Raw genomic sequence first — 57,671 nt, forward strand, 5'->3', positions numbered from 1 at the left:
GCGGGCTGCCAGCGACATACGCGATGAACTGGCGGTGCGGCTTACGTATTTCAAGGAGCACGGGCAACTTGTAGAGGCCCAGCGCATTGAGCAGCGCACCCAGCTTGACCTCGAAATGATTGAAGAACTCGGCTACTGCAACGGTATTGAAAACTACACCCGCCACCTCGATGGCCGCAAGCCGGGCGAGCCGCCGTCCTGTCTGCTCAACTATTTCCCTGAAGATTTTCTGCTTTTTGTGGACGAATCCCACATCACCATTCCGCAGGTGGGCGGCATGTACAAGGGCGACCGCTCGCGCAAGCAGACCCTTGTGGACTACGGCTTTCGCCTGCCCTCGGCGCTTGATAACCGCCCCCTCCAGTTCAACGAGTTCACCAACCTGCTCAATCAGGTGGTTTACGTGTCGGCCACGCCCAGCAAGTACGAGCTGGATCAGGCGCAGGGCATTGTGGCGGAGCAGATCATCCGCCCCACGGGCCTTGTGGATCCTGTTGTGGAAGTACGCCCCACCAAGGGCCAGATGGAAAATCTGCTGGGCGAATGCCGGGGCAAGGTGACGCTGGGCGAGAGGGTGCTTGTCACCACCCTTACCAAACGCATGGCGGAAGACCTCACCGAATACTGCTGCAACATGGGCGTGCGGGCGCGCTACCTGCATTCGGACATTGATACGCTTGAGCGCATGCAGATCATCCGCGCACTGCGGCTGGGGGAATTTGACGTACTGGTGGGCATCAACCTGCTGCGCGAGGGGCTGGACATACCCGAAGTGTCGCTTGTGTGCATTCTGGATGCGGACAAGGAGGGCTTTTTGCGCTCCACAGGTTCGCTTATCCAGACATTTGGCCGCGCCGCGCGCAACGCGCAGGGCAAGGTGATATTGTATGCGGACAAGATCACCGATTCCATGCGCGCCGCCATGGGCGAAACCGAGCGCCGCCGCGCCAGGCAGTCGGCCTACAATGAAGAGCACGGTATCACGCCCACCAGCACCCGCAAATCGCTTGAATCGCCACTGGATAGCCTGTATGTGGAGGATGGCGGTGGACGCGGGCGCGGCAAGGGCAAGGGCAAACAGCGCGAGCCAGACGCAGTGCCGCTGACTGCCGAGGATGTTGCCGTTCTTGTTGCCAAGCTTGAAAAGGAAATGCGTCAGGCTGCCCGCGATCTGGAATTTGAACAGGCCGCAGAGCTGCGCGACCGTATCCGCATTTTGCGGGCCAGGCTTATCGCCATGCCCGAATAGACAGGGGCGCTTGCCCCTGTGAGCAGTGCCGCCGCAAAGCCCGTAAGCCAAACAAGGGCACGGCGGCTGACCATCAGAAAGGTTTTTTCATGTCGCAGAATTCACGCAATGGCAGGCAGGAGCAGAACAGCCTCTTTGCCACTGGCCCCGCTGGCGACCCCAGCAGCGAGGAACGCAACCGCGCCCGCTGGCTGGCCGCCGAACTGGAGCGCCACAATTATCTGTACCACACGCAGGATGCGCCGGAAATTTCGGACGACCAGTTTGACGCGCTGTTTCATGAGCTGGCAGCGCTGGAAGACCGCTGGCCTGAGCTGCGCTCTGCCCATTCTCCCACCTTGCGCGTGGGCGGCAAGCTGCTGGACGGCCTTGCCAAAAAAGCCCACAGCCGCCAGATGTACGGTCTGGACAACGTCTTTTCTGTCGAAGAGTGGCGCGATTTTGTGGAGCGTATGCGCCGCGCATGGGATATGGACCTCAACGGCCCTCTGCCGCAAGCCTTCTGGTGTGATCCCAAGCTTGACGGCCTCGCGCTGGAAATCATCTATGCGAATGGCGTGTTGCAGGAGGCCCTGACGCGCGGCGATGGAGAAGTGGGCGAAGTTGTTACCGAGGCCGTGCGCACCATCCGCACCGTGCCCTTGCGCCTCAGGGGCGAGGGGCCGTTTCCCGCACGGCTTGAAGTGCGCGGCGAAGTGGTGATGTATAAAAAGGATTTTGACGCCCTCAACGCCCGGCAGGAATCGCTGGGGCAAAAGACCTTTGCCAATCCGCGCAATGCGGCAGCAGGAACTCTGCGCCAGCTTGATATTTCGGTTACGGAATCGCGCCCCCTGCGTTTTCTGGCCTACAGCCTCGGTGATGCGCAGTGGGCCCCGGCGCAGTCGTGCCGCCTGCATTCGGAGCTGATGGCCCGTCTGAAGGAATACGGTTTTCTTACGCCGCCAAACGGCAAGCTCTGCGCGACCCCTCAGGATGTAGAAGAATATGTGAACTGGGTGCGCGAGAACAGGCCGGAATTTGCCATGGAAATCGACGGCGCGGTGGCAAAGCAGAACGACCTTGAAGCGCAGGAAGCGCTTGGTTTTACAGCGCGCGCGCCACGTTTTGCCGTGGCCTTCAAGTTCCCTGCCATGCAGGCGCAGACCCTGCTTGAAGGCATAGAAATTCAGGTGGGCCGCACAGGGGCGCTTACGCCAGTGGCCATGCTTGCGCCAGTGGCTGTGGGCGGGGTCATGGTTTCGCGCGCAACCCTGCACAATGAGGATGAAATCCGCGCGCGCGACGTGCGCGTGGGCGATACCGTTATTGTGCAGCGCGCGGGCGATGTTATCCCAGAGGTGGTCGGTCCGGTGCTGGATAAAAGGCCCGCGGGCGCGGAACCCTATGAGTTCCCCCGCACATGCCCGGCCTGTGGGCAGCCCGTGTACCGCGAAGAAGGCGAGGCCGCCTGGCGGTGCGAAAATCTGGCTTGCCCCGCCATTCGTCTGCGCTCCATAAGCCACTTTGTTTCCAAGGCTGGGCTTGATATTCAGGGCGTGGGGCAAAAGTGGATCGAGCAGCTTGTGACCAGCGGGCGCGTACAGTCGCCAGCCGATCTGTTCAGCCTCACCGTGCAGGAATTGCTGGGCTTTGAGCGCATGGGCGAGGTGTTGGCGCAAAAGTTTGTGGATTCGCTGGAAAACGCCCGCCACACTGCAACCCTGCAAAGGCTCATCAGCGCCCTTGGCATCCGCCACGTGGGCGAGCAGACGGCCCGCACCCTTGCGGCGCGCTTTGCCGATCTGGACGAACTGGAAAACGCCACCGTGGAAAGCCTGCTGGCCCTGCCCGATGTGGGGCCGGAAGTGGCTTCGTCCATACGCAACTTCTTTGACAGCCCTGCCAACCGCGAGCAGCTTGCGCGTCTCAAGGAGAAGGGGCCGTGGCCCAAGGGAGCGGATTCGGCGCAGGGCGCGCAAACCCTTGCCGAAGGGCCGCTGGCTGGCAAAACCATTCTTTTTACGGGCACCATCAGCGTGCCGCGCGGCACGGCGCAAAAGTGGGCCGAGGCCGCCGGGGCTGTTCCCCTTGGTGCTGTCAGCAAAAAACTGGACTATCTGGTGGCGGGCGAAAAGGCGGGCAGCAAGCTGGACAAGGCGCGCTCCCTTGGCGTAACCGTGCTGGATGAAACGGAATTCAGAAACCTGTTGCGTGAATCCGGCATTGAGCCGGAATAACGGAAACGGAGAAGCTATGAGCACTTCTATTATTGTGGTCGGGGCCAGCGGGCGCATGGGCAAAACCATCAGCGGGCTTGTGGAAGCCGACCCGCAGTTCACCCTTGCGGGGCTGGTGGACAGCCCGGAGCGCATAGCCGCTCTTGCGGGCGCTGCCTGCCCTGTTTCTGACAGTCTGGCTGCCCTCTTGCCCAAGCTTCCCGGGGCTGTGGTCATTGACTTCACCGCGCCTGCGGTGAGCCTGCAATCTGCCAAGGCCGTTGCGCAGACCGGCAATGCCCTTGTGATCGGCACCACGGGCTTTACCGATGAAGAAAAGGACGAACTGCGCGCCCTTGCCGCCAAGGCTCCCATTTTCTGGGCCTCGAACATGAGCATCGGCGTGAATGTGCTGCTCAACATCTTGCCCCAGCTCACCAGGGCTCTGGGCGAGGATTACGATATTGAAATGGTGGAGCTGCACCACAACCGCAAAAAGGACAGCCCCAGCGGCACGGCCCTGACCCTTGGCGAATGCCTTGCCGAGGCCCGCGACTGGAAGCTCAACGATGTGCGCTGCTCCAGCCGTGACGGCATCATCGGCGCCCGCCCCAAGGAGCAGATCGGCATTCAGGCTATACGCGGCGGCGATGTGGTGGGCGTACATACCGTGTATTTCATGGGTCCCGGTGAGCGTATTGAAGTGACCCACCAGGCCCACTCGCGCGAGAATTTTGCGCGCGGCGCTGTCCGCGCCGCAGGCTGGATGGCAGGGCAGAAGCCCGGCAAGCTTTACAGCATGCAGGACGTGATCAAGGATATTTAGTATTGCTTTGCAGGCTGTTTTGTCTGGATGAGGTTTCAGTTTTGAATATCTCTTGTACAGACCAAAGCAAGGTGTTTTAAAGCAGGCCCGTTTTCGTTCAGTGGCAACACATTAGGTGCTGTATTGAACGAAGGCGGGTCTGATCTGCTTTTATTGTTTACCGGCCTGTGAAGATGGGCAGAGCGCGAAAAAAGCCCCTGAACGGTTTGCCGTTCAGGGGCTTTGAGTTTGTTGCAGTGTAGGGAAGGCGCTTACTCCCGCCCCAGCGTCCGCGTCAGCTAGGAAACCATCTGCGCAATGAGCTTTTTGAGTTCCTGCGCCTGCTTTGCCAGTTCCGTTACCGCGTTGGCAGATTGGGACATGGCGGAGGACGTCTCTGCGCTGATGGTGTTGATCTGCTCCACCGCCCGGTTGATCTCGTCGCTGGTGGCCGACTGTTCTTCTGCGGCGGCGGCAATGGAATGCGCCTGATCCGCAGCCTGATCCACCAGCACCACAATTTCTGAGAGCGCCTCGCCGGAGGTTCCGGCAAGCTCGGTGGTCTGCTCAATGGTGTCTACAGTCTGGTTGACCTGATCAATGTTCTGCGTGGTGCCGTTCTGTATGCCCTGAATGGCAGAACCAACCTCGCGGGTTGCCTGCATGGTCTTTTCCGCCAGTTTGCGCACCTCATCGGCCACAACGGCAAATCCGCGTCCGGCTTCGCCCGCGCGCGCCGCTTCGATGGCCGCGTTAAGGGCCAGCAGGTTAGTCTGATCTGCAATGTCTGAAATCACTGTCATGATCTGGCCGATACTCTGGGCTTGATCGCCCAACGAGGCCATGCCGGTTTTGAGGCCCAGAGCCTGCGTGTGCAGCTGGTTGATGCCCTGCACCACCTTGTTGACTACTTCTGCGCCGTGCTCTGCCTTGCGCTTGGCATTGATGGTAGTGTCTGAAGCGCCGCCCGCATTGCGTGCAACTTCAAGTACAGAGGCATTCATCTGCTCCATCGCGGTGGCGGTTTCAGAAACACGCTGCGTTTGCTGATCCGCGCCACGGCTGGCCTGTTCCACCTGGGTGGAAAGCTCTTCGGTAGCGGTGGAAAGCCTGTCGGCAATGGCATTGGCGTTCTGCGCCACCTGGGCAACGGCATCACGCTGCTGCTCGATGGTGGCCTGTTGCTTTTTGATTTCCGTCAGGTCAAACACAAGTGTTACTGCACCAACAATGTTGCCGTCCAGATCGCGGATCAGCGAGGCATCAATGCGCAGATTTTTGTGCTGGCCGTCTGCAAAGGTCATTGCTGCTTCAATGCCATGTGCGTTCACTCCCTCGCTCAGACATTTATGGCAGATGGTACGCTTGTTGGCATCCCCGTAGAAAAATTCAGCCGCTCCCATGCCCTTATAGTCTTCGGGCTTGCCGCTCTTGCCCACAAGCTTGACCATGGCGTCATTCACATAGGTAATGCACACATCTGTATCTGCCACAAGGGTGGGGAAGGTGATGCCCTGCAATACGCCGTCAGCAAAACCCAGACGGTTTTTGAGTACTGCGGTCGTTTCTTTAAAATTGCCTGCAAGTTCAGCAAGTTCAAAGCCATAATTGCCCGTGAGCGTGGCCTTGAAATCGCCGTGCGCAATCTGCGCGCTGTAGTCCATGATGTTCTTCAGCGGGGTGGTAATGATCCGGCGAACCATAAATATGATGCTGCCCAGCAATACAACGAAAATACCGATGGCAACGAGAATAAGAATGTTGCGTTGCTCAATGGCGTCTTTTGCAAGATCGTCTGTAAATGCGGAGGTGCAGACAAGCCAGCCTGTTCTTTCAATGGTTTGAAAAACAATCACCTTTTCCTTACCCTGAAACTCATAATCAAAAGAGCCGTTCTTGATTTTGAGCGCCTTGACTACAAATTCCAGCTTGCTGACATCGCTCATGTGAGTATCAGCCTTGGGGTGGGCGATAACGCGACCGTTTGCATCAATAATAAATGCATAACCATGGTCTGCAACTGTTATGTTAAAAACATGGCTTTTAATATATTCAAGCCAGTTCATGGTCACGCATACTGCGCCAATGGGCTTGCCTGTGCCGCTAAAAACCGGGGTGGCAATGGCAAAAATTTCTTTTTTTGTGGTTTTTGCAATAACGATGTTGGGGTCAATGGCATCCTTGCCCTGCATGGCAGTTTTGAAATATCCCCTCTCACTGTAGTTATTGCCAATAAAATTCTCTCCACTGGAGGATGCGCCGGAAACAGCAACGCCCTGCGCATTTAGGACAAAGATGGAATTGATTCCCTTGTATTCTTTGATAAGGGCTTTGATAAGGGTGTCCATTTCGGCGCTGTCACCTTCGATGGCTTTTTTAGCCTGACCGCTCTGCGCCGGAACCTTGATCATGCTCATGTTGGCGTCAATCATGTCATTGACGTTGGCAATGAGGCTGTTGTTTATGATCTTCATGCCGCCAACAGATGTATTGTTGACAATGTGGTATGAAGATTTGCCAACGTAAACAACAAAAATGGAAACGCCGATAAGCAGAATGACGCTTATCAGTGCAGCTATAACAGTATTTACGCTCTTGAATGACAGGCGCAGCATGGTACCCTCCAGTGAACTCATGATGCCATTGTTATTATAATGTGATGATAACGTATGTTAAAAAAATTAGCATTCCGTTAACACTTCACATCTCTCCCAAATATTTTCACTTTTACTAGTCAAAAAAATCGTCAAATCCAATATAAACTTTATATCATTTGTAATAATATTTTATGGAAAATGCAGTATTGCAGTATGTATTCATGCGATTATTTGAGTTGAATATTTTATACAAGGCAAAATGCCGCTTATATCATCACCTGCTGAGTCTGAATACAGCGCCAAGTATGAGCGCGCCGCCTGCAAAAATGCCCAAACCGGGAGCATCGTTAAAGAGCAGCCACGCAGCAATTATGGCGTAAACAGGCTCAAGCGTGATGATAACAGCTGCCTGGCGGGCCTTGAGGGCTGTGAGGCTGCTTACGTAAAGGCTGTAGGCGAGGGCGGTGCATAAAAGGCCCAGGCAGATTATCCACAGCCAGTCCAGCGCGGCGATGCCCGGCACATCCGCTGCTGCAAAGGGCAGAAGGCAGATGATTATTACCGTATTTTGCCACCAGCAGGTTTGCATGCCCGACATACCCCCGGCAAAGTGCCGGTTTGCTATGGCCACCAGGCCGTAGACCGCAGCGGAAACAATGCCCCAAAGCAGGCCGTGGGTTGCAGTATCAGCCAGCGAAAACGAGGGCGTCAGGCACACAAGCCCAATGCTTACCATGCCAATGCACTGCAATTCACGGGTGCTTGGGCGCTCGCGGTAGGCTATGGCTTCAAACAGGGCCGTAAAGGCGGGAAAACACGCAAAGCCGAGCGTGCCCACCGCAATGCCGCCCAGTTTTATCCCCATAAAAAATGTGACAAAATGGAGGGCCAGCAGAATGCCGCTTACGGCAAGGCCTGTCAGGTCGCGTGCCGCGATTCCATGCCAGGGCGGATCACGCCGGATAAGGCAGATGCAGCCAAGGGTGGCCACTGCAACCACGGCCCTGCCCCAGACAAGATCAACGGCGGAGCACTGGCACAATTTGCCAAAAATGCCAGAGATACCAAACAGAACCGTGGCTGCGTGCATGCGGATCAGAGCTGCGCGCACGGCGCTTTGCTGCATTGCGTCCTTGTTGGGTGCTGTGGTAGATTGTAATTGTGGGGTCGCAGCCTGTCTGGCATTCTGCATGCAAGCTCCTTTATTCTGTCTGTGCGCTATGGATACCTTCAAGGGCTGCGCGCGGCAAGCAGGGCTAGGCAAGGGGGCATGCACCTGGCATATTTGCCATGCCCGCATCCTGATCTGTGGTAAGCCCGGACAATGTTTCTGGAAAAAAGTCTAGATTTTATCTTGAAATTCACGAGCAGGTAGTGTAGCGCAAAAAGAAAACATAGCGTAACACGATGCTTGGCGAACTTGCGCCAGGCCGCACGCAACATCGGGGGCATCATGCCGCAGGTCGCAGCACGTATTAACGACGATCAGGAACGCTGGCTCAAAGACTACTTCCGCACAAAGAGCGCGGGGGCGGAGTTTATCCTTCCCTGGGCGGTGGACACGTTTTTTCGGGCAATCACGGGCATCAAGCATATCTTTAGTGCTGCGGAGCTGAAAACCATTGTGGAAGCCCACAAGGATATGAAGCTCATGCCCGACCATACGCGGCTTTCGTATCTTTTGCTGCGCGTTACGGATGCCTGCGACATCAACGGTGTACATCTGCGCCATGGAGCCAGCAAATCCAGCCTTGAGGCCAAGATCAAAAGTCTGGACGACACGCAGGCCACAGCCCTGATGGTATGGGCCTCTGCTTTTTGGGTCAGCCGCAACTGTTCTGCGGAAAATATGGACGAGTACATCAAGGCGTATTGATTTTTTTGCGCCGTCTGCTTAGGTTCACACCGCTTTTGCGGCCCGGAGCGTAGCGACCAAACCGGAGCCGCGCCCGGTGAGGCTTGCGGTGCGCTTCATAGTTGTTGCATGCCGTGCTCATGCGTCCGCCGCTACCGGGTGGCGCGAGGGGTTGCCCTGTGCTGGCAACTCCTGCGGTGCGGGCAACTGCCGGATTCGGCATCATTCATGGTCGCCTGTGCGACCTTTTTTTTAGGCGCGACCAATCGCGCAAGAGAGTTTGTCATGCTGCAAATACTGCGGGCAAAACTGCATTGCATTCGTGTTACCGGGTGCGAACTGAACTACCACGGCTCGGTGACGCTTGACCCGGAGCAGTGCCGCGAGGCGGGCATCTACCCGCTGGAATTTGTGTATATCTGGAACAAGAGCAACGGACAGCGCATTTCCACCTACGTCATCTACGGCGAGCCGGGTTCGCGTTGCTGCATACTTAATGGTGCGGCGGCCCGGGCCTGCCAGCGTGGGGATGAAGTCATCATCAGCGCTTACGAATACGTGAACGGCCCACAGGATCTGTACAGCCGCAAACCCGTGGTGCTGACCTTTAACGAGGACAACAGCATTCATGAGCGCCTGCGCTATGTGGTGGATGGGGAAGAAGATGGCGACTTTGGCTTTCATGTGGAAACCGAATAGCCGCAGGCTCCGGCAGAACTCGCAGGACGCTCTTGCGGCGCGCATGAAAGCGCGTGATCATTCGTTGGTGATAATAAGGTACAAATCGCCTTGCCACGGCCCCACACGCTTGCCCAGCCCGCGCAACCGAATGGGTTTGCCCACGGCAAAATCCGGCGGCAGGGTGATCTCGACAGTTTTCAGCTCGCCAGAAAGGGCCTGGCGTATTTGCAGACGGATGCGCTTGCCGGGCGCAAGGTTTGCTGACGGCAGGGCAAGGGTTTGTTCTTCATCAATCTGACGGCGCAGCCAGCCTTTGACCATGCCGGTAACGCCCTTGCTGTGGTCTTTGTTCCACTTGGGCGTGCCCCAGGCCAGATTGCTCTTGTGCAGTTTTACATTGCGCTTTTCTACCGTGGGTTTTTCCTTGGGCTGACCCAAAGTGGATCCTTCCTTTTGGTAAGGCGCTTCCTGCTGGGGGGGCGTTTCTTCCTGATGCTGGCGGTTCAGTTCGCTGTAAATGTCTTCAAAAACACGACGGGCAAAGGGATCTGTCAGCAGGTCGCGCAGCACGTCATGCTCTGAATAGCCGTTCTGCGCGTTTTTTTGGTCTGCAGTTTTGTTTTTTTGCTGCTCTTGATTCTGCTCTTTTTGGGCTTTCCCGGTCTCGTCTGCAGCCTGTGCCCCGGCAGCGGCGTCAGCCGGGCCAGAGCTGTCTTCTTTTGCGTCAGAGCCAGCTTGCTGCCCGTTGCTGCCTTGAGAGCCATTTTCAGCCTGGGTCTTCTGCTCGGCCCTGTCGTCAGCGGGTTCTTCCTTTGCGGCCCGTGTCTTGCTCTCTGCCTGCGCAGCCCTGCTGGCCTCTGTTGAAGCCCGCACGCCGTCCTCATGCTTGAGTATGGCAGAAAGGGCCACATAGGCCTCGTTGAGCAGCTGAAATTCGCGGCTGGCATCCGGGTTGCCGGGGTTGAGGTCGGGGTGCAACTCAAAAGCGCGACGCCGGTAGGCCCGCTTGAGGTCAGCCGTATCGGCGTCCTTTTTAAGCTTGAGAATGTCGTAGCATTCTTTCAACGATATCTGGCGAGGGCGGCGTCGCATGATTACTTCAGGATAAGCGCATTGGCTTCACAGGTGGCATCGGAAGCAAGCAGGCCGTTTTCGCGCAGATAGTCGCGGCCTTCGCGCGCAAAATCCGCATGCAGCGCGCCAGTTTCGATGCCGGGGCAGAAGTCCTTGGCCATGGCAAGGCTGGCCGGGTCTTCGATGTTGCCGCGAAAAAAGGGCCATGCGCGGCAGATTGAAGGCTTGCCCTCGTGCACGCCGCAGCCGCTGCCCTGGCGAAAAAATACACAGTAGCCGTCTTCGCCACAGCGAATTTTGAGCTTTCCGCCAATGCGTTCGCAATAGCTGCCTGCCACTGCTTCCGGTGCTTGCTGCATGTGCGCTGCCAGCCGGATCAGGTCTGTGGGGCTTACGACAATGCCGCCTCTTCCTTCGCAGCAGTGGCCGCACATGCGGCAGTTGAAAACAGATTCTCCGTGAGCGGCAGACATGGGCTATAATCCTTGGCCTTAAAAAGTGAGCGAGGGGCGCATGAGGCGCTCGTGTTCCACCATGATGCAGGAATCTTCAACCACTGTCATGCCTGTAGGGGCTAACAGCTGACGTGCCTCGATCGAGCGTATGCCAAGCTGCATCCAGAAAACTTTTGGTTTCCAGGGCAGATCCAGTACTTCCTGCGCGTGGGCGGGGCAGTATTCCGGCGCGCGAAACAGATTGACGATATCCACTGGCTCGGGCAGCTCCGCAAGGCAGGTTGCCGCAGGCAGCCCCCATACGGTTTTGCGCACAGGATGGACAGGAAAAATCCTGTACCCCTGCTCCAGCAGATAGCGCCCGACCCTGTCCACGGCCTGTCCGGCTTTGTCCTTGGCGCCGATAATGGCGATGCTGCGTGATTCGCCAAACATGGCGCGCATCAGTCTGTCGTCAAGCATAGTACATCCATGCCGCAAGAGGGCGGATTATCAGCGGGCAGCCCTTTGGGTTGCTCCCGTTAGTATATCTGTAATCAGTTTTAATAGACGGCAATGGCAAAATGCGCAAGTTCCCATCTCCGGTTTGGCAGAATCTTTTACCGAGGCAACGCTAACACCTTGCCTAATTTGGCAATTAAAAGGAGGCAGGGCAAGCCCCGCCTCCCTTGACGCAGCAATTGTGGAATGCGCTATACAGCCTTGGGCGAAGGGCTGGTTTCCTTGCCGGATTCGCGCAAAGGGCCGGAAAAGAGCGGGGTTATTGCCAGAAGTTTATCTGTTTTGCCAAAGAGGTACACCACATCGTCGGCTTCAAACAGGTCATTAGCTTCGGGCGAGGCCTGGGTCACGCCGTTACGCAGAATGGCAATGGCCGTTACGCCGTACTTGCGGCGCATCTGGCTTTGGGCAAGGCTGATGCCGCAAAGGGGCGAGGCGGCGGCAAGGCGCATGGCCTGAACGCCCATCTCCGGCAGGCGGCTGACCATGGAATCAAGCGAGTTTACCGATGCGCTCATGCGGCGGATCATGCGGTAATTCTCTTGCCGGATACGCGCGGCAAAGGTGTCTATATCCTGCCGGGGAACCAGATAGCGCGTCAGCACGCGGCTGAAAACCTCAATGGAGGTTTCAAATTCTTCCGCGATCACTTCGTTCGCGCCAAGCGCGCGCAGGGGGGCCACCTCGCTTACAAAGCGGGTGCGCGCAATGATGTGCAGGTTGGGGTTGAAACGGCGGGCTTCAATAACAATGGAGCGCACCGCCGCCGGGTCGGAAATGACGATGGCGAGCACACGCGCCTTGGTGACGCCCAGATGCTCCAGCACAATGGGCTGCGAGGCATCGCCGTGCGAAATGGGTTCCTTGTGCCGATAGCGGGTAACGGTTTCAGGATTCATTTCAAGGATTGTGTAGCACACGCCGGATTCGCGGGCCACATGGGCCAGATGTTTGCCGCTGATGCCAAAGCCCACAATAATCAGGTGGTCATCCATGGCGCAGGCGCCTTCGTGGTCTTCGGCCTTGGCGAGCATCCTTTCGTTGCGCTTGCCCGCAACCTTGTCGGCAATACGCGGGGCCACAGCCATAAGGCCGGGGGTCAGCATCATGGTGAGCACGCTTACGTCAAGGAATGTCTGGTAGGCGTTCATGTCGAACAACCCGGCCGCCAGACCCGATGCCGCCAGAACAAAGGCAAATTCGCCCACCTGCGCGAGAGAAAGGGAGGTGATGATGGCTGCGCGCAGGGGATAGCCCTGCACCAGCACCGAAGGCAGGGTGAGCAGGGATTTTATGACGATGAACAGCACCGTCAGAACAATGATGGCGACAAAATGCTCTAAAAAAAACTCCAGATTCAGCATCATGCCCACCGAGATGAAAAACAGGCTCATGAAAACGTCACGGTAGGGCAGAATACCCGAAATAACGCTCATGCTGTATTCTGAACGGGCGAGCATCAAACCGGCCAAAAAGGCCCCGAGCGAGAGCGAAAGGCCCAGATGGTTGGTCAGCATGGCCATGCCGAGGCACAGGCCAAGGGTGGAGAGCAGCAGTATTTCCCTCGTGCGGGTGCGCACCACGGCTTCCATAAGCCTGTTGAGGCCAAAGCGGGCAAACAGCAGCACGCCGCCCAGTACCACCACCACGCGCAGGGTGGAGAACACCGCGCCCTGGAGCGAAAGTTCAAGCGTGCCCGCGAGCAGGGGCACCGCCAGCAGCATGGGTGCTACCATAATGTCCTGAAAAACAAGAATGGCGAGGGAAAGGCGGCCCGTGGGCGTGTTGGTGGCCCCGCGCTCCTGCAAAATGCGCAGTACGATGGCCGAGGACGAAAGCGCCACCAGACAACCCCAGAAAAGGCCTTTCTGGTAGGTGGCGTCGCGCAGCAGCATGGCAATGCCTGCCACGGCAAGAACCGTCAGGCCGATTTGCAGGCTGCCGCCCAGAAAAACGGGCCGTTTCAGCCGGTTGAGGGCCTCGCCGGAAAGTTCCATGCCTATTGTGAACAGCAGCATGGCAACGCCGAGTTCTGCAATATGGTCAATGGCCTGCATATCCTTGACGATACCCAGCAGGGAAGGGCCGCACAAAACGCCTGTAAGCAGAAAGCCCACGGTGGCGGGCAGTTTTATTCTGTTGCAGACGATGGTGACGAATATTGAAAGAAGAAAAATAATGACGATTTCATAGAGCAAAGGAACTTCCATGCAGCCTCCTGCGGCAATCTAGCACTGCGACCATATACAGCGCAAGACGCGCTGCCGCAACAATGTTTGCGGCAGCGCGATGCTCGTCCAACTGGTTGCAATGTAAGGCAGGGTGTGGTTGCTGCGCAAAACCTCAGCGGCTTTCGCGCATGTCGGGCAGAGCCACAAAAGGCCCGACAGTTATGCCCTGCGCCGGGGCCTGCATGACCTGTTTGCCATCCTCCATGCGTACCTGACCATTGGGCAGAAATTCTACCCGCAGGGGAACAACCACTGTGCGCAGCATGGTGAGCTGATCTTTTTCCATGCGCGGCGACATGCATTTCTGCTCCTTGCCCTGCTGCCAGCGCAAGGAACAGGCGGCGGTGACAAGGCTGGAAACCGTGCCGTCTTCACCAAAGCACAGGGAATTGGTGTCCCCGCAGATGGCCGAGGCAGCGGGGTCGTAGGCCGCAATCTGCCCAACGGCGGTCGGCACATGCGCAGGCCGCGCCGGTTCGCAGCTTCGCAGCGCGCCGCACTCGTAAAAGGCGCAGCCGTACCTCACGGGCATGGGGCCAAGTGGGGTAACGAGCCTGATTGTTTCGCCGGGCCAGAAGGTGACGCTTTCCAGCACGCCTGAAGGATAGAAACGCAGGCCCTGAACCTTGGCGCTTATTTCCTGCCCGTGCAGGGAAAGGGATATCTGGCTTGCCAGTTTGCGCTCGTCCTGCTCTGTCCAGTAGCCGCTGAGTTTGCCTTTGCGCAGCAATATGCGCTTGAGCGCGCCGTTTCCGTGCCATGCCAGCCATTCGGCGGGCATGTCGCCAAGGGGCGTGCTTACGGTTGTTTGATTTTGCAGCTCCAGACTGCGCCACATGCCGTTGGGGTAGAGGCAAAAGCTTTTGCCGCTGCTGCGGCGCACGTCTTCGGCTTCGTAAAGGGGCGTGAGCCAGCCGTGGGGCGTGGGCACGGTATCTTCTGCCAGCAGGCGGCAATCCTGCGGCGCGCCGCCGGGCCAGCGGGAGAGCACATGCACGTTGGCGATGGTGCCGTAGGGCGTATCAACAGTTTCAAATTGTAGGGCGGTACCCATATCATAGACTCCTTGGAGCTGTAACACGTGAAATGCTCGCTCGCGTCAGGCAAAGCCTCTCAGCTCGCATTTCGTGGCAAGGATTTTTCTGAAAATCCTTGCAGAGCAGTTAACCCAGTTCATCCGTGAACTGCTCTAACGTCCATTTGGCGCGGATTCGCCGCAAAGCGCATGCGAAATACGGGCTCGGACAGTTCCGTCTTCCTGTCGGGTGAGGGCGCATGTCAGGCGCTGCTGGCGCATGTGCTCCTCAAGCCAGGGGGGCATGTGCCCGCAGATGAGTTCCAGTTCCACAAAGGGCGTTGACGCAAAAAAGGGGCGCAAGGCTTTTTTTGACGTAATTTCCGGGTGTGCTGCCTGCACTTCCATAAGATTTATGCTGTATACACCGGGTGTATCTGTGGGCGTGGGCGCGGTGGGAACCTGCGCCTCCCCTTGGGCGGAAGCCAGAATCTCGCTGGCCAGGGCATCCAGAATATCGGGCGAGAATGCGTCCAGCTCGCACAGGCAAAAGCCCATGCGGCTCAGTTCATTGTAGGCAAGGCCGGAAATACTGGCCCCGGCTATGGCAGCCTCTGCAGGCAGCAGAAGGGCCAGCTGACGCAGCCGGTCGCGTATCTGGGGCAGGGTGGCACAGCCTTCAAGAGAAAAAGGCACAGGATCACAGGCATGCCAGCCCTTGCCCGTGCTCCAGTCGCGCTGCCAGACGGAAAGGTGGGTGCAGTTTTCCATGGCGGTGATTGAATTATCTGTATTTTCCAGCACGGCAATGCAGTCGCATTTCATGGCAATCTCCATATGCTTGGGGCAGGTGTCCGTGAGTATACTGGCGCAAAAGGCTCTTGTGTCTCTACAAGCCAAAAGGACGTGTGCCGTAGCTGTACCCCAAATGCTTGCCCCAGCCGTTCATGGATTTTTGCGGTAAAAGTGTGGCCGCAAGGCGCTCCAGCTCAAGAGCTTTGCGCGCATCCACCGCGCAGGAGGTATTGCCAAGCCGCGCGGCCGCCGCCGTAAAGGTGGCAAGCCCGCAGTTGCCCGCCCGTTCGCCAATGCCCCACAGCGTGGTATTGACGTAGCGCGCCCCGGCGTTCACAGCCATGAGCGAATTGGCAACAGCCATGCCAAAGTCGTTGTGCGCGTGGATTTCCACATCCACGCCTGCTTCGCGCAGCATGCGCACGGCCCGCCAGACCTTGTCTGGCGTGTAACAGCCCACGGTATCGCTGAGCCGCACCCGCACCACGCCGCACTGACGCGCGGCCCTCGCCGCATCGCGCAACTGGTCGGGCGAGGCGTGGGAGGAATCTTCAAAACCAACTGTCACTTCCGCACCACGGCTTGCGGCGAGTGCCGCGCACTTGGCAAGGGAGGCCATTACCTCGGCGCGGGTTGTTTTGAGTTTGTCCTTGATCTGCCGGTCAGAAACCGGGCAACACAGATGAATGATATGCGGAGAGCAGTCAAAGGAGTGGCGCACGTCGCTTTCGCGCAGGCGGTTCCAGGTGGAAACGCGGGCGTTGGAACAGGCCTCGCGGATGGAGCGGATGGTGGCCTTTTCGTTTTCGCCCATGGCGGGGACGCCCGCCTCGATCTGGTCCACGCCAGCTTCGTCCATCATGGCGGCAAGGCGGATTTTCAGGGCAGGGGGGAATGCAAAGCCGGGAGCCTGCTCGCCGTCGCGCAGGGTGGTATCGACAATAATGATCTCAGGCATGGCCCACCTCCACAGAAACCGTTGTGCCCGAAAGACCGCAACAGTCCGTTCGGGCAGAAGACAAGGATTCGGGGGGATGGCATGCGTGACACAGGTCGAGAAACTGGGCATCGGTCAGGCTGCATTGCTGGCGCTCGGCAAGCTGCTGAACCAGTTCCAGCATATGTTCTTCCTCCGTGCGCGGCAAGTTCAAACCAAGCTGGCGGGCCTTGATGCGCAACGAAACGTGCCCTGAGTGCTTGCCCACCACTATCTGGCGTTCAAGCCCCACAGTAGCTGGAGCATATGGTTCGTAAAGAAAGGGCTTTTTGACAATGCCGTCCACATGGATGCCGGATTCAACAGCAAAAATATCCGTGCCCAGCACGGCCTTGTGGTGGGAAACTTCCAGGCCCGCCTCCCTGAGCAGGGCGGTTGCTTCGGGCAGTTTGTCCAGATGCGTCAGGCCTGTCTCCAGACCCTGAGCATACAGGCTCAGGGCCACTTCTTCCAGCGCAGGCCCGGCATCTGGGCCGTACAGGGCAGAGCCGCCAATGCAGCCTGCCACACGGGGGCCGCCCTTGAGCAGCCACAGCACGGCAAGAGCCGTGGCGCAGCCCGCATGATCGCCGGGGCAGAACTCCACCGTATCCTTGATGGCGGCAAAGCGCGGCCAGAATTCCGTTTCAAAGGTATAAAGAGCGTCACAGCAACCGCTCAGGCGCGCCCAGGGGCCGTTAAGGATCGGGCGTTTGCCCGTGCGGCGGGCCTTGACGCTGGCTGCTGTAAATTGAAGGTCTGGGGGAATTTCGACCACAAAACCCATGTGGTGCATGAGGTCGATCCATTCCCCGGCCCAGAGCGCAAATGCGTCTGCGGTCTGCCTTTCCTCTAGCGAGTGCGCGGCTGGCAGCACCCGGTAGAGCAGGCAGAGCGTTCTGTCCACCAGTTGCGGCATGGAAATAACCTCTTGGCAAAGATGGCGTGTGCCCCGGCCTGACCGGTTTGCCTCCGGCCAGGCCGTTGGATTGGGCCGGAATTATCCGCAGAGCGCCCTGGCGGCGTCATTCACGGCCTTGTCCACATTTTCATAGAGGGTGAACACGCGTATTCCCTTGGTCTCAAGCTTTTTCAGCGGGCTTTCGCCTATGCGCAGGGCCAGCACTCCCTTGCAGTCGTCCACGGCGGCCAGAATGCCCGCCATGCGCCCGGTCTTTTCTCCGCAGTCGTCCATGCCGTTGCAGTATTTGGAGACACTGCGGGTTTCCACGTAGCTGGCGGCGTCGCCGTCGCTTTCGTAGATGTAGAACTGCTCGGCCTGACCAAAGTGCTGATCAACGGTCATGCCTGTCTTGGAAGCCACGGCAATGCGTATCTTGCGGGCCACGGCGGGCTTGGCTTCCACAGCGGCAGCGGGGGCCTTTTCGGCCACGGGCGGGCGGTAATCAATGGACTTGTCGTCGCCCAGCAGGCCCACGGCGTCGGCGCGGCACTGCTTGCAGTGGTACATCTGCTTGAGCGTGGGCTCGCAGCTGCGGCGCATGTCCATGAGCTCCTTGTTGCTCACAAGGGGCATGTTTTCAAAAACGCTGCCCTTGACCGGGATGAGCTGCATGATGTTGGTCATCACAGCGCCCAGTTCGCGCGCGGTTTCCACCACCTGCGGGATGTGCCCGTCGTTGATGCCCTTGAGCAGCACCGTGTTGACCTTGCTCACAATGCCCGCCTGGGAGAGGGCGCGCAGGCCAGCCATCTGGTTTGCCAGCAGGAGGGCTGCTGCGGTTTCGCCCGTGTAGCGCTTGCCTCTGTACATGGCGAATTTGTAAATCTGCGCGCCAATGGCGGGGTCAACGGCGTTGATGGTCACGGTGGCGTGGCTCACGCCCACGCGCTTCATGTCTTCCACGTATTCCGGCAGGGCCAGGCCGTTGGTGGACATGCAGAATGTGATATTGGAGTCTTCCCTGCGGATCATCTCCAGCGTGCGGAAGGTTTCCTCGGGATTTGCCAGCGTGTCGCCGGGGCCGGCGATGCCCACAACAGTAAGATTGGGCATGTCGCGCTTTACTTTCATAAAGTGGTCAAAAGCCTGTGCGGGCGTGAGCACGGCGGTGGTGACGCCGGGGCGGCTTTCGTTAACGCAGTCGTACTTGCGCAGGCAGTAGTTGCAGCTCAGGTTGCACTTGGGCGCGATGGGCAGATGCAGACGCGCCGAGGTGGCGCAGGCCCCACAGGAAAAACAGGGGTGGGACTTGGTGCGCTCAGCATTCAGGGCGGCGGCGCTGCCAGCGGCATGGGCGTCTGTAGGGGCAGTTACAGGCACAAGCGGCTCGCTGGCGGGGGCCACAACTTCTATGCGGGTGGCATCAGCTTCCATGACGGCTTCATCCTTGAAGTATTTGTTGAGAAGCTCCTCGCGGAAGCTGCCCTCGGTGAACTGCAACATGGCGTTGGCCGTGGCTTCCATGAGGCTGAGCGAACCGTCATAGAAGAGCATGCGGGTGCGCTGGCCGCCAACCCTGTCGTGGATGGGAAAGCCGTAGCGCAGCAGCGGAATGTGGTGGCGTTCCTCAATGCGGCGGCCATCGGAATTGCCAAGCATGAGGTTGGCCTTGCGCGCCAGCATGGCGTTTTCAATGGCGGCAAAGTCTGCAAAATTCAGAATGTCGTAATCGCCGCTGAACTGGGTTTCCGTAGCCTGAGCCATATCGGGCGCAAGCGTTTTTTCAAAGGCGGCGCAGCGGCTGCCGGTGGCGGCCACCACGGGGACGGCTCCATTTTCGCACGAGGCGCGCACAAGGGCCAACACCATGTCCGGCTCGCCAAATACGGCAACGCGGCTTTGGGCGTTATACTTGTGCGCATCAATCATGGCGTCAAGGTAGCGGGCGCGTTCTTCGCGCACAGTGGCGGGGATGGTTCCGCCAAGGGCTTCAAGCGTGGCGACAAAGGCATCGGTATCGCGCAGGCCCACAGGCAGGTTCATGCGCAGGAGCGGTACGCCGTAGGTATCGCGCAGGTACGCGCCAGGGGAATAGCCCTCGGGGCAGAAGGGCGCAAGTTCGAGCGTCATGCGCGCGCCAGCCATGAGGCCGATGCGGGCAAGTGTGGTACCGTATTGGGGCAACCGGTTGTAGTCGTCTTCATGCCCGCCATCAAGATTCTGCGAAAGGTCGGGCAGCAGCACATATTCAAGGCCGCTGGCCTCAAGCAGCAGCTTGAGCGCTCTGGTATCCGCCGCAGAGAAGTGCCCGGTGATGATGTTGATCACGTTGTTGGGCGTGGCGTTCATGGGCACATGGCGCACAATGGCGTGCAAAGCGCGGAAAAAGCCCTCGTACTGCGAGCCGCTGTAGCCCGGCGAGACCACGGGAATGATGGTGGCCGTCACTTCCGGGTGTTCATCCTTGAACTGCTTGATGATGGCGGGCACGTCCTCGCCGATGGTTTCGGCAAGACAGGTTGTGGAAACGCCGATCACCTCGGGGTTGTAGAGCTTGATGAGGTTTTCAAGCCCCTTGAGCAGGTTCTTGGTGCCGCCAAAGACCGTGCCTTCTTCCGTAAGCGAAGAGGAGGCGATATCCACCGGCTCATTGTAATGGGTTGCCATGTGCCGCCGAATGTAAGTGCTGCACCCCTGCGAACCGTGCAGAATGCTCATGCTCTTGCTGATGCCGTAAAAGGCGCTTACCGAACCCATGGGCATGCACATCTTGCAGGGATTTGTATTCAGGTTGACAAGATTGGCGCTCATTGTCTTCTCCTTATGTTCCAGGCGGCCTTTGGGCCGCGGCGGCGGGCAAACTGCGTGCAAGCCGATTACGCTGTGCTAGAAATGTGCTGCTCTTGCTGCCAGGGCTTCACGCACCAGACTGGCCTGCGCCTGCGTTGCCTCGGCAAATGAGGCAGAGCTGCGCGTGAACTGCCACACGGGGCTGTTGATGGAAAGGTTCACCTCGCGGGTGAAGTTTTCCACGCCTTCAAAGCCGCCCAGAGCGTGCTTGCGCTCGTGGTTATGGTCGCAAAAGGCAATACCCAGCTTGTAGGCGAGCGGGCGTTCCTTGACGCCGCCAACCAGAATATCCGCGCCTTTCTGCTTCATGAAGGTTTCAAGCTCTGCGGGATTGGCGTCGTCCAGAATGACGGTGCCGGGGTTAACGAGGCTTGAAATGATTTCATAATCTTCAGGCTTGCCGGTCTGGGTGCCGACCACCACGGTTTCAATGCCCATTTCGTTAAACTGACGGATGAGCGATATGGCCTTGAAGCCGCCGCCCACAAAGATGGCGGCCTTTTTGCCCACAAAGTGCGGCTTGTACTGTTCAAGAAAAGCTTCAGCCTTTGCGCCGCGTTCAGAAATAAGGGCCTCTGCCTTGCGCTTGGCGTAGTCGTCATTGAGGCGCTCGGCCACCTGCCGCAGGGCGGTGGAGGTGTCTTCCACCCCAAAGAAGCTGGCGCGCATCCAGGGAACGCCCATTTCGTCTTCCATGCGGTGGGCCAGATACATCATGGAGCCAGCGCACTGCACGATGTTGAGCTGGGCAGCCGGGGCCTTGATGAGCGTTTCGTACGCGGCATCGCCCGTGAGGGTGGCGACAATGGGAATGCCCATCTCGCGCAGGTAGTTGCGGATAATCCACATTTCGCCCGCAAGGTTGTAGTCGCCAAGAATGTTGACGCCCTTGATCTTGGGCTGTTCCTTGTGCGGCTCCATAAGCTGCACAAGTGCGTTGCAGGCCATGCGGTAGCCCGTGGACTTGGTGCCAGAAAAGCCCGGAGCCTTGACCGCGATCACGCGGATGCCGTGCTTTTTTTCCGCATTGCGGCACACGGCTTCCACATCGTCGCCGATAACGCCCACAATGCAGGTGGCGTACACAAAGATAAGCTTGGGCGAATAGTTGGCTACGGCTTCGTCAATGGCGCGGGTGAGCTTTTCCGCACCGCCAAAGACGATGTCTTTTTCCTGCAAGTCAGTGGAAAAACTGTTGCGGAACAGTTCCGACCCGCTGGTGAGGCTGCCGCGAATGTCCCAGGTGTAGCTGGCGCAGCCGATGGGGCCGTGAACGATATGAAAGGCATCGGTAATGGGGTTTAACACCACGCGCGCACCGCAGTACACGCAGGCCCGCTGGCTCACGGAACCGGCCACGCTGGCCGTATCGCAACGCAGGCCGTCGCCGCTACAGCAGCCCCCGCCCTTGTTTCCCTTTTCCTTGATGGACGTACGGCGTTCTTCAAGTATTTCCATAGCCATGGGAACCCCCTTGCAAGGGCGGGGGGATGCCCCCCCCGCCCTATTGCGGCTTTGAGCCGTCCTACATAATCAGATCCATGTCTTCGTCAGCACAGTTGCGGTCAAACTCTTCCATGAGCGTATCAGCGATCCGGGTGGCGAGCTGGAAGGCTCCACGGTAGCCGACCATGGGCAGCGAGGCGTGTCCGTAGCGGTCAAGCACCGGGAAGCCGGCGCGAACCAGCGGAATGCCCTCGGCCTTGGCGATCTGCTTGCCGTGAGAGTTGCCAAGCAAGAGATCAACGGGTTCTTCCTTGATGAACTGGTGCAGGTCAAAGAGATCCTTGGCGGCAAAGGCCTGGCACTCTTCTTCCTTGCCGTATTCCTTGAACATGCCTTTGGCCAGCTTGACGAAGGTTTCGCCGGGCGTACCGGTGAGCACGTACTTGGGGATCATGCCCAGTTCGAGGCAGAAGCGGGTCATGCCAAGCACGGTGTCGGGGTCGCCGTACACGGCAACCTTTTTACCGTAGAAGTACGGGTTGGCGTCCAGCATGAGGTCGAGCAGGCGACCGCGTTCTTCGTCAATAAGCGGGTCGACTTCGCCGCCGTTGAGGTTTGCCATGGCCATGACAAAGGCATCGGTATCGGCCAGGCCGATGGGCAGGGGCAACAGGTCGTAGTCCACGCCGCATTTGCGCTTGAGCTGGGCGGCGGGTTCCTCGCTGGTCAGGCGGCCAAGGGCCAGAACCTTGCGGCAGGTGCCGAGGGCGCGGATTTCTTCAACCGTGGTGCCGCCATCAGGGTACATCTTGTATTCGCCGGTCATGGGGGCATCCATGACGTTGCTGCAATCGGGGAACATGATGGACTTGAGCTTCATCAGGTTCACAAGGTGCTTGTATTCACGGATGTCGCCGGGGTTTACGAAGCCGGGGAACACCGCCACGGTTTCCGTGGTCTTGCCCTTGGCGGCAAGGTATTTGATGAACCCGGCCATCATGTTGGCAAATCCCGTCACGTGCGAGCCAACGTAGCTCGGCGTGTTGCAGTGCACCACGATCTTGTCGTCCGGAATTTCCATTTCGTCGATGTAGGTCTTGAGGTCATCGCCGATGGTTTCAGAAAGACATGTGGTATGCACGGCAATAATATCAGGGTTGTAGACCTCAAAAGTGGTCTTGACGCCCTGACGGATGTTGGGGCCGCCGCCGAACACGCAGGCGCCTTCGGTAAAGGAACTGGTGACGGCTATGGCGGGTTCCTTGAAGTGACGCGTAAGGTAGGTGCGGTGGTAAGAAGCACAACCCTGCGATCCGTGGCTGTAAGGCATGCAGTTGCGCACGCCCAGGGCGGCAAACAGCGCACCCACCGGCTGACAGGTCTTGCACGGGTTGATAAGAACGCCCGATCTGTTCACATGTGTCTTTGGGGTGAGGTCAAGCATACTATTCTCCCACAGTTCCTTGCAGGGTGGCGCGGTTCTTCCAGGGCGGGGTTACCATGTGCCATGCGGGGGTGAAGTACCCCATGCAGAGGTCGTAACCGAACTGCGTTGCGCCCTTGAAACCCGCGTAAGGCCCGCTGTAATCGTAGCTGTGCAACTGGCGCGAGAGCGTCCCGGCCTTTTGCAACGCGTACTTGTCCTTGATGCCGGAGAAGAACATGTCGGGCTTGAGGATTTCCATAAATTTTTCAGCTTCGTACATGTTGAGGTCGTCAACCACGTAGGTTCCCTCATCCATGTCGCGTATCATGCCATCGTACTTTTCAAGCGGGATTTCGGCGGCCAGCTTGTCGTATTGTTCCTGCGTAAGGTAGGCGTGATACTTCTTTTCGTCCTTTTCCACGGTGATGTGTTCGATGTTCTTGCTGTCCGCGTCGTCCTTGATGTTGGGGATGATTTCCCGGCCTTCGTAGTCGTCGCGGTGGCCGAATTCGTACCCGGCAAGCACTGTCTTGATGCCCAGATCCTGCAACAGGCCCTGATAGTGGTGCGAGCGGCTGCCGCCCACAAAAAGGGCTGCGGTCTTGCCGTTGAGGCGGGCCTTGTAGGCCGCCATCTGATCCTGCACTTCGGCCAGTTCTTCGGCGATAACCTGTTCAGTACGCTGTGCAAGCTCTGGGTCGCCAAAGTAGGCAGCCATGTCGCGCAGGCTCTGAACCGTTCCTTCCAGGCCGATAAAGTTGACCTTGAGCCAGTCCACGCCGTACTTGGTCTTCATCATTTCGGCGATGTAGTTGATGGAGCGGTGGCACTGCACAAGGTTCAGGTTGGCCTTGTGCGAGCTGGCGATGCGGTCCACTTCGCCATCGCCCGTGAACACCGAAACCACTTCGTAGCCGATCTTTTTGAGAATGCGTTCCTGTTCCCAGCCGTCGCCGCCGATGTTGTATTCGCCAAGGATGTTGATCGAATACTTGGTGGCGGGTTCATAATCGCCAGTACCGATAACGCGCTTCATGAGGCCGTTGTTGGCGATGTGGTGGCCCGCCGACTGGCTTACGCCCTTGTAACCCTCGCAGCTGTACGCCACGCAGCGGATGCCGTATTCTTGTTCAGCTTCTGCGGCCACGGCCTGAATGTCGTCACCGATCAGGCCCACAGGGCAGGTGGCGGCGATCATGATGGTCTTGGGGTGCATAAGCTCCATGATTTCATCAATGGCCTTCTTGAGCTTCTTGGTGCCGCCAAAGACGATGTCCGGTTCCTGCATGTCTGTGGTAAAGCAGTACTGGATGTAATTGGGGGTATCCCCTTCCGCCTTGGCCTTGTTGCGGCGCGTACCCCAGCTATAGAAGCCGCAGCCCACAGGGCCGTGGGTAATCAGGACCATATCCTTGATTGGGCCGAGCACAACGCCCTTGCAGCCAGCGTAACAGCAGCCCCGGTTGGTCATGATGCCGGGAATGGCACGCGTGTTGGCGATAATAATCTGGTCTTCCGCAGGATTGACCTTGAGCATATGCTCCTTGCGGTTCTTGAAGACCTTGGCGTTGTAGCGCTCAAGCACTACTGCGTTGGCGTCAATACTCATACATACCTTCCTTATGCGTCAGCGCGCTCGCCCGTGCGAACCACATAGGATTCTTCCACCGGCATCACAAAGATCTTTCCATCGCCGGGGTGGCCGGTGCTGTTGGCCTCTATAATGGCCTTGACCACAGCTTCGACCTTTTCATCGGGAACGCAGATATTGAACAACCGCTTGGGGATCAGCCTGCCCACTTCGGTCAGGGATTCGCCCGCCGGAGTGCGCGGCAGCTCGCCGCTTTCCATAACCATGCGCAGGGTGGCGGGATCCATACCTTTTTTGCCGCGTCCCAGGCACTTGGTGCATGAGAATGAGGGGCATCCGGCCTTGGACAGGGCGTTCTTTGTAGCCGCCACCATGTTGGCTCGAACCATTGCAACTATTTCCTGCATGGGAGCCTCCTACAGGCCGGACTTGCCGCTGCTGATGGTCCAGGCCTCGCTGACGCTTGAAACAAATATTCTGCCATCGCCAAAGTGACCGTCGCCCGTTTTTGCCACGCGCAGGATAACGCGGATGGCATCGTCCTTGTCTTCATCGCTGACCACAAGCATGAGCATCTGCTTGGGAATTTCGTCGTACTGAATGTCGCCCACCATGATGCCTTTCTGCTTGCCACGGCCCACCACATCAAGCTTTGTAACGGCGGGAAAGCCCGCTGACAGCAGCTCGGAGAGAACCTCGGTGGTCTTTTCAGGCCGAATAATCGTGCGAATCATCTGCATTGTTGTTCTCCGTTTCGTGCTGTTGGTTTAGGCGTCCATCAAACCGTGTTCCATGAGCAGCTCTTCGAGCCGTTCCTGGGAAAGGGGCTTGGGGATGATAAACATGTCGTTACCGTCGATCTTCTGCGCCAGGGTGCGGTATTCGTCGGCCTGTCCGCAGGTGGGGTCAAATTCGATAACGGTCTGCTTGTTGATTTCGGCGCGCTGCACCATGTTGTCGCGCGGCACAAAGTGGATCATCTGGGTGCCGATTTCCTTGGCAACGGCAGAGACAAGCTCGGCTTCGCCATCAACCTTGCGGCTGTTGCAGATGATGCCGCCAAGGCGCACGCCGCCGGTGTTGGCGTACTTTTTGACGCCCTTGCAGATGTTGTTGGCGGCGTAAAGGGCCATCATTTCGCCCGAAGCCACGATGTAGATTTCCTGGGCCTTGCCTTCACGGATGGGCATGGCGAAACCGCCGCACACAACGTCGCCCAGAACGTCATAGAACACGTAGTCGAGGTCTTCGGTGTAGGCGCCAAGGCGTTCCAGCAGACCGATGGAGGTGATGATGCCGCGCCCGGCACAGCCAACGCCCGGTTCGGGGCCGCCGGATTCCACGCAGCGGATGCCCTTGAAGCCGTTTTTGAGCACCAGATCCAGCTCGATGTCTTCACCCTCTTCACGCAGGGTATCGAGCACGCTCTGCTGGGCAAGGCCGCCCAGAATAAGGCGCGTGGAGTCGGCCTTGGGGTCGCAACCCACGATCATGATGTTCTTGCCCATTTCGCCAAGGCCGGCGTTAAGGTTCTGTGTGGTGGTGGACTTGCCGATACCGCCCTTGCCGTAAATAGCTACCTGACGCATGAGATTCCCTCTGGGTTTGATGTTCCCGCGCTCGTTGCGCTTGTCCCTCTTTGTGCAGAAACCGTGCCGTTAGATTAACTATATAATATTATTACTTAATTTTATAATCTGCATGCACAATCAATACAAAATTGTTAAGGTGGCCCACCGTGCAGAAAAAACCGCCCTGCCTGTAACTTGCTTTAATGATAGATTTTTATTTGAAGAAAAAGTTCTGCCGAAAATCGCCGATACAAATTTGTTTGAAATTGGGAACAGGTTGCAGGGAAATTGCCATGCGTGAATGTGCTGGGGCAGAATGGGCTGCATTTGGGACACATGATGATGGAAACGGCAGAGGAAAACAGACAGGGCAGTGATGGCTGCTCATGAACGCAGAAAGCCCGGCCCATCTGGTAAATGGGGCGGGGGCAGGGATTGAATAGCAAAAAAGCGGCGAATTGAGGGCAGTGTGAGGGGAGGAAGGGAGCGGTTCAGGCAAGAACGCATCTGCTCGGACGGTTTTGCCAGTAGGGGAGAGAAAAGGGCTTATTCATCGAGCATGGTCAGGCCTGCATGGCCGCAAAGATATTCATAGCCGAGACAGGAAGATTTTGATTCAAAATTGTATCAAAATAGGAATGGAAGCGTAAAACTTGCAAAGCGTGAACAATCAATCCGCGTAAGAGATACAGCGGGCAAGACCAAGCACGCGGCTTATGCGTGGCATATGCGGCAGAAATGCAGACAGTGGTTCGGCGATGGGAACGGGAATTTACGCGCAGCCAGAAGTTTTTAAAGTACCTTGGCGGGTTAGAGTCGTGATTAGGATGTATGCCAGATCAGCATTTCAAGGGAATAATCCGTGCGTTCCACATACTCCCCGTTCTGGTTGCGAAATACCTCAAGATGCGCGGCCAGATGGGCCATATCCGGTTCAGCGCCACGGGCGCGCAGGTTGGCGGCGCAGGCTCCAAGCAACTGGTCGCGGGTGTGCGGCACAATCCATTGGCCGTCAACGGGCAGCGTAGTATAGGGCATGCGGCGGCCCTCAAGCCATGCGCGCATGTCGGGAGCATCGGCAAACTGCGGCGGCGTAATGCCGTAATGCGTGTACAGCCCGGCCATGACATCCGAGGTTTTGCGCTCGGTAAATCCCATAAAGACCACCTGCTCCAGAGCGTAGTGGAGCAGTTTTTCGCGGGCGGCGTCATCGCTCAGGGCCGGGGTCATGGAAGCAAAAACAATCTGAAAGCGCTCATCAAGGGCAAAGTGCTCCCAGTCGGAAAGCACGGGCCGGATGTTGGCAAGGCCCTGCGCGGCGGCATCCTGCATGAGGATGCGGAGCATTTCGTCTGATATATCCACGGCAGTGACCGATGCGGCCTCCTGCGCAAGGCGGATGGTGTACATGCCGCTGCCGCAGCCCACATCCAGAACCGTTTTGCCGCGAAGATCCACGCCGTTGTCGCGCGCCAGTTGCAGCATGCGGCCCTCGTAGGTGTCGGCCCCGGCTTCATAGCGGGGAAAGGACTCGGCCCTGCTGTTCCAGAATTCCCTGGTGCTGTTTTTGGCTGTCATGGCGTATCCTTTGGGCTGGCGGCAAACCGTCTGGACAAACGGGTGCAATGCACGGAAACCATTCATCTGACGGCGTGGCAAAGCCGCTGCCTGCTCTTGATTTTCGGTAGTATTGGCAAAGCCGATATGCATGTGGCAGGCGGCGAACCGCCTGCCACATGAGTTAAGCAGAAATTGTTGCGTAAACCAGAAGCCTAGCGGGCTTCGAGCCGCTGCCTCAGAATGGTGACGGGATGCAGGCTGAATTTGCCGGAACCGTGCGTGATCTGCACGCGGCAGGTGCCGCATTCAGAAACCGCCGCCTGAGCGCCGCTGTCGCGAACTTTGGCAAAGAGTTCCGAGCCTACAGTCTGGGCAATGTCATATTTTTCCTTTTTAAAGCCATAGCTGCCGGAAATGCCGCAGCAGCCTGCATCAGCATTTTCCACGGTCACGCCGTCAAGGCGGCGCAGCAGTTCCAGCCCCGGCAGGCCGTTGCCCTGCGCCCGCAAATGGCAGGGCGCGTGGTAGATCAGCTTGAGGTCGGGCAGGGTTTGCTGTTTGCCATCGGCCTTCAGCGAAAGATCGCCGCTGTCCACAGCATCCAGCAGAAATTCCTGCGCGTCCGCAAGGCTGCATGCACCGTACTTTTCCGCCACATCGGGGAAGTATTCCGGCAGATCCACCCGGAACATGAGGGCGCAACTGGGGCAGCCCGTCACTACGGGCAGGCCGGCATCGCGCCACTGGCCCAGAGCTTTCAGGTTATGTTCCGCATTGGAGCGGGCATGCTGCCAAAAGCCGTTGGCGACCATTGGCAGGCCGCAGCACACGAGTTCCTCGGGCACGATGACCTTGTAGCCCGCGCGGTTCATGGCCCACACCATATCAAGGCCGGTGCGCGGGTCGTACACGTCCACGTAGCAGCCGGGGTAGAAAACAACGCTGCGCTTGTGGTCGGGCTGGTGCACATGGCGCATGAGCTGGCGGAAGGTCTGTGGCGCAAAGGCGGGCAGGGGCGCGCGTTTGTCGATGCCCAGCGCATCCAGCACCATGCGGGTAACGGGATTGAGCATGCCGAAGTTCTTGAGCGCGGCCGGAATGAGCCGCAGCCACTTGGCCATGAGCTCGCCGTGACCGAGCACCCAGTCGCGCAGGCCAGGGGAATGTTTTTTGAACTGGTCGGCCCTTGCCATCATGTTGAGGCTGGAAACCGGCACGCCGTGCGGGCACGAGATATCGCAGTTTTTGCAGTTGGCGCAGTAGTGCAGCGAGGGGTCTTCCGTCAGCCCAAGCAGGCGAAAGCGTTCATAGGCAGGGCCTATCATGCGAGGCCCCAGAAACTTGGGGGTCGCATCCGCCACGGGGCAGTGCACCACGCAGGTGGTGCAGGCTATGCATTTGTCTGGATTGATGTGCACGCTCATTGGTTTTCCCCGGCAGCGGCGGCTGCGGCGGCCATAAGGCCCGCCTGCCAGCCCGTGGCGATGGCAACGCCGTGACCGCTTTTTTCTGTTGCGTAATCATATCCGCCAAGGCTGCGCCCGGCGAAAAAGACGTTTTGCCAGCGCACTACGGCGGCATCGTCAACAGGGCGCATGGTGCGGTCAACGCGCACACCCATGCGCGAGAACAGATGGTTGCCAAAAATCTTCGGCTCTGACCACTGCGAAACATCCTGCGGCACGGTGATGTCGATGCCGAACACGGAATCCCAGCACTGGCCGGGTTCAAGCGTCATGCCGCCGCCAAGGATGCCGCCGGTGGCGGTTACAAAGGCGCGGGCGGCGTGGTGGCGTTCCTGCCCGGAGGCCTCGACCACCAGCGCTGTGCATGTTTTGCCGCTTGTTTCGGCGCGCAGCGCAGTGCAGTTTTCCACCAGTTCAAAGTTGTGCCTGTGCAGGGCCTGCAACAGGGCATCACGCAGACGCAGGCCGCCAACCCCCGGAGGGATGGACAGCATTTCCACCACCGGGCAGCCCGCAGCGGCATTGACCGCCTGCCAGATTTCCGGATTGGCCTTGCTGCCGCAGAGCGGCGGGATAAGGATGAGGTCGTACTTTCCGGCATGCGGGGCTAGCGCATCCAGCAGCCAGCGGCGGCTGTGCGGCTTGTCCGCCATGCGGGCCAGATCAAGCGCCGATATGGCGCGGTGGGTTTCGCCAAAGGGCGAGGGCAAAAGCCCCTGGGTGAATTCCTTGTCGGCCCAGCTTTTGTAGCGCCGCAACTGACTGACCACCAAAGAGGGACGGCAGTCGCGCAAGCCCTGCACGCTCAGCACCAGCACCTTTTTGGCGCTGGCGAGCGCCTCGGTGTGCAGGCTGGCTGGCAGCAGATAGGTGGGCTTGAGGGTTCCCATGATGGTGGGCAGCTGGGTGTTGCGCGGCGTGCCGTCCTGCGAGAGGGCGGGGCGCATGGGCCAGTGCTGGCCTTCCATCACATTTGCAAAGAACTGAAAGGCCGAGCGGACGCTTTCTGCCCCAAGCAGGCTGTAGGGATGGTCTTCAGGCAGCATTGCCAGTGCCTGCCAGGGGTCGGCGGCAAATCTGCCGTCCGCATAGCCAAGAAAATCCACCGAGCCGCCGCTGATAGCCAGCGAACCCATGCCCGTGGTGAGCAGCCGTACGCTGCGGCCCTGATCCGCTGCGGCAAGGGCGGCCACAAGGCCCGCCATGCCGGAGCCGACCACCAGTACGTCAACAATCCTGCTCATGGGCGGCTCCATCAAGATTGAGTGTTCCCGCGTATACGGCGCGGCCAAGTTCCATTTCACGCGCCTGCATGCCCCACAGGGCAGGGCGCAGACCGCCCCAGCGCTCCTGAAGGAAGCGCCGCACGTTGTCGGTAGCTGAAAATTCAAGGGGAATGTCGTGTTCGGAAAGGGCGGCGACTGCCCGCAAGGAGCAGAACGTTCCCTGGCAGGTGCCCATGCCCAGGCGTGTGCGCAGGCGGATATCCGTAAGCGAATGGGTGGAGGCATCACGCGCCACGCATTCAATTTCCGCCATGCTGACCATCTCGCATTCGCAGAGCAGGGGGTTGGAATCGGCTTTTTCCGCGCGTTCGATCACAGGGGTCAGGTCATCGCCCATGCGGTCGGCCATAAGCTGGATGCCCTGCACTGGAAAGTACTTGGCGGCGCGGGAAAGCGTGGCTTCGTCCGGATCCGGCACAATGGCTTCTTCTGCGGTGCGGCAGGGGGCGGTAACGCCAAGCTTGGCGCAAACCTTGTCCGCAGTGCGTTCGCCCATGAGGCGGTAGGTGGTCAGCTTGCCGCCGAAAATGGAAACCATGCCGTCAAGGCCCTGCTCGGCGTGATCCATAACATGGAAGTTGCGGCTGGCCTTGCGCCCGGCGGTATTGCCCGGCGTGTAGAGGGGGCGTGTGCCCGCAAATGCGCGCAAAATACGGTAGCTGCGCACATCGGGGAACAGCGGCTCGCCGATTTTGAGCAGGCGCAACACTTCCTCGCTGGTGGGGGTGGTGTCGTCCGGCCTGTCGGTGGGTATGGACGTGGTGCCAAGAATTGTGATGGAGCCGTGCGGCACAAAAATGTCGCCGTCCGAGCCGGGGTGCAGGCGGTTGACCACACGCGAGGTGAAGCGGTGGTTAAAGACCACGAGCGTGCCACGGTCGGGCGAAACCGCCACATCAAGCCCGGCCAGGGCCGCAATGCGGCCAGACCATGAACCGGCGGCGTTGACAACAACAGAACAGGCAATTTCAATGGTTTCGCCCGTGTTCTTGTTGATGGCCGTAACGCCGCAGACCTTGCCGTTCTTCTGGCAGATGCCGGTCACTTCATGATAGGTGAGCATCTGCCCGCCGTGGCGCCTGGCCGACATGGCGTTGTGCAGCACCAGCCGGAAGCCGTCCACGCAGGAGTCAGGCACGCGGAAAACGCGTTTGACCTCGGGCGACATGTTGGGTTCAAGGCGCAGGGCTTCCTTGACGTCAATTTCAGGGGCATCAATGCCCGCTCGGGCACAGGCCTCAACCCAGCGATCCACGTAGGCGGGGTCGTCCTCGGGCGTGAGCGCAAAAAAACCTTCGGTTTGTTCCACGCACTGCCTGCCAATGCGCCGCACGATCGTGTTTTCTTCAATACATTCACGCGCGGATTCATTATCTCCCACGGCGTAACGGCCGCCGCTGTGCAGCAGGCCATGAAAGCGCGAGCTTGTGCCGTGGGCCAGGCCGCCCTGTTCGAGCAATATGGCAGGAACGCCGCGCATGCAAAGATCGCGCAGGGTTCCTATGCCTGTTGCGCCGCCGCCGATGACGACAACAGTAGTTTCAAGCATGGTTTCTCCAGTGGAGCAAATTGTCGGAATCGTCCTGAAGCATGCAGGCGCTGTCAGATGCCGCGCCTGCGTGGCCGAAAAACAACGGCGCACCTACGCAACAAGATTGAAGGGGCAGAGCGGTTGGATAATTGCTGCGGTTATGCCCAGGATGATTGTTGATACCGTATGGTTATCAATTTGTGTAGTTGCGTCAAGATTGAATACAAGAGAATGTTGCGAGAGCGCTTGCCAGAGGAGGCAATGCCGCATAATGAAAGCAAAAAACTCAAGGATTGCATATATGGATTGGTCAAAAAAGCGTTGCGTTGTGCTTGATATGGACGGCACCGTCTACCTCGGTCATATCCCCATTGATGGGGCCGTGGGCTTTATTCAGCGGCACTGGAACAGTCTGGATTTTTATTTTCTGAGCAACAATACCTCCAAATCGCCCCTCACGTATGTGGACAAGCTCAATGGCATGGGCATTGCGGCGCGCGAAGACCTGCTGCTCTCGCCCGTGACGCCTCTGGTGGATTTTTTGCGGGCCAATGGTATTTTGCGCGTTTTCCCAGTGGGCAATGCCGATTTTCAGCATGATCTGCTCAAGCGCATGCCCGAGCTGCAACTGGTGGAAGAAGGCGCGCAGGCCGTGGTTCTGGCCTATGATACGGAACTCACCTACCACAAGCTTGCCCGTTCTGCCGTGCTGTTGCAGGACAGTTCGGTGCTCTTTCTTGCCACGCACCCTGATCTGGTATGCCCCTCGCCCGAAGGCCCGCTGCCGGATGTGGGCAGCTTCATCAGCCTGTACGCCACGGCCACGGGCAGAAAGCCGCAACATATTTTTGGCAAGCCCGACCCAGCTGTGCTCGCGCCTCTGCTGGCGCGCTACCGCAAGGAAGAAATGGTCATGGTGGGCGACCGCCTGAGCACGGACATGCAGCTGGCGCGCAATGCGGGCATTGACTCCATTCTGGTGCTCAGCGGCGAAGCCACGCGCGCCGATCTTGCCAGGGAGGAACATCAGCCAACCCTGGTGCTTGAAGACCTGGGCCACGCTGATAAGAATTTGGCATAAAGCCCTGCCTGGCCGTTATCAATAATAAAAAAACACCCGCTGTGGCCGAAAGACCAGAGCGGGTGTTTTTGTGTCAGAGCCTTCGGCCCAACATGCTGCTGGGGCCAAAGCCAGTTTTAAGTCAGTCTAGTAGGCCACGGCAGCGCCATCGCCGCGCGGGTCCGTACCGCCCTGACGCACGCCGGTGGCCTGATCCACAAGGATTGCGCCAGCATGGCCCATGGTGTCGGTGTAGTTTTCAATCAGGCGCACTGGATGCCCGCGCCGCTTGAGTTCGTCCGCCACCTTTTGGGGAATGCGGCCTTCAAGCTTGAGGTCGTTGGAAGAAGCGCCCCATGTGCGGCCATAAAGCCAACGGGGAGCTGCAATGGCCTCCTGCGGGGTCATGCCAAAGTCCACCACGCGGGTAACGATGGCGGCCTGGGTCTGGGGCTGGCCTTCGCCGCCCATGGTGCCATACACAAGGTAGGGCTTGCCGTCTTTGAGCAGCATTGCCGGGTTCAGCGTGTGGAAGGTGCGCTTGCGCGGCTCAAGATGGTTCACGTGCTTGGGATCGAGGGAGAAGAAGCTGCCCCGGTTTTGCAGCAGCACGCCAGTGCCGCCCGCCACAATGCCGGAACCAAAGTCGTGATAGATGCTCTGGATGAGCGAAACCGCGTTGCCCTGCGCATCCACAACGCCAAGCCAGATGGTGTCGCCCTTGGGGTCAAGGGGTGTGAGGTTTGTGGCAGCCTTGCTCATGCTGATGCGCGCGGCCTGATCTTTGCCATGCTTGGCAGAAAGCAGGTAGTCGAGCGGAATTTTTACAAAATCAGGGTCAGAAAGGTACTTGTCGCGGTCAACAAAGGCTTCCTTGGTGGCTTCGATCAGCGCGTGGTAGTAATCCGCCGTGCCTTCGCCCATGGCCTTGATGTTGAAGTTGTTGAGGATGTTCAGAATTTCAAGGGAGGCCATGCCCTGCGTGTTGGGCGGGAAGTTCACGGCCTTGTAGCCACGATAGTTGACGGAAATGGGGTCAACCCAGTCCGCCTTGTGGTTGGCAAAGTCATTGAGGGTCAGCAGGCCGCCGTTGGCTTGCAGGTCGGCCACAATACGCTTGGCGATGTCGCCCTTGTAAAAGACCTGCGCGCCCTTGTCCGCAAGCTGGTTCAGCGTGACGGCCAGATCGGGCAGGCGCATGACTTCGCCCACGGTGTAGGGGCTGCCGTCTGCATGCAGGTAGGCTTTGCGGAAGGCGTCAAAGCGTTGCAGGTTGCGGAATTCCGAATCATTGGGATTGGTGTTGATCTTGCTCCAGTAAGCCAGTGACGTGCTTACGGGAAAGCCGTTGGCGGCATAATCGGTGGCGGAAGCGAGCAGCTCCTTCCACTTCATTTTGCTGCCCATGCTCTGCTTGCTGTAGGCATAGGCCGCATCCCAGCCGGAAACCACGCCGGGCACGGTATTGGCCGCAATGTAGCCTCGGGAGGGGATTTTTTTCAGCCCTTTGGAGGCATAAAAATCAATGGTAGCCATTTCGCCCGAGCGGCCGCTGGCGTTGAGCGCCTTCAGTTCGCCGGTTTTGGCATTGTAAATGAGCCAGAAGTTGTCGCCGCCCAGGGTGCACATCTGCGGGTAGACAACGGCAAGGGTGGAGGCGGTGGCAATGGCCGCGTCCACAGCCGTGCCGCCGCGCCGCAGCACATCCAGCCCGGCCTGCGAGGCCAGATAGTTGGGGCTGGTAACAACGCCCCTGGTGCTCAGGGGGTTGGTGGCGGCGGAAATGGTCGCTGTGTACTGGGGGGCATCCTGCGCCTTGACTGTCGCGGTGGGCAGTAAGAGGCCGCATGCCATCAGAACCGGCAGGGTTTTGCGGCTGACCAGAGAGAGAAAATTCATGGACATCAGATTCTCCTTTCAGAAATGCTAAAGGCAATGAAACCGGCCATGTATATGCACCATTTGTTCCAAAGAGAAAGATAAACTATTTAAATATATTGAATTTTTTAATAGGCGCAATCTGGCGCATTTTTGTTTCATTATCGGGTAGTTGGGCCAATTATGTAACAAATTGCAGATTGCGCGGTAAACCCATAGACCCGCCCCCGACAATCGCGGGCGGCAACGTACGCACACAACAGGCGTTACGGGAAATTCCACGTTGCAGCTGCGTGTTTGTTTATCAAACTCTGGAGGAATGATGGCGCGGTGCAGCAGGGCGCTTCACCTTGCCGAAGCGCCCTGAACATGCCGCATTATTTGGTGTTTTTCAGTTCTGTGACCATGTTGTTGAGCTTTTTGGCCTCATCGGCAAGGGCAGCAACCGCTCGGGCCGATGTGTGCATGATTGTGGCGGTTTCTGCCGCGATAGAGCTGACCTGGGTCACTGTCTGCGTGATGGATTCGGTCGCGGCGGACTGTTCTTCTGACGAAGTGGCAATGCCGCGCACCTGATCAACGGTCTGATCCACCATACCCACGATTTCTCGCAGGGCTTCGCCGGATTTTTGCGAAAGAGTGGTGGCGCTTTCCACATTGCCAGCAGTCACGTCAACCTGACGGATGCTGGAATCCACGCTCTTCTGGATTGCGCCAATGGCATTGCCCACATCACTGGTGGAACTCATGGTTTTTTCCGCCAGCTTGCGCACTTCATCGGCCACAACGGCAAAGCCGCGTCCGGCTTCTCCGGCGCGCGCCGCTTCGATGGCGGCGTTAAGGGCCAGCAGGTTGGTCTGGTCTGCAATGTCGGAAATAACGCCCATGATCTGCGAAATGGCCCCCGCATGCTCGGCAAGCTTGGTCATTTCGTCTTTCAGCACAAGGGCATCCTTTTGCACGTTGCCAATGGCCTGCACGGACTGGAACACAACTTCCGCGCCTTCCGCTGCGCGCTGGCGCATGCTGGTGGAAAGATCCGCCGTAGCCGATGCGTTTTTGGCAACTTCTATGACCGTGCAGTTCATCTGTTCAACCGCAGTAGCAGCTTCTGTTGTGCGCGCCGCCTGCGTGGTGGCCCCTTGCTCGGCCTGTTCGATATTGCCGGAGATTTCGGCCGAAATGCTGGTTATGGCCGTTACCACCTGTTCCAGATGCTTGGCGGCGCTCAACATGCCTTCGCTGCGGGCGCTTCGCGCTTCTTCAGTCAGGCGTTCCGCCTGGGCAACGGCTTCGAGCGCCTTTGCCGCGCTCTGTTCGGCCTCGCGGGTTTTTTCTTCAGAAATCGCCAGCGATTTTTTCACGTTGGCTGTCATTTCCGACATGCAGCGCTCCAGAACCGTAACTTCGTCCTTGCCCGAGGCAATGATCTGCACGTCCATATCGCCGTTGGATATGCGTTGCGCAGCCTCGCGCGCGGCCTTGATGGGCGTCAGGATGGAGCGGGTAATCAGCAGCATGAGCGGTATGTACAAAAGCACGATGCAGCAGACCACCGCGATGAGGATCTTTTTGAGATTGGCAAAAATGGCATCGCTGATTTGCCCCGCGATTTCATTTTTGACCTGCTCCACGTTGTCGATGTAGACGCCCGCGCCGACCCACAGGCTCGTGCCGGGCACCTGCGCGCCATAGGCGATTTTTGACTGGGTGCCGCCGCCGGGCTTGTTGAAAACAAAGCTTACAAAACCGCCGCCTTCAGCCGCTTTTTTGGCAAGCTCAGCGTTAAAGCGGACGCCGTTTTTATCAACGGAATTGCCAAGATCCTTGCCCACCAGATCAGGGAAAACGTGGGCAACAACAATGCCGCCGTCATATACAAAGAAGTAGCCGGAGCTGTCTTTTTCGTAACGCGCTTTTTTTATGGCGCTGGCAATAATGGCATTGCGCTTGGTTATGTCGGTAATGCCGCTGATCTGCTCGCCAATGCTGTTTGCCATGGTGGTTGAGAGATCGCGGATGCGTTGCTTCTGACCTTCATAAAACATTTCGCCCACTTTCTGGGCGGAAAGCTCGGTGGCGGAGTTGGAGATGTGGATCAGGGAGTACACCAGCCCGCCTACAATAATCAGGGTAAAAATCAAGATCATGAACATACGATACGAGATCGTGAACATCCTGAACATGCATACCTCCAGTACCATTTACTGTTGAAGCAAATCAGCTGCGCCAACCTTTGGATTGGCCTAATGGTTCAGTCTGCAGATAAAAATTCCTGCTGAATTTTCACATTGATACCAATTAGCGTATCGTTCGGTGTATATATAACTTTATGCTTTGAATAAAAATCTTTTGTTACCAGAAAACGACGATTTTTTATCGTCTGGCAGTATTTTGATGCATGCCTATTGAATTGTTCAAAAAAATGATGGCAGAGCTGTAAGGATGATAACCATGCGTTCTTCTTGGCAGAAGGCTGGGTTTGCGAGGTGGCTTTTTCAGTTGACGGCAATTTTTGTGCTTTTGACCTGAAAGTGTGGGCGATGGTAGGCCGTATTGTGGAGTAAATAAACTATATTTGTATAATATTATTTTGTGAAAAAATCACTTTACTCCTGCTCCAGCACAAACTAGTATGAATGCACAACCAGTTGTGCTGGCTGTCGCAGTTACCCAAAAGACAGGAGAAGAGAAATGAAAGGTTTTGCAATGCTTGGCCTGAACAAGATCGGCTGGATAGAAAAAGAAAAGCCCCAGTGCGGCCCGCTGGATGCTCTTGTTCAACCCGTGGCGGTAGCTCCTTGCACTTCAGATGTCCACACGGTTTGGGAAGGCGCGCTGGGTGACCGGCACGACATGATTCTGGGACACGAGGCGGTTGGCAAAGTTGTGGAAGTTGGTTCTCTGGTGCGTTGCTTTAAACCTGGGGACAAGGTCATCGTGCCTGCAATTACGCCAGACTGGAATTCGCTTGAGGCGCAGGCCGGGTATTCCATGCATTCCGGCGGCATGCTCGCGGGCTGGAAATTTTCCAACTTCAAGGACGGCGTATTCGGCGAGCTTTTTCACGTTAACGATGCGGACGGCAACCTGGCCCTGCTGCCGCCCTCCATTGACCCTGCCGAAGCCGTGATGTTGAGCGATATGGTGCCCACCGGCTTTCATGGTGCGGAACTGGCCGATGTGCAGTACGGCGATTCCGTGTTGGTGGTGGGCATTGGCCCTGTGGGCCTGATGGCTGTTGCGGGTGCGGCATTGCGCGGCGCTGGCGAAATTTTTGCTGTCGGCTCCAGGCCCCTGTGCGCAGAGGTTGCCCGTGAATACGGCGCAACAGCCATCATCAATTACCGGGATGGCGACATTGTCAGCCAGGTAATGGACCGCACCAAGGGCAAGGGAGTGGACAAGGCCATCATTGCCGGGGGCGATGTGGACACCTTTGCGGAGGTCATACGTGTGCTCAAGCCCGGCGGGCGCATCGGCAATGTGAACTATCTGGGATCCGGCGATTTCATCAAAATCCCGCGCATCGAGTGGGGCTGCGGCATGGGCCACAAGATCGTGGCGGGGGGGCTGATGCCCGGCGGCAGGCTGCGCATGGAAAAGCTGGCAAGTTTGCTGGTTCACGGGCGGTTGAGCGTTGCGCCCCTGCTGACCCACAGATTCAAGGGATTTGAGAATATTGAAAGCGCCTTACTCTTGATGAAGGACAAGCCGCGCGACCTGATCAAGCCTGTGGTTGTGGTGTAGTGCCCAGTAACGCTGAAGCTTGTCGGGCAACGCAATAAGCCCCGGCAGTTGCCAAATAAAAACCTCCCGGCATACCAGTGGCATGCCGGGAGGTTTTAACTTATGCGCAATGAGTTGCTAGTTGCCGCCCATCAGCCAGTTCATGGGAACGATCGAAAGGCTGGGGAAGAACATGAGCAGGAAGAGCATGACCACTTCCACAAGAATGAACGGCACAAGTTTGACGATGAGGTCGGCAAACTTGATGTGCCCGATGCCGCACACCACGTACAGCACCGTGCCCACCGGGGGCGTAATAACGCCGATGCCCAGGTTGAGCACAAAGAGCAGGCCGAAGTAGTACGGGTCGATGCCTGCCTGCTGGATCAGCGGGTAGAACACCGGCGCAAAGATCAGGATGTTGGGCGTGAGGTCCATGACCATGCCGATAAGGAACAGGAAGATATTGATGCTGATGAGCAGCAATATTGGGCTGTCAATAAGCGGCGAGAAGAGCGCGGTCATCTGGTTGGGAATCTGCGCAATGGTAATGAACCAGCCAACAGCCGTAGCCGTGGCCACGATCAGCATGACCACCGAGGTGGTGCGGGCCGCGCGGGCGCTCACCCGCAGCAGATCGCGGAAGGAAAGCTCGCGATAATACAGCACGCACACCAAAATAGCGTAAATGGCTGCAAACGCACCGCCTTCCGTGGGGGTGAAAACACCAAATCGAATGCCGCCAAGCAGCAGCACAGGCATCATGAAGGCAGGCGTGGAGTCAATAAGAATCTTGATGGCTTCTTTCTTGGTGAAGCGGATGGTTTCATTATAGCCATCCTTGCGCACCACAAAGAACCACACCACCATGAGGGCCAGACCGATAAGGATACCGGGCACCAGACCGATCATGAACAGTTTGGTGATGGAAAGACCGCTGACCGTAGCGCCAAGCAGAATAAAGTTGGTGCTGGGCGGGATGATGGGGCCAAGGATGGCACCGGAGGCGATAACAGCGCCCGCACGGCCAGGGTGGTAGCCCACCTGCTTCATCATGGGCAGCAGCAGCCCGCCAAGAGCGGCGGCTTCACCCACGGAGCTGCCCATCAGGCCAGCAAAGATGATACTGGCGATAATGGCCGCATAGCCAAGGCCGCCGCGTACCCGGCCAATCATGAGCTGGGCAAGCTGCACCACGCGTTTGGAAAGGCCGCCCTCCGCCATGATTTCACCGGCGAACACAAAGAAGGGAATGGCCATCAAGGGGTAGTTGTTGGCGCCGTCCAGCATGCTGCCGGGAATAATCATGGCATCCCACATACCCGAGTGCCACATGAGCACAATGGAGCACAACACAAGCACAATGGCCAGCGGAACGCCAATGAGCATGAAGAAGAAGAGGGAGCCGAGGAAAATAAAGAGTTCCATTCTTCTCTCCTAGCCCTTGTGAAAGGTGGATGCAGGTCTGCGAACCAGGCTCACAAGAGAGCGCAGTTCTACAATAAAGCCAACAAGAGCCATGATGGGCAGGGTGCCGTTGATAAAGGCCATGTTGACATTGGTTGCCACAGAGTAGGTATCAAGCGTTTGCAGCACGTTGACCACGCCGCCGTAAAACAGCAGGCCAAGGGCAAAAAGGCCGCATACCGATGCCAGAATATCCACAGCTTTACGCTTTGCGCCTTCCAGCGTGGTTACAAGCAGGTCAACGGCAATGTGCTTCTTGCAGATAAAGGCTTCAATAGCGCCGAAAAACGTAATGTACATAAAGAGAAAACGCGCCCATTCTTCGCTCGGCGGGTAGCTGGAAGAAAAGATGTAGCGCAGCAGGGCATTGTAAAACACAAGACCGATCATGCCCAGAAAGATGACGGCGCAGAATACTTCAAACAGCAATTGCCCCGTGGTTTCATGCTTGGGTTCCTGTTCCGGCTCAAGCAAGGCATGCACGCCCGGCGCATGGTCCGGCGGAAAATTTTTGGAAATGTCGTCGCTCATAACGAACCTCTGGAAAACGCTGCCCCAATCGCTGGCTACGCAGTGCCGTGCTGATGCTAGCAAGCCTGTTTGTGTACCCGCAGATGGCTGCGTGAAGAATTGTTGCAACCCCCGCTACCCAAAAAGGCCGCGGGGGTTTTGTCCATGAACTGCACAGGCCGGAAAAGCCTATACTTTTCCGGCCTGTAAAGCGGGGAACAATTATTTGGATTCGCGGTAGCTGGCGGCGCTGTCCAGAATGGCCTGGCAGTTGGGCACCGTGTCGTAAAAGAGCTTCCAGCTGCGCTTGCCGGCTTCAGCCATGTAATCGTGGAATTCCTTGCTGGGGGTATTGATGCTGCCCTTGTTGGCAAGGATGGTCGCCTTGGCTTTTTCGTCGCCTTCCTTAACCATCGCCCACACGTCATCGGCGGAGCGCTTGGCGGCTTCGTCAAACCACTTTTTGTCCTCGGCGGGCAGCGACTGATAGAACTTGTCGTTGATGTAGAGGGAGTGGATTACGAGGATGTGGCCGGTAAGGGTGATCTGGGGCGTGATTTCGTACATCTTGAGGCTGACGATGTCGGCCAGGGGGCTGTCGCCGCCGTCGATGACGCCCTGGTCAAGCGCGCCGGGCACTTCGGCAAAGGGCATGGGCTGGCCGCTGATGCCGCATTCCTTGGCAAAGTTGGTGTACAGGGGAATGTTGGGCACGCGCATGCGCAGGCCCTTTACGTCTTCCACGGTGACGATGGGCTTCTTGGTGTAGAAGTGGCGGAAGCCCAGGGGGAAGGCGTTCATGGTACGCAGGCCGGACTTTTCGGTGAAGCCTTCGTTGATAAGCTCAAAAGTCTTGCCTTCCATGGCGCGGCGGGCGTGGTCCAGATCATCGAAGAGCATGGGCGTTTCAAGCATGGCCATGGCAGGGTGCAGGGCAGAGGTCTGCGTACCGGTGGCGCACATCTGAATGATGCCCTTGCGGGTGGCGGCAATGTAGGCGTCTTCCTTGCCAAGCTGGCTGTTGGGGAAAACCTGCACTTCATATTTGCCGTTGGAAAGTTCGGCAAGATACTTGCCGAAAAGGTGCATACCGATGGTTTCCGGCTCGCCTTCGGGCTTCATGCCCGCGATCTTGATGATGGTCTTGGCTTCAGCGGCCTGGGCAAAACCAAGGGTCATGCCGCAAACAAGGCCCAGAGCAACAAGCAGAGCTACGATACGTTTCATCCTGTAAACCTCCTCGCTAGTAAAACTTAGATGCCGTTTGACAATGAAAACTTATCCCTGTCCACAGCAGGGGGGGCAATTATGACCAGCCGACGCGCCCACGTTTCCCAATACGTTCTGGTGCGTCAGACTCTGACGGGTCAAAAGCTGAGGCAAACTTAAGTGACGATCTACCTAAAATTCAACTGTTATTTGCAAAAAAAAGTTGAAGAAGCTCTTATATCCTGAATCCACGCCGAAATGATTGTTTTCAACAAAAATGTAGAAAGCTGAAACCTTGCCGCTTTTGCTGAAAATATGGCGACTACTACAGTTGATTTGTCAGTATGAATTTTTTTTTGAAAGAAAAGTTAGATAGTGTATGAAAATATTATTTAAAATTTATTAAATAATAAATTTAAGAACAATAAAATAAAATAGAATTATGTAGTTTTTTTAAAAAATGCCTGCCCAGAATTTTTTTAGCGTAAAAAATTTATTTTTATTTTAAAAAATAAATTTCAAAATGCCTTTGAAACATAAATAATAAACAAAATTTTTTAATATATCATACTTGGTCGTAATTATTGTGACAAATATATGACAATTTTGTGACAATTGCGTGGGCCATGTTTTCTGGAGGCTCCCCGCCATCTGCTCGTGTCCACAGATGGCAGCAGGGCAGGCAGTGAGAAGGCTGGTCAGCAACTGCGCATTACAACACCAGGGCACCTGACCGGGGAGCCATGTGCCCTGATGTTGTAATGCGCAGAGTGCTAGATTTTTTTGAGCTTGTATTCGCGGTTTCCCAGGCCCAGCGATTCGCCATAGCTGAGTTGTACCTGCCCGCAGGTGTGCGGCCAGCGGGCGGCGAACTTGTCTGCAACTGGCTGGGCCGAAGTCTCCGGATTGAGCGAAGGGGCTTTTGAAACAAGGTCAAAACAGGCCTGATCCAGGGCTACAGGGTCAGTGGAGGCCAGAATGCCTACGTCTGGTACCAGCGGCATGTCGCTCCAGGGTGCGCAGTCGCAGTCGGGAGTTACATTGAGCACAAAGTTGATGTAGCAAACACTCTTTTTGCGGCCTTTTACTGCCCCATAGGCGTATTCTGTCATGCGCTCAATAAATGGCTGCATCTCTGTTTCCCAGTCTATGCTAATTGCTTTTTCTGGGCAAACAGTAATGCATTCAAAGCAGCCGATGCATTTTTCAATGTCAACAAAGCTTTTTTTGCTTTTCATACTGAGCGCGTGCTGCGGGCACACCTTGACGCACTTGGCGCAGCCAACGCATTTTTTTTCACTGACAGATACGTGGGTGGCGTGTTGCTCTTTTTTGCCGCGCACGGCAGCGCCGCCCATGGCAAGGTTCTTGATCGCGCCGCCAAATCCCGCCATTTCATGCCCTTTAAAGTGTGACAACACCACCATTGCCGGGGCGCGGCGTATCTCTGTAGCGATATGCACGTCTTTGAAATGCTTGCCGTTGATGCGCACGGGCACGTCATTTTCGCCATACAGGCCATCGGCCAGAATGATTGGGGCGTGCACCACCGAGGGCGCAAAGCCATGGGCGTATGCCGTTTGCATGTGGTCAACGGCATTGTGGCGGCTGCCGGAATACAGGGTCGTTGTATCCGTCAAAAATGGTTTGCCGCCTGCTTCCATAATCTTGTTTACTACCTGGCGCACCAGAGTTGGGTTGAGGTGCGTGTCGTTGCCGTATTCGCCAAAGTGCAGCTTGATGGCGGTAAGTTCTTTTTTCTTGATGATTTTTTTCAGATTGAGCGCATCGCAGAGGCGCGCTACCTTGGCGATTTTGCTGTCCTCGTGCGACCGGCAGTGCATATCTGCATAATAAACTGTGGCGGGCATGGCGTGGCCTCCATGTGAGGATGTTTAAGGTACGGCAGGGCAGGGAATCTGGCACGGTTTTGCCCTGTGCAAAGCTGCAAAACACTAGCGCATGCCGCGCAGCCAAGGCAATAAGGCTGTCCGCAAGTATCGTTGACACGAGTCGCCATTAAGAATAGCGTAGTCCGGTTTTAATTTTTTCCACCCAGTCAGTTATGCATAGCTAAGGAGGCTTTATGGCCGTTTATGTCGTTGATCATCCTCTTGTGCGCCACAAGTTGGGCATTTTGCGCATGGGGGCCACCTCCACGCGCGAATTCCGTTCTGTTTCCAACGAGATTGCGCGTCTGCTCATTTACGAAGCTACCAAGGCCTTTCGTACAGAAAAGCACACTGTTGAGGGATGGGCCGGGCCGGTGGAAATTGAGGCCATTTCCGGCAAGATGGTGACTGTTGTTCCCATTCTTCGCGCTGGCCTTGGCCTCATGGACGGAGTGCTGGACATGATCCCAGGCGCCAAGATCAGCGTTGTGGGCCTGTACCGCAACGAAGAAACCCTTGAACCTGTTGAATATTACGTAAAGCTTGCTACCGATATGGATCAGCGGCTTGCCATCATCCTTGACCCCATGCTGGCAACCGGCGGCTCCCTTATTGCCGCCATCAGCCTGCTGAAGCGCCACGGTTGCAAACAGATTTGCAGTCTCAACCTTGTGTGCGCGCCCGAAGGGATTGCCAAAGTCAAGGCCGCCCACCCGGATGTGGACATCTACACCGCCGCCATTGACGACCATCTGAACGAAAACGGTTATATCATTCCTGGTCTCGGCGATGCCGGCGACCGTATCTTCGGAACCAAGTAGCGAGGGGCCCCATGAGCACAGCCAGTACGCGGCGCGAGATTGCACCCACTGACTATAATTTTCGCTTCAGGGATTGTCTTATAGGCGCGCAGATGCTCTTTGTGGCCTTTGGCGCTCTGGTTCTTGTTCCCCTGTTGACCGGGCTTGACAGCAACGTGGCTCTTTTCACCGCAGGTGTGGGCACTTTGCTGTTTCAGGTCTGCACGCGGGGCAAGGTACCCATTTTTCTTGCTTCGTCCTTTGCCTTTATTGCGCCCATCATTTACGGCGTTCAAACCTGGGGCATGGCGCAAACCCTTGGCGGGCTTGTTTGCTCCGGTCTGGTGTATTTTCTTTTGAGCGGGCTTATCCGCTGGCGCGGTACGGATGTGGTGCTGCGTGTGCTGCCGCCCATTGTGACCGGCCCGGTCATTATGGTTATCGGCCTTATTCTTGCCCCGGTGGCTGTGCACATGGCCCTGGGCAAAACAGGCGATGGCGCGGTTGTGCTGGTGCCCGAAAACACGGCCCTGTGGATTTCCATGACATCGCTGGCCGTTACCGTGCTGGTGTCGCTCATGGGCAAGGGCTTTTTGCGCCTCATGCCCATTTTGTGCGGCATTGCGGCTGGGTTTATTGTTTCGATGTTTTTCGGCGTGGGCGATTGGACAAAGGTTGCCGCAACCCCCTGGCTGCAGATGCCCTCGTTCACCTTCCCCGAGTTTGCCTGGGAGCCCATACTTTTTATCATGCCCATTACGCTTGCCCCGGCCATTGAGCATTTTGGCGATGTTGTCGCCATCAGCTCCATTACCGGGCGCGATTACCTTAAAGATCCCGGCGTTCACGCCACCATGTTTGGCGATGGCGTTGCCACCATGGCTGCCGGTTTTGTGGGTGGCCCGCCCTGCACCACCTATGCCGAAGTTATCGGTGCAGTGAGTCTTACTCGGGTGTTCAACCCCGCCGTGATGACCTGGGCGGCCATGTGCTCAATCTTGCTGTCGTTTGTGGCAAAAATCGGCGCGTTTCTTGGTTCCATTCCCGTGCCTGTTATGGGTGGCATCATGATTCTGCTGTTCGGCGCGATCATGGTTGTGGGCCTGAACACGCTGGTGCGGGCTGGCAAGGATCTGATGGAACCGCGCAACATGATCATTGTTGCGCTCATCATCATCTTTGGCGTGGGCGGCATGCAGTTCAGCATTGGTTCGTTCAAGCTTGGCGGCATCGGCCTTGCCGCGGTTACGGGCGTATTGCTCAACCTGCTGTTGCCCAGAAGCCGCACCTAGATGCAGAGCTTTTCGGCGTGGATTTTTATAAGGTTCGCGCTGATCAGGCGCGGCATATGGCTGACCTTGCCTGATCCCTGTTCTATGCGATTCGGCTGATGGGTTTTGTCTGTTTGCGGGCGGCATGGCGTTCTTCGCCGTGCCGCCCTGCTTTTTGGCAAAGTCATTGTGCAGCAAGTGTGGCGGAGGCAAGTGGCATGCGGGCCGCCCTGCGCATTCAGGGCTATGAAATTTTTAGGGATTGCCGCACTTGGTATCAATATTACACGGAGTTGATAGATATGCCATGCATTATATTTTATCAATTGGGCAAGTGCTGTAGATAATATACTGCAATAATAATTTATCATCACAGGTAATTATGGTAATTATGTCTAGCTACTAAATCAAATAGTACATTTTTAAATAAATACTGCGTAGAAACTTTTTCTTTTGCCAGTAAATAGTTATATTAATGAGAAAGGTGTAGTAATTTTTTTTACAAATATTATTTTTTTAATAAAAATATATTAAATATATATAAAACAGTATAATTAAAGTGTAGCTTAAAACATCTGTACCTGAGCAGAGAAAATCGGTATAGAGATATCCCCAAGTTTGGATGGGCCTGCCAGCCAGCAGACCATTGTCAAAATCCCTTTTCTTTTTTGGGTAAATCCCGAGTCGCCAATGCAGCGTAGTAGTAATCATCAGTCCTGGGAATGGGTAGCCGGGCCAGATTTGTGTTATTGCGACGATGTCCCCTTCAAGTCCGCAATTCTTGGCATTCCAACGGTAAAAGGGCAGTCCCTGTTTTTCGGTATGGATGCCGCTGACCAGCAGATGGCCATGGAAACCCTCATGGATGAATATGGCGAGCCGCGCGCCTTTTCAAACGTGATCGGCCATTATGTGCGGAAAAGTGATGGGGTTCTGTTTCTGCTGGAAATGAGCGGAGAACCTCTGTTTGATGATGGTTACGGCCTGATGGGATTTAAAGGCGTAGAGCGGGTTATTGCCAACATTGCCCTGTATTCTGCGGGAATTTCCACGGCCATTGACCTCGATACCATCTATGCCACCGCCCCCATTGCCATGTGCGTTGTTGACCGCAACGGCGTGCTTATTTCTGCCAACGAGCACCATGTGCAACTATCCGGCCGGTCATTGTTTGATACGAGCGGCGCGCATATTTCTTTGTTGCACCCGGAACTGGAAGCAAACATCCAGAGTGACTTTTGCAATCTTGATGCCGGGGGGCGGGTTTCTGACCATGAAGTAAGAATCGACAACAGGGATTATGCTGTTTCTGTCACACCGGTTCGCAATGCCTCCGGTGGCATCACAGCGCTTTCGCTGGCGTATTTTGATATTACAGAGCGCAAATCGCTGGAACGCAAACTCAAGGAAGCCAACGAGCGCCTGCGCCATATGTCCATCCACGACCACCTCACGGGCGCGTATAACAGAAGATTTTTTGACGCCATCCTGCGCAGGGAGGCTGCCGTGTGCAACCGCCGCGCGGGCAACCTCTCTGTGATCCTCATAGATATCGACTTCTTCAAGTTTTATAACGACAAGTACGGGCATCAGGCCGGCGACGAATGTCTGGTCCAGGTCGCCAGAACCATGAAGGATTCGCTGGAAGATATGGGGGGCGAGCTGTTCCGCTATGGCGGCGAGGAGTTTGCCGTGGTGCTGCCTGAATGCGGTGACCGCAACGCCCGTGAGGTGTGCGAAGCTTTGCGGGCAGCAGTGTGTGATCTCAAAACGCCCCACGCGGGCAGCGATCGCAATTATGTGACCATAAGCGCCGGGGTGGCCACAGTGCAGAGCCGCTTTGAAAAGGTATCGCCTTCCCAGCTTGCAGCCAAAATCCTTGAAGCCGCCGACAAGGCGCTTTACGAGGCCAAAAATTCAGGGCGCAACAGGGTCAAGGCCAGCACAGTATAAAGCCTTTATCTGGCACTACCTTTATGTTTTCCTGCCGCATCCCACTTTGGGAGGGCAGGATTTTTTTGTGGCATTTTGGCGTCAGTTTACCATTTCCCCGTCCCTTCCACTTAGTATCTGCTTGGCGGCTGTCGCCTGCAAAGCCTGCGCTCTACCTTTTGCCCTGTTTATTGCTGCCTGTGCCGGGGCATACGCAGGGTCGCGCCAGCAGTTTCTCAACGTGTTCTGTCATAAAATCCAGAAGGGTTCGCACACGCAGGGGCAAGCCTTTTTGCACAGGGTAAACCACATGGGCGGGCAGTTCACGCGCGCGCCATTGAGGCAACAGGCGCACCAGCCGCCCCGCGAGAAGCTGGCCCGGTATGGTGTCGCTGGCGCAAAAAGGGAGGTTTTAGCGTCTCTTTTTGTGTTTGCAAGGACTTGTGGACTAAGGTCAGCCGCAAAGCGCCGCCGTTTGAGCGCGGATTGTTACAGTTAAATGGTACATGTCGGTTTAAGGATTTGATTTCAGCCTGTTAGCAGTATTACGGCATCGCACAAAAGCCCGATAACCTTCACTCTGCCAGCACACAAACCCTCTGGATTTTTTCTATAGTGCAGACCATGCAATACCCAGTACGCATCCGCATCATTTCAGGCAACGCTGTAAACGGCGGATGTGTCGCGCCGTTACGGCAACGTAGTTGCTGACGGCGTGATGATGGCGGAATCGCGAATGGCCACAGCACATTCAGGAGGAAGCCGCATGTTCCCAAGCCCAGACGGAAAGCAGAGTGAATCCAGCCCGTTCAATGCCTCGTTCTGCGTAGATCTGCACGTCCATTCCCGCCATTCAACCTGCCCATCGCAGTGGATTTTGCAAAAGATCGGCTGCGGCGAAAGTTACACCCCTCCCCGCAAGATTTACGACATAGCCCGAGCAAGGGGCATGGACTACGTTACGATTACAGATCACGATACCATTGCTGGCGCGCTGGAAATCGCCCATTTGTCGCAAACCTTCATCAGCGAAGAAATTTCGGCCTTCTTTCCTGAAGATAAGTGCGAGATTCATGTGCTCGCCTGGGATATCACGGAATCGCAGCACCGGGAGATAACCCAGCTCAGGGGCAACATCTTTGAGCTTGTTCCCTATCTGATGGGGCAGGGCATTGCCCATGCCTGCGCGCACCCCCTGTGCGCGGCCAATAACCGGTTGACCCTGGGCCATGTGGAGCAGCTCATACTGCTGTTTTCAGTTTTTGAGCTCAACGGCGCGCGTAATAATGTGCAGAATGACGCGCTGCGCCAGATTGTGGCCGACCTGACCCCGGAAGCCACAGCCAGAATGGAAGAAAAACATGGCCTTGACGCGCTTGTTGCCCAGCCCTGGCGCAAGAGCTTTGTGGCCGGATCTGACGACCATTCCTCCTGCAATATCGCTAGAAGTTCCACAGTGATAGACGTTCCCCGCGCGGAACTGGGCTGCTCGGGCCACGCCCCGGCTTCGGCCCTGCTGCGGGCGGTCATGGCAGGGGGCACCACGCCCCGGGTCATCCCTGCAACGCCGCTGGGCTTTGCCCATAATCTGTATGCCATCGGTTACCAGTTCTATAAAAATTCCACTGGCCTCGCGCAGGATATCAACAACAGCACCGTGCTGCGCTTTGCCGAAAACATGCTCACGGGCAAGCCAGATACGCGCACCCGCACTATCAAGACGCGCGTCATGTCCATCGGCGGATTTTTGCTAAACTGCGGCAGATGGGTGTCCCGCTCTGAAAAAAGTATGCAGGAAAACATGCTTGAGGCGGCTGGCAGGGCCATTGCCCAATCGCCGGAGCTTGCCGTGGCGGCGGACAGCGTCAACGTCATTGTGCCGCAGGAGCGCATGCCCCGGCGTGAGGCGCTGCTGGCCCGTTTTGTGGGTGATGTGGCGGAAAATGTGCAGCTTGCCTGCGCCAATTCCGTTTTGTCCGATGTGCTCAAGGGAAATTTTTTCAATGTGTTCAAGCTGGTGGGAGCCATGGGATCGCTCTACGCCATGCTTGCCCCTTACGGCATCGGCTATTCGCTTTTTGCGCAGGATAAAATGTTTACGCGCGAATGCCTGCGTCGTTTTCGTCCAAGGGGTGCCAGATCCGACACGGCGGCGGACAAGGCCGCCATTGCCCATTTTACGGATACCTATCTTGAAGTGAACGGCGTTGCCAAAACCCTGCAATCCATGCTGCCCCTGGCGCGGGAGCAGGGCAAAAAAATGGATATCCTGACCTGCGCCCGGCCAGAAAATGTGGAAGGCCGGCACACCGATGGCCTTGGCCCCATAAATTTCAACCCCACGGGCAGCTTTTCCATTCCTGAATATCCAGAGCTGACACTGCACTATCCGCCCGCGCTTAAAATTGTGCAGCACTGCTATGAGAGCGGCTATACCCTGCTGCACTCCGCAACGCCCGGCCCCATGGGGCTTGCGGCCCTGCTGACGGCAAAAATGCTCAAGCTGCCCATCCACGCCACCTACCACACGGCATTTCCGCAGTATATTTTGGAGCTGACGGGCGACACATCGCTGGAAGAAGCCACCTGGCGCTATGTGTACTGGTATTATAACCAGATGGATGTGGTTTTTGCGCCCTCGGCTGCCACCATGAAGGAACTGATCTCCCACGGTCTGCCAGAGGAAAAAATCCGCCTCTATCCCCGCGGGGTGGACTCCTCGCGCTACACGCCAGCCTGGCGCAACAGCGGGAGGGAAAGCGCTCAGGGTACACGTTTTTTGTATGTGGGGCGGCTCTCAAGAGAAAAAAGCGTCAGCCGTCTTGTGGATGCCTTCCGGATGGTGCTGGAGCATATCCCCGGTGCGCAGCTGACCATTGTGGGCGACGGCCCGCAGGCTGGGGAACTTCAGGTGCAGGCTGCGGACATGCCCGTGACGTTTACGGGCTATCTGAGCGGGGCAGCGCTGGTGCAGGCCTATGAAGAAGCCGACATCTTTGTTTTCCCCTCAACCACAGATACATATGGAAAGGTTGTGCTGGAGGCGCAGGCTGCGGGGCTGGCAGTGGTGGTGAGCGGACAGGGCGGCCCCAGAGAGAACGTGGTGCCGGATAAAAGCGGCATAGTGGTGCGGCAGGAAACGGCAGAGGCCTATGCCTCGGCCATGGTGGCCCTGGCAAGCGATGAGGCCATGCTGTTTGCCATGAAGCGCGAGGCCCGCTGCTATGCAGAATCGCGCAGCTCGCAGAAGGCCTTTGCTGCCCAGTGGAAGCTCATTGAGACCCTGACGCCGCAAGCCTGCTGGTAGCCAGCCTTGCGGCATAATGCAGGGTCAATCTGGCAAGTCCTGTACAACGCAGGCGCTGTAACTAACCGTCTGGACAGCATACCGCCGCAAGACGGGGTTTGATATCACCTGACCGCCCTTGGCAGAATGCCTGGGGCGGTTTTCAGTCGCTGATTCTGTTCACAAGGCGGGCCAGCACATCGGGGCCGTCCTTGAGGAGCCTTTCGCGCATGGCCGAAGCCTCGCTGAAGGTAATTTCCGCAAGCAGGTCTTTGCCTTTATCCGGATTGCTGGAAATGATGGCTTCAAAGGTCTGGGCCACAGCTTCCTCATCACGGCCAGTCAACTGGCTGAGGGCACCAATCAAAACATCAACTCTGCGCATGAAAATTATCCTTAAGCCTGATGCGTTTTGACATTTCAAATTTCTGGGCAGGGGGTTGCCGCATCCCAGATGGTGAACATACTGAAATAGCAGGTTTATCCCTTGCCCGGTGTATAGCGTTTACAGCACCTGCGGGCAAGCCCGGATGTGTAAAAGAAATGTGAACATTGCGTATTTGTAGCAGAAAATGCCGTGGGTTGCTGGCTGAGCGGCTAAAAAGTGTTTGTCTGCACGACCAGTAATCTGGCCTACGCAGGCCCGCCCAGTAACAATGGTATGTCAAAATGCGCTGATTCGGCAGCAGATAGCGAGCGCGTGATGCGCAGGCCAATGTAGCGCGTGAGGTCAACAAACTGCGGCTGAATGGTGCGTCCATCCGGGTCTCGCGCCACAAGAACGCAGGGTTGGGCGGGAAAATTGGGGTTGGAGCGGCACACAATGCCCTGGTGTTCGTTTGAGAGTTCCACAGCAGTACCCACGGGAAAAATGCCCACCATCTTGATGAAGCGTTCCACATAGCCGGGTGCCCAGGCCTGGCCGCGCATTTTGTACATCATGCCTAGAGCCTTGTTGGGGGCCAATGCTCCTTTGTAAACACGCTTGGACGAAAGCGCGTCATACACATCGCTGAGCGAAAGAATACGTCCAAAAACGCCAATCTGCTTGCCAGAAAGCCGATTGGGATAGCCCGTACCATTGTGCTTTTCGTGGTGCTGCGCGATGCCTTCAATGGCTTCATGCTCAACACTTGAAAACTGTTTGATTTTTTCAACACCAAGCAGCACATGCGACCGCATGACCTCAAATTCCTGAAACGTCAGGGAACGGGGCGCGGTGAGAATTTCGTTGGGAATCAGCGCCTTGCCGTAATCGTGCAGCAGCCCGGCCAGCCCGACGTTGTGCAGGCGGTCATCGGGCATGCCCAGAAAATTGGCAAAGGCCACGGCAAAAATGGTTACGTTGACGCTGTGGGCGTAGGTGTATTCGTCTGTTTTTTTGAGCAGAGAAAGCGTCACCAGCGCGTCAACGTTGCGCGAAAGGCTTTTGATGATGTCGCCTACCAGCGGGCGCGCAAAGGTAAGGTCAAGCGCGCCGCCTCTGGCGGATTCGAGAAAGTTTTTCACATTCTCATAGGCGTCTTCATAAATTCTGTTGGCAGCCTGTAGTTCTATGGCAAGGGGGGTGTTTGGCTGGGGAGCAGCGGAATTTTCGTCGCGTGAGCGTTCCGGGTCGTAGTATGCTTCGGCAAATCCCTGAAGGATTATGCCGTTGATCTCGTCGTCCGAAGCCAAAATTCCCTCCTGCATATACAGCAGAGGGGCTTTCAGCCATGATATCCCGGGATCAATAATATACATCCCCGGGCGTAGGGTTGAAACGGGTATTTTGATGTGGGACATGTGGTCTTGATCGCCTGGATATAAGTTTTTGCCTTGATTTTCGCAGATAGCAAACCCCGCAGTAATGCCCACGCAAGGCCAACACGCCGCCGCAAATAGATTTTGAAATTATGCGATATTTGAAAAATAAATTCAACACGCAATTTGCTGAGAATTAATTCTTATGATTACAGGTGAGTATAGATGGCGCTCGTCACGGTTGTGGGCCGATTGTGTAAAGGATATAGACCTGTTTGGCAGAAAAAGGCTTCACCATGTGTGCAGCGCACTAATCTGTAAGCTATGGTTCCCCAAAGTTGCTGTTTGACGCCGTAGTGCGGCGCAGGAGTTTCCCTCTATGTTCAGCTCAGTCAGCTTGGTTTTGCGGTTGCGGCATACCGTTGCTCTTTCGGCAGGCGTGTTTTGCATTTTAGCGGGCATATGCGCTGCCCTGGTGGGGCAACCCGCAGTTGCTGCTCCTGTTGCTGCAGATGCGGCGTCTGCTGTCCCGGCTATTGCTTCGTCTGCTCCGGCCCCCTCATGGGCGCCCGATGCGCAGGATGCCCGCAAGGCTTTGCGCAACGATGCAACCCCGCCCGCCAAACGCGAACCTTCAGTGATGCTTCCACCGCTCGGCCCTGACGCGGTGGGTACCATCCGGCGGGTTGCGCTGGCCGATGGGGTCAAGGTGGTTGCCCTTACCTTTGATCTTTGCGAGCTGGATACCGTCACCACCGGCTGCGATATGGATATTCTCGGTTTTTTGCGGGCCGAGCATATCCCGGCCACGCTCTTTATGGGCGGCAAGTGGATGCGCACCCATTCCCGCCGGGTGCTGCAAATCATGACCGAGCCGCAGTTTGAAATAGCCAACCATGCGTGGTCGCACGGCAATTTTGCCCTGCTTTCGCCAGCTGGCCTGCGCGCCCAGGTTTTGTGGACGCAGGCCCAGTATGAGCTGCTGCGCGAGGAGGCCTTGCGCGAAGCCAGGGCGCAGGGCCGCCCGGAGCCTGTCATTCAGCCCGTGCCCACGCTGTTCCGTCTGCCCTACGGGCGTTGCAGCGACCAGTCTTTACAGGCGCTGGCAAAGCTGGGCATGCAGGTGGTGCAGTGGGATGTGGTGGCGGAATCCGGCGCGGACAATACCAATATCGAGCATGCGCGGCGCGAGGCCCATCTGGTTGCCTCGAAGGCCAAACCGGGCTCCATACTGCTGTTCCACGCCAATCTTGTGCCCAAGGGTTCGGCGCAATTGTTGCGCGAGACTGTGGCGGAACTGCGCCGTAGAGGCTACAATTTCGTTTCTGTGAGTTCCCTGCTGGGCATGGGGGGGCCGCAGCGCACCATGAACGGCTATTTTACATCGCCGGGCGACAACAAGGCGCTGGACAGCAAATTCGGTGTTGACGGCACCGGGCGGCATACGCCCTTTAACGGCGAGTAGCCCTTCGCCCGAAACAGGAAGCAAGGAAATCCCTTCGTGAAGCAATACCTTTTTTTTGATCTTGATGGCACGGTGACAGACTCCAAAACTGGCATCATCCGCTCTGTGCAGCATGCCCTGAAGTATTTTGATGTTACCCGCGCTGACGATGAGCTGCTGTATTTTATCGGTCCCCCGCTGAAGGATTCGTTCGGCAAGCTGTTTGGGGGCGATGTGGCCAAGGCTGATCTGGCCGTGCAGAAATATCGAGAATATTATTCGGTCACGGGTATATTTGAAAATGCGCTTTATGACGGCGTGGCAGACATGCTGACCGATCTGCGGCGCGAGGGCCGGGTGCTGTCGCTGGCTACATCCAAGCCGGAACCCTTTGCCCAGCGTATTCTGGAGCATTTTGGCATTGCCAGCCTGTTTGACCATGTGGCGGGGGCGGAGCTGACCGGCCCGCGCAACAGCAAAACGTCCGTGCTGCGGCATGCCTGCGGCCTGTGCGGCGTTGCGGATATGGCGCAATGCCTGATGGTGGGCGACCGGAAACATGACATTCTGGGCGCGCATGCCGTGGGTATGGACGGCGTGGGCGTACTCTATGGCTACGGTTCGCGCGGCGAACTTGAAGAAGCCGGGGCGGACAAGTTGTGCGAAGACGTTCCCGCCCTGCGGCGACTGCTCCTTGCCTGATATCTTCTCAGAGGTTACTTTTTGCATCATCGAGGTTTGGCGATAGCAAGAGGTAACCGTCAACGTGAACCTAGTATCGTGAATAGCACTATTATAGGTGATAACTGTCATGTATTACGCAACAATATGTGCAATAGCGAAAAATGAAGAGTCTTTTATCAAAGAGTGGGTAGAGTATCATTTACTCACAGGCTTTGAACATATTTATATTTATGATAATAATAGTCGCGTGCCAATTTCAGAAGCGCTGTCTGAGTATATAGATAGTAGTTTGGTAACTGTCATTAATTCCACACGCGATGTAGATCCGCAACGCATTGCGTACATGGATTGTTTGCAGAAGTATGGAAGCCAATGTAAGTGGATGGCATTTATTGATATTGATGAATTTATAGTGCCGAAATCAGAACATGATATCCGCGATATTCTTGACAGATATATTGACTATGGCGGTTTGGCGATTCATTGGAAAATATTTGGATCAGGTGGACACCGGACAAGACCTAATGGCGGTGTTATAAAGAATTATAATAAAGTTATTTCTTTTGATAGTCATATAAAATCAATTGTACAACCGTCAAAAGTCGATAAGGTTTTTACTCCTCACAGTTTTGGATACCGCGATGGAAGCTTTTGCGTGAACGAAGATTATGTTCCCGTTGCTTCATACCAATCATACCACATATCCAGAACTGTCCAGATAAATCATTATTACTACAAATCTCTGGAAGACTTTAAGGATAAGATTAAACGCGGCCGTGCAACAAGCCGTGACAGAGATTATGATGCTGCTCTTGCTGAATTTGCCATGCAGGAATCTCAGGAGGGGGAACTGGATCAGGGCATTCAGTCTCTTGTGGAACAAAAGAAATCTTGCATGCCGACATTGTACGACATCCGTAAGAATGTATCTGAATGTCAGAAGGCGCTGATTGAATTTGAATCATTGATAACTGACTGCATATCAATAAATAAAATTGGTCTGGCATTGAATGTTATACGGATATGCAGCAGGTATTATGACGTTCCGATAGTCTGGTTGTTGGCGGCAAGGGTTCATTTGCTGGCTGAACATTATGCGGAATGCTTGCACTACCTTCAGAAGCTGCTTGCTGATGCTGATAATCCCTTGAGGGCAGGAGCTTATAGCTGTCTTGCCGACTATTACCAGCATCTCCAAAATACCGATGCCACCAATAGCCTGCACCGGGCTTTGGCGTAAGAGGCGAAGCCTCACAAGACCTTTGTATGCCCAGAACAAAAAAACTCCCCGCAAGCGGGGAGTTTTTTTGTTCAATATGTCGGTAAACTGTATGGCAGGCGTTTAGCCCAGATCCCAGTCCAGCCCGAAGGTGTCGTGCAGAATGCGCACGGCAAGCTCAACGTATTTTTCCTGAATCAGAATGGTAATTTTGATTTCAGAGGTGCTGATCATAAGGATATTGATGCCTTCCTGAGTCAGTGCGGCAAAGGCCCGCGCGGCAACTCCGGAATGGTTGCGCATGCCCACGCCGATGGCGGAGACCTTGGCCACGCTCACATCGTGCAGCACTTCGCGCGCGCCGGTCTTCTGGGCGACTTCTTCCATCATCTGCAAGGTCTGCTTGAGATCCTTGCGCGAGATGGTGAAGGTCATGTCGGTATGGCCATCCTGGCTGGTGTTCTGCACGATCATGTCGACCAGAATGCCCTTTTCGGAAAGAGGGCCAAACACCGCCGCAGCCGTACCGGGCACGTCGGGAAGGTCGCGCAGGGTCACGCGGGCCTGATCTTTATCATATGCAATGCCGGAAACGAGTACGGCTTCCATGGTGGAGTCCTCCTGAGTGACAAGCGTGCCTGGATCATCACTGAACGTAGAGCGCACGCGCACGGGAACCTTGTATTTTTTGGCAAATTCTACCGAGCGGATATGCAGTACCTTGGCCCCCATGCTTGCCATTTCAAGCATTTCTTCATAAGCAACGCGGTCCATTTTGCGGGCCGTGGAGCAGATGTTGGGGTCGGTGGTGTAAACGCCGTCAACGTCGGTGTAAATGTCGCATTCCACAGAGCCGAGGGAGGCGGCAAGCGCCACAGCCGAGGTGTCCGAACCGCCGCGCCCGAGGGTGGTGATGCGGCCATCTTCTGTGCAACCCTGAAACCCGGCGACCACAAGCACATCGTAGTCGTTAAGGTATTTGCGCAGGGAATTGCTGTCGATGGAGCGAATGCGCGCACGGCCAAAATCGTTGTCCGTGGTGATGGGAATCTGCCAGCCGAGCAGCGAGCGGGCGCGGATGCCCGCATCTTTGAGCAGCATGGTGAACAGGCTGATGGAAACCTGTTCGCCAGTGGAAACGAGCGAATCAACTTCCGCGCGGTCAGGCGTGGAAGACCATTCATCAGCAAGGGCAAGCAGCTTGTTGGTGTCGCCAGCCCGCGCCGAAAGCACCGCAATGACCTTATACCCCTTGGCAAGGCCTCCCAGCACTTTCTCTCGTACCTGCTTCATGCACTCCAGCTTGGCAACAGAAGTGCCGCCAAATTTCTGGACCAAAATTTTCATGCCTGTATCCATTGTCCTCAATCCTTGATGGGTACAACAGGTCAGCCCACCCCGGAACTGGTTACCCGTGGTCAGGACTGTCCACAGGCCAATTTCGGCGCAGGTGGCGCAAAAGCTCAGCGGCAATCGGGCCATGA

At 56.6% G+C, this 57,671-nt stretch carries 45 protein-coding genes (2 of these 45 running past the window's edge); 14 read left to right on the forward strand and 31 right to left on the reverse strand.

Features of this window, described 5'->3' with window-relative positions; all coding sequences use genetic code 11:
- From uvrB to dapB, 3 genes are all read left to right on the forward strand, one after another.
- On the forward strand, nucleotides 1–1,249 hold the 3' portion of the coding sequence (gene uvrB, locus G449_RS0110340) for an excinuclease ABC subunit UvrB (RefSeq protein WP_022659239.1). 782 nt of this gene lie to the left of the window's left edge; only the last 1,249 of its 2,031 coding nucleotides appear in the window; the start codon falls outside the window, past its left edge; the stop codon is at nucleotides 1,247–1,249.
- A gap of 89 nt (nucleotides 1,250–1,338) precedes the next feature.
- Nucleotides 1,339–3,468: an NAD-dependent DNA ligase LigA gene (ligA, locus tag G449_RS0110345; protein ID WP_022659240.1), complete on the forward strand. Its 2,130-nt coding sequence runs from the start codon at nucleotides 1,339–1,341 to the stop codon at nucleotides 3,466–3,468.
- Nucleotides 3,469–3,484: 16 nt separating this feature from the next.
- Entirely contained in the window at nucleotides 3,485–4,273 is a 789-nt protein-coding gene (gene dapB / locus G449_RS0110350; RefSeq protein WP_022659241.1) for a 4-hydroxy-tetrahydrodipicolinate reductase, read from the forward strand.
- A 278-nt stretch (nucleotides 4,274–4,551) separates the two neighbouring features.
- On the opposite strand, the gene G449_RS0110355 is transcribed toward dapB, so the two are convergent.
- Both G449_RS0110355 and G449_RS0110360 read right to left on the reverse strand, forming a co-directional pair.
- The gene (locus G449_RS0110355; protein ID WP_022659242.1) at nucleotides 4,552–6,867 is read right to left on the reverse strand and encodes a methyl-accepting chemotaxis protein; all 2,316 of its coding nucleotides are present in this window, start codon (nucleotides 6,865–6,867) and stop codon (nucleotides 4,552–4,554) included.
- A 256-nt stretch (nucleotides 6,868–7,123) separates the two neighbouring features.
- Nucleotides 7,124–8,041 (reverse strand): DMT family transporter, encoded by a 918-nt coding sequence (locus G449_RS0110360; RefSeq protein WP_081640537.1) that lies wholly within the window; start codon nucleotides 8,039–8,041, stop codon nucleotides 7,124–7,126.
- Nucleotides 8,042–8,302: 261 nt separating this feature from the next.
- Between G449_RS0110360 and G449_RS0110365 the strand changes: the two genes are divergently transcribed.
- Together G449_RS0110365 and panD are read left to right on the forward strand one after the other, a co-directional pair.
- Entirely contained in the window at nucleotides 8,303–8,725 is a 423-nt protein-coding gene (locus G449_RS0110365) for a hypothetical protein (RefSeq protein ID WP_027180902.1), read from the forward strand.
- A gap of 264 nt (nucleotides 8,726–8,989) precedes the next feature.
- The gene (gene panD, locus G449_RS0110370; protein WP_022659245.1) at nucleotides 8,990–9,403 is read left to right on the forward strand and encodes an aspartate 1-decarboxylase; all 414 of its coding nucleotides are present in this window, start codon (nucleotides 8,990–8,992) and stop codon (nucleotides 9,401–9,403) included.
- A 57-nt stretch (nucleotides 9,404–9,460) separates the two neighbouring features.
- On the opposite strand, the gene G449_RS0110375 is transcribed toward panD, so the two are convergent.
- The 19 genes from G449_RS0110375 to glpA all read right to left on the reverse strand — a co-directional run bounded on the left by G449_RS0110375 (nucleotide 9,461) and on the right by glpA (nucleotide 32,081).
- On the reverse strand, nucleotides 9,461–10,477 hold the full coding sequence (locus G449_RS0110375; RefSeq protein ID WP_022659246.1) for a J domain-containing protein: 1,017 nt from the start codon (nucleotides 10,475–10,477) through the stop codon (nucleotides 9,461–9,463).
- 2 nt (nucleotides 10,478–10,479) lie between these two features.
- The gene (locus G449_RS0110380) at nucleotides 10,480–10,932 is read right to left on the reverse strand and encodes a YkgJ family cysteine cluster protein (RefSeq protein WP_022659247.1); all 453 of its coding nucleotides are present in this window, start codon (nucleotides 10,930–10,932) and stop codon (nucleotides 10,480–10,482) included.
- 18 nt (nucleotides 10,933–10,950) lie between these two features.
- On the reverse strand, nucleotides 10,951–11,376 hold the full coding sequence (locus tag G449_RS0110385; RefSeq protein WP_022659248.1) for a CoA-binding protein: 426 nt from the start codon (nucleotides 11,374–11,376) through the stop codon (nucleotides 10,951–10,953).
- Nucleotides 11,377–11,606: 230 nt separating this feature from the next.
- Nucleotides 11,607–13,625: a monovalent cation:proton antiporter family protein gene (locus G449_RS0110390; protein WP_022659249.1), complete on the reverse strand. Its 2,019-nt coding sequence runs from the start codon at nucleotides 13,623–13,625 to the stop codon at nucleotides 11,607–11,609.
- Between the two features lie 133 nt (nucleotides 13,626–13,758).
- The gene (locus G449_RS16815; protein WP_022659250.1) at nucleotides 13,759–14,700 is read right to left on the reverse strand and encodes a hypothetical protein; all 942 of its coding nucleotides are present in this window, start codon (nucleotides 14,698–14,700) and stop codon (nucleotides 13,759–13,761) included.
- A gap of 135 nt (nucleotides 14,701–14,835) precedes the next feature.
- Nucleotides 14,836–15,486: a Fe-only nitrogenase accessory AnfO family protein gene (locus tag G449_RS17830; protein ID WP_022659251.1), complete on the reverse strand. Its 651-nt coding sequence runs from the start codon at nucleotides 15,484–15,486 to the stop codon at nucleotides 14,836–14,838.
- A gap of 64 nt (nucleotides 15,487–15,550) precedes the next feature.
- Nucleotides 15,551–16,414, reverse strand: a complete 864-nt coding sequence (locus G449_RS16825) for a beta/alpha barrel domain-containing protein (protein ID WP_022659252.1) — start codon at nucleotides 16,412–16,414, stop codon at nucleotides 15,551–15,553.
- Nucleotides 16,407–17,351 carry a homocitrate synthase/isopropylmalate synthase family protein gene (locus G449_RS18455; RefSeq protein ID WP_022659253.1) on the reverse strand — a complete coding sequence of 315 codons (945 nt, stop codon included), beginning with the start codon at nucleotides 17,349–17,351 and terminating at the stop codon, nucleotides 16,407–16,409. Before G449_RS18455 ends, G449_RS16825 begins: the two co-directional genes overlap by 8 nt.
- 81 nt (nucleotides 17,352–17,432) lie before the next feature.
- Nucleotides 17,433–20,147: a nitrogenase cofactor biosynthesis protein NifB gene (gene nifB, locus G449_RS0110415; protein ID WP_022659254.1), complete on the reverse strand. Its 2,715-nt coding sequence runs from the start codon at nucleotides 20,145–20,147 to the stop codon at nucleotides 17,433–17,435.
- Between the two features lie 75 nt (nucleotides 20,148–20,222).
- Entirely contained in the window at nucleotides 20,223–21,650 is a 1,428-nt protein-coding gene (gene nifE, locus G449_RS16835) for a nitrogenase iron-molybdenum cofactor biosynthesis protein NifE (RefSeq protein WP_022659255.1), read from the reverse strand.
- 61 nt (nucleotides 21,651–21,711) lie between these two features.
- The gene (locus G449_RS0110425) at nucleotides 21,712–23,076 is read right to left on the reverse strand and encodes a nitrogenase component 1 (protein ID WP_022659256.1); all 1,365 of its coding nucleotides are present in this window, start codon (nucleotides 23,074–23,076) and stop codon (nucleotides 21,712–21,714) included.
- Between the two features lies 1 nt (nucleotide 23,077).
- Entirely contained in the window at nucleotides 23,078–24,667 is a 1,590-nt protein-coding gene (gene nifD, locus G449_RS0110430) for a nitrogenase molybdenum-iron protein alpha chain (protein WP_022659257.1), read from the reverse strand.
- An 11-nt stretch (nucleotides 24,668–24,678) separates the two neighbouring features.
- Complete coding sequence (locus tag G449_RS0110435; RefSeq protein WP_022659258.1) at nucleotides 24,679–25,056, reverse strand: P-II family nitrogen regulator; 378 nt, start codon at nucleotides 25,054–25,056, stop codon at nucleotides 24,679–24,681.
- A gap of 9 nt (nucleotides 25,057–25,065) precedes the next feature.
- On the reverse strand, nucleotides 25,066–25,389 hold the full coding sequence (locus G449_RS0110440) for a P-II family nitrogen regulator (protein ID WP_022659259.1): 324 nt from the start codon (nucleotides 25,387–25,389) through the stop codon (nucleotides 25,066–25,068).
- A gap of 27 nt (nucleotides 25,390–25,416) precedes the next feature.
- Nucleotides 25,417–26,238, reverse strand: a complete 822-nt coding sequence (nifH, locus tag G449_RS0110445) for a nitrogenase iron protein (RefSeq protein WP_022659260.1) — start codon at nucleotides 26,236–26,238, stop codon at nucleotides 25,417–25,419.
- Between the two features lie 804 nt (nucleotides 26,239–27,042).
- The gene (locus G449_RS0110450) at nucleotides 27,043–27,798 is read right to left on the reverse strand and encodes a class I SAM-dependent methyltransferase (protein WP_022659261.1); all 756 of its coding nucleotides are present in this window, start codon (nucleotides 27,796–27,798) and stop codon (nucleotides 27,043–27,045) included.
- A gap of 194 nt (nucleotides 27,799–27,992) precedes the next feature.
- Nucleotides 27,993–29,204, reverse strand: a complete 1,212-nt coding sequence (locus tag G449_RS0110460) for an anaerobic glycerol-3-phosphate dehydrogenase subunit C (RefSeq protein ID WP_022659262.1) — start codon at nucleotides 29,202–29,204, stop codon at nucleotides 27,993–27,995.
- Complete coding sequence (gene glpB, locus G449_RS0110465; RefSeq protein WP_022659263.1) at nucleotides 29,201–30,490, reverse strand: anaerobic glycerol-3-phosphate dehydrogenase subunit GlpB; 1,290 nt, start codon at nucleotides 30,488–30,490, stop codon at nucleotides 29,201–29,203. Before glpB ends, G449_RS0110460 begins: the two co-directional genes overlap by 4 nt.
- Entirely contained in the window at nucleotides 30,474–32,081 is a 1,608-nt protein-coding gene (gene glpA / locus G449_RS0110470; protein ID WP_022659264.1) for an anaerobic glycerol-3-phosphate dehydrogenase subunit GlpA, read from the reverse strand. The genes glpB and glpA overlap by 17 nt, the downstream gene beginning before the upstream one ends.
- A gap of 283 nt (nucleotides 32,082–32,364) precedes the next feature.
- Here glpA and G449_RS0110475 point away from each other — a divergent pair, with 283 nt between their 5' ends.
- A complete protein-coding gene (locus G449_RS0110475) occupies nucleotides 32,365–33,144 on the forward strand; it encodes an HAD-IIA family hydrolase (RefSeq protein ID WP_022659265.1) in 780 nt (259 codons plus the stop codon).
- 126 nt (nucleotides 33,145–33,270) lie between these two features.
- On the opposite strand, the gene ggt is transcribed toward G449_RS0110475, so the two are convergent.
- Together ggt and G449_RS0110485 are read right to left on the reverse strand one after the other, a co-directional pair.
- On the reverse strand, nucleotides 33,271–35,028 hold the full coding sequence (ggt, locus tag G449_RS0110480; protein ID WP_022659266.1) for a gamma-glutamyltransferase: 1,758 nt from the start codon (nucleotides 35,026–35,028) through the stop codon (nucleotides 33,271–33,273).
- A 350-nt stretch (nucleotides 35,029–35,378) separates the two neighbouring features.
- Nucleotides 35,379–37,187: a methyl-accepting chemotaxis protein gene (locus tag G449_RS0110485; protein WP_027180906.1), complete on the reverse strand. Its 1,809-nt coding sequence runs from the start codon at nucleotides 37,185–37,187 to the stop codon at nucleotides 35,379–35,381.
- 508 nt (nucleotides 37,188–37,695) lie between these two features.
- Here G449_RS0110485 and G449_RS0110490 point away from each other — a divergent pair.
- Nucleotides 37,696–38,751: an NAD(P)-dependent alcohol dehydrogenase gene (locus G449_RS0110490; RefSeq protein WP_022659268.1), complete on the forward strand. Its 1,056-nt coding sequence runs from the start codon at nucleotides 37,696–37,698 to the stop codon at nucleotides 38,749–38,751.
- Nucleotides 38,752–38,868: 117 nt separating this feature from the next.
- On the opposite strand, the gene G449_RS0110495 is transcribed toward G449_RS0110490, so the two are convergent.
- From G449_RS0110495 to G449_RS0110510, 4 genes are all read right to left on the reverse strand, one after another.
- Nucleotides 38,869–40,158, reverse strand: a complete 1,290-nt coding sequence (locus G449_RS0110495) for a TRAP transporter large permease (protein ID WP_022659269.1) — start codon at nucleotides 40,156–40,158, stop codon at nucleotides 38,869–38,871.
- Nucleotides 40,159–40,167: 9 nt separating this feature from the next.
- Nucleotides 40,168–40,728: a TRAP transporter small permease gene (locus G449_RS0110500; RefSeq protein ID WP_022659270.1), complete on the reverse strand. Its 561-nt coding sequence runs from the start codon at nucleotides 40,726–40,728 to the stop codon at nucleotides 40,168–40,170.
- A gap of 201 nt (nucleotides 40,729–40,929) precedes the next feature.
- Nucleotides 40,930–41,934 carry a TRAP transporter substrate-binding protein gene (locus G449_RS0110505; protein WP_022659271.1) on the reverse strand — a complete coding sequence of 335 codons (1,005 nt, stop codon included), beginning with the start codon at nucleotides 41,932–41,934 and terminating at the stop codon, nucleotides 40,930–40,932.
- A 755-nt stretch (nucleotides 41,935–42,689) separates the two neighbouring features.
- On the reverse strand, nucleotides 42,690–43,787 hold the full coding sequence (locus G449_RS0110510; RefSeq protein ID WP_022659272.1) for a DUF362 domain-containing protein: 1,098 nt from the start codon (nucleotides 43,785–43,787) through the stop codon (nucleotides 42,690–42,692).
- A 215-nt stretch (nucleotides 43,788–44,002) separates the two neighbouring features.
- Here G449_RS0110510 and upp point away from each other — a divergent pair, with 215 nt between their 5' ends.
- From upp to G449_RS0110535, 4 genes are all read left to right on the forward strand, one after another.
- Complete coding sequence (gene upp / locus G449_RS0110515; RefSeq protein ID WP_022659273.1) at nucleotides 44,003–44,629, forward strand: uracil phosphoribosyltransferase; 627 nt, start codon at nucleotides 44,003–44,005, stop codon at nucleotides 44,627–44,629.
- An 11-nt stretch (nucleotides 44,630–44,640) separates the two neighbouring features.
- The gene (locus G449_RS0110520; RefSeq protein WP_022659274.1) at nucleotides 44,641–45,900 is read left to right on the forward strand and encodes a uracil-xanthine permease family protein; all 1,260 of its coding nucleotides are present in this window, start codon (nucleotides 44,641–44,643) and stop codon (nucleotides 45,898–45,900) included.
- Nucleotides 45,901–46,569: 669 nt separating this feature from the next.
- Nucleotides 46,570–47,832, forward strand: a complete 1,263-nt coding sequence (locus tag G449_RS17840; RefSeq protein WP_159060468.1) for a sensor domain-containing diguanylate cyclase — start codon at nucleotides 46,570–46,572, stop codon at nucleotides 47,830–47,832.
- Between the two features lie 745 nt (nucleotides 47,833–48,577).
- Complete coding sequence (locus tag G449_RS0110535; RefSeq protein ID WP_022659277.1) at nucleotides 48,578–51,118, forward strand: glycosyltransferase; 2,541 nt, start codon at nucleotides 48,578–48,580, stop codon at nucleotides 51,116–51,118.
- 142 nt (nucleotides 51,119–51,260) lie between these two features.
- On the opposite strand, the gene G449_RS0110540 is transcribed toward G449_RS0110535, so the two are convergent.
- Together G449_RS0110540 and G449_RS16845 are read right to left on the reverse strand one after the other, a co-directional pair.
- Nucleotides 51,261–51,482, reverse strand: coding sequence for a hypothetical protein (locus G449_RS0110540; RefSeq protein WP_022659278.1), 222 nt, complete (start codon nucleotides 51,480–51,482; stop codon nucleotides 51,261–51,263).
- Nucleotides 51,483–51,730: 248 nt separating this feature from the next.
- Nucleotides 51,731–52,882, reverse strand: coding sequence for an HD-GYP domain-containing protein (locus G449_RS16845; protein WP_022659279.1), 1,152 nt, complete (start codon nucleotides 52,880–52,882; stop codon nucleotides 51,731–51,733).
- 337 nt (nucleotides 52,883–53,219) lie between these two features.
- On the opposite strand from G449_RS16845, the gene G449_RS0110550 reads away from it, so the two are divergent.
- From G449_RS0110550 to G449_RS16850, 3 genes are all read left to right on the forward strand, one after another.
- Entirely contained in the window at nucleotides 53,220–54,305 is a 1,086-nt protein-coding gene (locus tag G449_RS0110550) for a polysaccharide deacetylase family protein (RefSeq protein ID WP_022659280.1), read from the forward strand.
- A 36-nt stretch (nucleotides 54,306–54,341) separates the two neighbouring features.
- Entirely contained in the window at nucleotides 54,342–54,986 is a 645-nt protein-coding gene (locus G449_RS0110555; RefSeq protein ID WP_022659281.1) for an HAD-IA family hydrolase, read from the forward strand.
- Between the two features lie 109 nt (nucleotides 54,987–55,095).
- Nucleotides 55,096–56,208: a glycosyltransferase family 92 protein gene (locus G449_RS16850; protein WP_051135433.1), complete on the forward strand. Its 1,113-nt coding sequence runs from the start codon at nucleotides 55,096–55,098 to the stop codon at nucleotides 56,206–56,208.
- Nucleotides 56,209–56,310: 102 nt separating this feature from the next.
- Here G449_RS16850 and G449_RS0110565 read toward each other — a convergent pair whose 3' ends face one another.
- Nucleotides 56,311–57,534 carry an aspartate kinase gene (locus G449_RS0110565; RefSeq protein ID WP_027180909.1) on the reverse strand — a complete coding sequence of 408 codons (1,224 nt, stop codon included), beginning with the start codon at nucleotides 57,532–57,534 and terminating at the stop codon, nucleotides 56,311–56,313.
- 61 nt (nucleotides 57,535–57,595) lie between these two features.
- Nucleotides 57,596–57,671: the 3' end of a tRNA (adenosine(37)-N6)-threonylcarbamoyltransferase complex ATPase subunit type 1 TsaE gene (gene tsaE / locus G449_RS0110570; protein WP_022659284.1), read on the reverse strand. Its footprint extends 416 nt past the window's final position; the window shows 76 of its 492 coding nt (coding positions 417–492); its start codon lies beyond the right edge, outside the window; the stop codon is at nucleotides 57,596–57,598.

Origin of the sequence: Desulfovibrio desulfuricans DSM 642, assembly GCF_000420465.1 — a bacterium.
Classification (GTDB): domain Bacteria; phylum Desulfobacterota; class Desulfovibrionia; order Desulfovibrionales; family Desulfovibrionaceae; genus Desulfovibrio; species Desulfovibrio desulfuricans.

Excerpts from the sequence above, each read along its gene's own strand:
- ligA (WP_022659240.1), top strand. The coding sequence starts at position 1,339 with ATGTCGCAGAATTCACGCAATGGCAGGCAGGAGCAGAACAGCCTCTTT.
- dapB (WP_022659241.1), top strand. The coding sequence starts at position 3,485 with ATGAGCACTTCTATTATTGTGGTCGGGGCCAGCGGGCGCATGGGCAAA.
- G449_RS0110355 (WP_022659242.1), bottom strand. The coding sequence starts at position 6,867 with ATGCTGCGCCTGTCATTCAAGAGCGTAAATACTGTTATAGCTGCACTG.
- G449_RS0110360 (WP_081640537.1), bottom strand. The coding sequence starts at position 8,041 with ATGCAGAATGCCAGACAGGCTGCGACCCCACAATTACAATCTACCACA.
- G449_RS0110365 (WP_027180902.1), top strand. The coding sequence starts at position 8,303 with ATGCCGCAGGTCGCAGCACGTATTAACGACGATCAGGAACGCTGGCTC.
- panD (WP_022659245.1), top strand. The coding sequence starts at position 8,990 with ATGCTGCAAATACTGCGGGCAAAACTGCATTGCATTCGTGTTACCGGG.
- G449_RS0110375 (WP_022659246.1), bottom strand. The coding sequence starts at position 10,477 with ATGCGACGCCGCCCTCGCCAGATATCGTTGAAAGAATGCTACGACATT.
- G449_RS0110380 (WP_022659247.1), bottom strand. The coding sequence starts at position 10,932 with ATGTCTGCCGCTCACGGAGAATCTGTTTTCAACTGCCGCATGTGCGGC.
- G449_RS0110385 (WP_022659248.1), bottom strand. The coding sequence starts at position 11,376 with ATGCTTGACGACAGACTGATGCGCGCCATGTTTGGCGAATCACGCAGC.
- G449_RS0110390 (WP_022659249.1), bottom strand. The coding sequence starts at position 13,625 with ATGGAAGTTCCTTTGCTCTATGAAATCGTCATTATTTTTCTTCTTTCA.
- G449_RS16815 (WP_022659250.1), bottom strand. The coding sequence starts at position 14,700 with ATGGGTACCGCCCTACAATTTGAAACTGTTGATACGCCCTACGGCACC.
- G449_RS17830 (WP_022659251.1), bottom strand. The coding sequence starts at position 15,486 with ATGAAATGCGACTGCATTGCCGTGCTGGAAAATACAGATAATTCAATC.
- G449_RS16825 (WP_022659252.1), bottom strand. The coding sequence starts at position 16,414 with ATGCCTGAGATCATTATTGTCGATACCACCCTGCGCGACGGCGAGCAG.
- G449_RS18455 (WP_022659253.1), bottom strand. The coding sequence starts at position 17,351 with ATGCCGCAACTGGTGGACAGAACGCTCTGCCTGCTCTACCGGGTGCTG.
- nifB (WP_022659254.1), bottom strand. The coding sequence starts at position 20,147 with ATGAGCGCCAATCTTGTCAACCTGAATACAAATCCCTGCAAGATGTGC.
- nifE (WP_022659255.1), bottom strand. The coding sequence starts at position 21,650 with ATGGCTATGGAAATACTTGAAGAACGCCGTACGTCCATCAAGGAAAAG.
- G449_RS0110425 (WP_022659256.1), bottom strand. The coding sequence starts at position 23,076 with ATGCTTGACCTCACCCCAAAGACACATGTGAACAGATCGGGCGTTCTT.
- nifD (WP_022659257.1), bottom strand. The coding sequence starts at position 24,667 with ATGAGTATTGACGCCAACGCAGTAGTGCTTGAGCGCTACAACGCCAAG.
- G449_RS0110435 (WP_022659258.1), bottom strand. The coding sequence starts at position 25,056 with ATGCAGGAAATAGTTGCAATGGTTCGAGCCAACATGGTGGCGGCTACA.
- G449_RS0110440 (WP_022659259.1), bottom strand. The coding sequence starts at position 25,389 with ATGCAGATGATTCGCACGATTATTCGGCCTGAAAAGACCACCGAGGTT.
- nifH (WP_022659260.1), bottom strand. The coding sequence starts at position 26,238 with ATGCGTCAGGTAGCTATTTACGGCAAGGGCGGTATCGGCAAGTCCACC.
- G449_RS0110450 (WP_022659261.1), bottom strand. The coding sequence starts at position 27,798 with ATGACAGCCAAAAACAGCACCAGGGAATTCTGGAACAGCAGGGCCGAG.
- G449_RS0110460 (WP_022659262.1), bottom strand. The coding sequence starts at position 29,204 with ATGAGCGTGCACATCAATCCAGACAAATGCATAGCCTGCACCACCTGC.
- glpB (WP_022659263.1), bottom strand. The coding sequence starts at position 30,490 with ATGAGCAGGATTGTTGACGTACTGGTGGTCGGCTCCGGCATGGCGGGC.
- glpA (WP_022659264.1), bottom strand. The coding sequence starts at position 32,081 with ATGCTTGAAACTACTGTTGTCGTCATCGGCGGCGGCGCAACAGGCATA.
- G449_RS0110475 (WP_022659265.1), top strand. The coding sequence starts at position 32,365 with ATGGATTGGTCAAAAAAGCGTTGCGTTGTGCTTGATATGGACGGCACC.
- ggt (WP_022659266.1), bottom strand. The coding sequence starts at position 35,028 with ATGTCCATGAATTTTCTCTCTCTGGTCAGCCGCAAAACCCTGCCGGTT.
- G449_RS0110485 (WP_027180906.1), bottom strand. The coding sequence starts at position 37,187 with ATGTTCAGGATGTTCACGATCTCGTATCGTATGTTCATGATCTTGATT.
- G449_RS0110490 (WP_022659268.1), top strand. The coding sequence starts at position 37,696 with ATGAAAGGTTTTGCAATGCTTGGCCTGAACAAGATCGGCTGGATAGAA.
- G449_RS0110495 (WP_022659269.1), bottom strand. The coding sequence starts at position 40,158 with ATGGAACTCTTTATTTTCCTCGGCTCCCTCTTCTTCTTCATGCTCATT.
- G449_RS0110500 (WP_022659270.1), bottom strand. The coding sequence starts at position 40,728 with ATGAGCGACGACATTTCCAAAAATTTTCCGCCGGACCATGCGCCGGGC.
- G449_RS0110505 (WP_022659271.1), bottom strand. The coding sequence starts at position 41,934 with ATGAAACGTATCGTAGCTCTGCTTGTTGCTCTGGGCCTTGTTTGCGGC.
- G449_RS0110510 (WP_022659272.1), bottom strand. The coding sequence starts at position 43,787 with ATGCCCGCCACAGTTTATTATGCAGATATGCACTGCCGGTCGCACGAG.
- upp (WP_022659273.1), top strand. The coding sequence starts at position 44,003 with ATGGCCGTTTATGTCGTTGATCATCCTCTTGTGCGCCACAAGTTGGGC.
- G449_RS0110520 (WP_022659274.1), top strand. The coding sequence starts at position 44,641 with ATGAGCACAGCCAGTACGCGGCGCGAGATTGCACCCACTGACTATAAT.
- G449_RS17840 (WP_159060468.1), top strand. The coding sequence starts at position 46,570 with ATGCAGCGTAGTAGTAATCATCAGTCCTGGGAATGGGTAGCCGGGCCA.
- G449_RS0110535 (WP_022659277.1), top strand. The coding sequence starts at position 48,578 with ATGTTCCCAAGCCCAGACGGAAAGCAGAGTGAATCCAGCCCGTTCAAT.
- G449_RS0110540 (WP_022659278.1), bottom strand. The coding sequence starts at position 51,482 with ATGCGCAGAGTTGATGTTTTGATTGGTGCCCTCAGCCAGTTGACTGGC.
- G449_RS16845 (WP_022659279.1), bottom strand. The coding sequence starts at position 52,882 with ATGTCCCACATCAAAATACCCGTTTCAACCCTACGCCCGGGGATGTAT.
- G449_RS0110550 (WP_022659280.1), top strand. The coding sequence starts at position 53,220 with ATGTTCAGCTCAGTCAGCTTGGTTTTGCGGTTGCGGCATACCGTTGCT.
- G449_RS16850 (WP_051135433.1), top strand. The coding sequence starts at position 55,096 with ATGTATTACGCAACAATATGTGCAATAGCGAAAAATGAAGAGTCTTTT.
- G449_RS0110565 (WP_027180909.1), bottom strand. The coding sequence starts at position 57,534 with ATGAAAATTTTGGTCCAGAAATTTGGCGGCACTTCTGTTGCCAAGCTG.